Source organism: Blautia glucerasea (assembly GCF_013304385.1).
Taxonomy (GTDB): domain Bacteria; phylum Bacillota; class Clostridia; order Lachnospirales; family Lachnospiraceae; genus Blautia_A; species Blautia_A ammoniilytica.
This window is the reverse complement of sequence record NZ_JAAITU010000005.1, coordinates 1-57,671: the sequence shown is the minus strand read 5'-3', so window position 1 is coordinate 57,671 and position 57,671 is coordinate 1. Positions and strand designations below refer to the sequence as shown.

Annotated in this window: 58 protein-coding genes and 2 pseudogenes (1 of these 60 running past the window's edge); 56 read left to right on the top strand and 4 right to left on the bottom strand. The window is 41.5% G+C overall.

Features of this window, described 5'->3' with window-relative positions; all coding sequences use genetic code 11:
- The 55 genes and pseudogenes from G5B11_RS03475 to G5B11_RS03210 all read left to right on the top strand — a co-directional run.
- A protein-coding gene (locus tag G5B11_RS03475; RefSeq protein WP_158421335.1) for an AAA family ATPase crosses the window boundary here: on the top strand, positions 1 to 339 show its final stretch. The gene continues 579 nt to the left of window position 1, outside the view; only the last 339 of its 918 coding nucleotides appear in the window; its start codon lies off the left edge, out of view; the stop codon is at positions 337 to 339.
- Positions 332 to 2,176, top strand: coding sequence for a cobaltochelatase CobT-related protein (locus G5B11_RS03470; RefSeq protein ID WP_173726901.1), 1,845 nt, complete (start codon positions 332 to 334; stop codon positions 2,174 to 2,176). The genes G5B11_RS03475 and G5B11_RS03470 overlap by 8 nt, the downstream gene beginning before the upstream one ends.
- Before the next feature lie 2 nt (positions 2,177 to 2,178).
- A complete protein-coding gene (locus G5B11_RS03465) occupies positions 2,179 to 3,060 on the top strand; it encodes a YitT family protein (protein ID WP_330603043.1) in 882 nt (293 codons plus the stop codon).
- Between the two features lie 109 nt (positions 3,061 to 3,169).
- Entirely contained in the window at positions 3,170 to 4,258 is a 1,089-nt protein-coding gene (locus G5B11_RS03460) for a PucR family transcriptional regulator (protein ID WP_158421374.1), read from the top strand.
- 200 nt (positions 4,259 to 4,458) lie between these two features.
- Positions 4,459 to 4,644: a type II toxin-antitoxin system HicA family toxin gene (locus G5B11_RS03455; RefSeq protein WP_158421338.1), complete on the top strand. Its 186-nt coding sequence runs from the start codon at positions 4,459 to 4,461 to the stop codon at positions 4,642 to 4,644.
- Positions 4,645 to 4,699: 55 nt separating this feature from the next.
- Positions 4,700 to 5,104: a type II toxin-antitoxin system HicB family antitoxin gene (locus tag G5B11_RS03450; RefSeq protein ID WP_158421339.1), complete on the top strand. Its 405-nt coding sequence runs from the start codon at positions 4,700 to 4,702 to the stop codon at positions 5,102 to 5,104.
- A 174-nt stretch (positions 5,105 to 5,278) separates the two neighbouring features.
- On the top strand, positions 5,279 to 5,962 hold the full coding sequence (gene ftsE / locus G5B11_RS03445) for a cell division ATP-binding protein FtsE (protein ID WP_158421340.1): 684 nt from the start codon (positions 5,279 to 5,281) through the stop codon (positions 5,960 to 5,962).
- Positions 5,952 to 6,857, top strand: a complete 906-nt coding sequence (ftsX, locus tag G5B11_RS03440) for a permease-like cell division protein FtsX (RefSeq protein WP_158421341.1) — start codon at positions 5,952 to 5,954, stop codon at positions 6,855 to 6,857. The genes ftsE and ftsX overlap by 11 nt, the downstream gene beginning before the upstream one ends.
- A 57-nt stretch (positions 6,858 to 6,914) precedes the next feature.
- Positions 6,915 to 8,117 carry a S41 family peptidase gene (locus tag G5B11_RS03435; RefSeq protein ID WP_173726899.1) on the top strand — a complete coding sequence of 401 codons (1,203 nt, stop codon included), beginning with the start codon at positions 6,915 to 6,917 and terminating at the stop codon, positions 8,115 to 8,117.
- A 122-nt stretch (positions 8,118 to 8,239) separates the two neighbouring features.
- The gene (locus G5B11_RS03430; RefSeq protein ID WP_173726898.1) at positions 8,240 to 9,334 is read left to right on the top strand and encodes a 3D domain-containing protein; all 1,095 of its coding nucleotides are present in this window, start codon (positions 8,240 to 8,242) and stop codon (positions 9,332 to 9,334) included.
- Positions 9,335 to 9,421: 87 nt separating this feature from the next.
- A complete protein-coding gene (gene trpS, locus G5B11_RS03425; RefSeq protein WP_173726897.1) occupies positions 9,422 to 10,468 on the top strand; it encodes a tryptophan--tRNA ligase in 1,047 nt (348 codons plus the stop codon).
- Positions 10,469 to 10,813: 345 nt separating this feature from the next.
- Complete coding sequence (locus G5B11_RS03420; RefSeq protein ID WP_173726896.1) at positions 10,814 to 11,803, top strand: PLP-dependent cysteine synthase family protein; 990 nt, start codon at positions 10,814 to 10,816, stop codon at positions 11,801 to 11,803.
- 72 nt (positions 11,804 to 11,875) lie between these two features.
- Complete coding sequence (locus tag G5B11_RS03415; protein ID WP_173726895.1) at positions 11,876 to 12,826, top strand: ABC transporter permease; 951 nt, start codon at positions 11,876 to 11,878, stop codon at positions 12,824 to 12,826.
- Entirely contained in the window at positions 12,820 to 13,599 is a 780-nt protein-coding gene (locus G5B11_RS03410; RefSeq protein ID WP_173726894.1) for an ABC transporter ATP-binding protein, read from the top strand. Before G5B11_RS03415 ends, G5B11_RS03410 begins: the two co-directional genes overlap by 7 nt.
- An 82-nt stretch (positions 13,600 to 13,681) precedes the next feature.
- Positions 13,682 to 14,734 carry an ABC transporter substrate-binding protein gene (locus G5B11_RS03405; protein WP_173726893.1) on the top strand — a complete coding sequence of 351 codons (1,053 nt, stop codon included), beginning with the start codon at positions 13,682 to 13,684 and terminating at the stop codon, positions 14,732 to 14,734.
- An 8-nt stretch (positions 14,735 to 14,742) separates the two neighbouring features.
- Positions 14,743 to 16,068 carry a lanthionine synthetase LanC family protein gene (locus tag G5B11_RS03400; RefSeq protein ID WP_173726892.1) on the top strand — a complete coding sequence of 442 codons (1,326 nt, stop codon included), beginning with the start codon at positions 14,743 to 14,745 and terminating at the stop codon, positions 16,066 to 16,068.
- A gap of 132 nt (positions 16,069 to 16,200) precedes the next feature.
- Positions 16,201 to 17,811: an ASKHA domain-containing protein gene (locus tag G5B11_RS03395; RefSeq protein WP_244092901.1), complete on the top strand. Its 1,611-nt coding sequence runs from the start codon at positions 16,201 to 16,203 to the stop codon at positions 17,809 to 17,811.
- Positions 17,812 to 17,813: 2 nt separating this feature from the next.
- Positions 17,814 to 18,575: a DeoR/GlpR family DNA-binding transcription regulator gene (locus G5B11_RS03390; RefSeq protein WP_173726891.1), complete on the top strand. Its 762-nt coding sequence runs from the start codon at positions 17,814 to 17,816 to the stop codon at positions 18,573 to 18,575.
- A 140-nt stretch (positions 18,576 to 18,715) separates the two neighbouring features.
- The gene (locus tag G5B11_RS03385; protein WP_158421274.1) at positions 18,716 to 19,804 is read left to right on the top strand and encodes a Gfo/Idh/MocA family protein; all 1,089 of its coding nucleotides are present in this window, start codon (positions 18,716 to 18,718) and stop codon (positions 19,802 to 19,804) included.
- Between the two features lie 2 nt (positions 19,805 to 19,806).
- On the top strand, positions 19,807 to 20,640 hold the full coding sequence (locus G5B11_RS03380; protein ID WP_173726890.1) for a sugar phosphate isomerase/epimerase family protein: 834 nt from the start codon (positions 19,807 to 19,809) through the stop codon (positions 20,638 to 20,640).
- Positions 20,633 to 21,412: an alpha/beta fold hydrolase gene (locus G5B11_RS03375; protein ID WP_173726889.1), complete on the top strand. Its 780-nt coding sequence runs from the start codon at positions 20,633 to 20,635 to the stop codon at positions 21,410 to 21,412. The genes G5B11_RS03380 and G5B11_RS03375 overlap by 8 nt, the downstream gene beginning before the upstream one ends.
- Positions 21,413 to 21,722: 310 nt before the next feature.
- A complete protein-coding gene (locus G5B11_RS03370; RefSeq protein ID WP_173726888.1) occupies positions 21,723 to 22,271 on the top strand; it encodes a phosphatase PAP2 family protein in 549 nt (182 codons plus the stop codon).
- 292 nt (positions 22,272 to 22,563) lie between these two features.
- On the top strand, positions 22,564 to 23,229 hold the full coding sequence (locus tag G5B11_RS03365; protein WP_158421270.1) for a GTP pyrophosphokinase: 666 nt from the start codon (positions 22,564 to 22,566) through the stop codon (positions 23,227 to 23,229).
- Between the two features lie 64 nt (positions 23,230 to 23,293).
- Positions 23,294 to 24,454 (top strand): 23S rRNA (uracil(1939)-C(5))-methyltransferase RlmD, encoded by a 1,161-nt coding sequence (rlmD, locus tag G5B11_RS03360; protein WP_173726887.1) that lies wholly within the window; start codon positions 23,294 to 23,296, stop codon positions 24,452 to 24,454.
- A 149-nt stretch (positions 24,455 to 24,603) separates the two neighbouring features.
- The gene (locus G5B11_RS03355; protein ID WP_173726886.1) at positions 24,604 to 24,837 is read left to right on the top strand and encodes a hypothetical protein; all 234 of its coding nucleotides are present in this window, start codon (positions 24,604 to 24,606) and stop codon (positions 24,835 to 24,837) included.
- Complete coding sequence (locus G5B11_RS03350) at positions 24,827 to 27,313, top strand: AAA family ATPase (protein ID WP_173726885.1); 2,487 nt, start codon at positions 24,827 to 24,829, stop codon at positions 27,311 to 27,313. Before G5B11_RS03355 ends, G5B11_RS03350 begins: the two co-directional genes overlap by 11 nt.
- On the top strand, positions 27,310 to 28,347 hold the full coding sequence (mcrC, locus tag G5B11_RS03345; protein WP_173726884.1) for a 5-methylcytosine-specific restriction endonuclease system specificity protein McrC: 1,038 nt from the start codon (positions 27,310 to 27,312) through the stop codon (positions 28,345 to 28,347). The genes G5B11_RS03350 and mcrC overlap by 4 nt, the downstream gene beginning before the upstream one ends.
- Positions 28,348 to 28,361: 14 nt before the next feature.
- Positions 28,362 to 29,408: a virulence RhuM family protein gene (locus G5B11_RS03340; protein ID WP_173726883.1), complete on the top strand. Its 1,047-nt coding sequence runs from the start codon at positions 28,362 to 28,364 to the stop codon at positions 29,406 to 29,408.
- Positions 29,409 to 29,951: 543 nt separating this feature from the next.
- The gene (locus G5B11_RS03335; protein WP_173726882.1) at positions 29,952 to 30,956 is read left to right on the top strand and encodes a virulence RhuM family protein; all 1,005 of its coding nucleotides are present in this window, start codon (positions 29,952 to 29,954) and stop codon (positions 30,954 to 30,956) included.
- A gap of 737 nt (positions 30,957 to 31,693) precedes the next feature.
- Entirely contained in the window at positions 31,694 to 32,470 is a 777-nt protein-coding gene (locus tag G5B11_RS03330; protein WP_173726881.1) for a CpsB/CapC family capsule biosynthesis tyrosine phosphatase, read from the top strand.
- Positions 32,463 to 32,585, top strand: a complete 123-nt coding sequence (locus G5B11_RS19290) for a hypothetical protein (protein ID WP_262582731.1) — start codon at positions 32,463 to 32,465, stop codon at positions 32,583 to 32,585. The genes G5B11_RS03330 and G5B11_RS19290 overlap by 8 nt, the downstream gene beginning before the upstream one ends.
- Before the next feature lie 31 nt (positions 32,586 to 32,616).
- Complete coding sequence (locus G5B11_RS03325) at positions 32,617 to 33,624, top strand: LCP family protein (protein WP_173726880.1); 1,008 nt, start codon at positions 32,617 to 32,619, stop codon at positions 33,622 to 33,624.
- A gap of 85 nt (positions 33,625 to 33,709) precedes the next feature.
- On the top strand, positions 33,710 to 34,450 hold the full coding sequence (locus G5B11_RS03320) for a YveK family protein (RefSeq protein ID WP_173726879.1): 741 nt from the start codon (positions 33,710 to 33,712) through the stop codon (positions 34,448 to 34,450).
- Positions 34,447 to 35,187 (top strand): CpsD/CapB family tyrosine-protein kinase, encoded by a 741-nt coding sequence (locus G5B11_RS03315; RefSeq protein WP_158421263.1) that lies wholly within the window; start codon positions 34,447 to 34,449, stop codon positions 35,185 to 35,187. Before G5B11_RS03320 ends, G5B11_RS03315 begins: the two co-directional genes overlap by 4 nt.
- 165 nt (positions 35,188 to 35,352) lie before the next feature.
- Entirely contained in the window at positions 35,353 to 35,931 is a 579-nt protein-coding gene (locus G5B11_RS03310; protein WP_158421262.1) for a hypothetical protein, read from the top strand.
- A 156-nt stretch (positions 35,932 to 36,087) separates the two neighbouring features.
- On the top strand, positions 36,088 to 37,539 hold the full coding sequence (locus G5B11_RS03305; RefSeq protein ID WP_173726878.1) for a sugar transferase: 1,452 nt from the start codon (positions 36,088 to 36,090) through the stop codon (positions 37,537 to 37,539).
- Between the two features lie 41 nt (positions 37,540 to 37,580).
- Positions 37,581 to 38,711: a glycosyltransferase family 4 protein gene (locus tag G5B11_RS03300; protein WP_173726877.1), complete on the top strand. Its 1,131-nt coding sequence runs from the start codon at positions 37,581 to 37,583 to the stop codon at positions 38,709 to 38,711.
- Positions 38,711 to 39,910, top strand: coding sequence for a glycosyltransferase (locus G5B11_RS03295; RefSeq protein WP_173726946.1), 1,200 nt, complete (start codon positions 38,711 to 38,713; stop codon positions 39,908 to 39,910). The genes G5B11_RS03300 and G5B11_RS03295 overlap by 1 nt, the downstream gene beginning before the upstream one ends.
- A gap of 23 nt (positions 39,911 to 39,933) precedes the next feature.
- Positions 39,934 to 41,124 carry a radical SAM protein gene (locus G5B11_RS03290; RefSeq protein WP_173726876.1) on the top strand — a complete coding sequence of 397 codons (1,191 nt, stop codon included), beginning with the start codon at positions 39,934 to 39,936 and terminating at the stop codon, positions 41,122 to 41,124.
- Positions 41,124 to 41,726 (top strand): hypothetical protein, encoded by a 603-nt coding sequence (locus tag G5B11_RS03285; protein ID WP_173726875.1) that lies wholly within the window; start codon positions 41,124 to 41,126, stop codon positions 41,724 to 41,726. The genes G5B11_RS03290 and G5B11_RS03285 overlap by 1 nt, the downstream gene beginning before the upstream one ends.
- 65 nt (positions 41,727 to 41,791) lie before the next feature.
- Positions 41,792 to 42,439, top strand: a complete 648-nt coding sequence (locus G5B11_RS03280; protein ID WP_173726874.1) for a glycosyltransferase family 4 protein — start codon at positions 41,792 to 41,794, stop codon at positions 42,437 to 42,439.
- 27 nt (positions 42,440 to 42,466) lie between these two features.
- On the top strand, positions 42,467 to 43,636 hold the full coding sequence (locus G5B11_RS03275) for a polysaccharide pyruvyl transferase family protein (protein WP_173726873.1): 1,170 nt from the start codon (positions 42,467 to 42,469) through the stop codon (positions 43,634 to 43,636).
- A 15-nt stretch (positions 43,637 to 43,651) separates the two neighbouring features.
- The gene (locus G5B11_RS03270) at positions 43,652 to 44,392 is read left to right on the top strand and encodes an acyltransferase family protein (RefSeq protein WP_173726872.1); all 741 of its coding nucleotides are present in this window, start codon (positions 43,652 to 43,654) and stop codon (positions 44,390 to 44,392) included.
- A gap of 98 nt (positions 44,393 to 44,490) precedes the next feature.
- Complete coding sequence (locus tag G5B11_RS03265) at positions 44,491 to 44,685, top strand: hypothetical protein (protein ID WP_173726871.1); 195 nt, start codon at positions 44,491 to 44,493, stop codon at positions 44,683 to 44,685.
- A gap of 4 nt (positions 44,686 to 44,689) precedes the next feature.
- Positions 44,690 to 45,874, top strand: coding sequence for a Coenzyme F420 hydrogenase/dehydrogenase, beta subunit C-terminal domain (locus G5B11_RS03260; protein ID WP_173726870.1), 1,185 nt, complete (start codon positions 44,690 to 44,692; stop codon positions 45,872 to 45,874).
- A 7-nt stretch (positions 45,875 to 45,881) separates the two neighbouring features.
- Complete coding sequence (locus G5B11_RS03255; RefSeq protein WP_173726869.1) at positions 45,882 to 47,054, top strand: O-antigen ligase family protein; 1,173 nt, start codon at positions 45,882 to 45,884, stop codon at positions 47,052 to 47,054.
- Entirely contained in the window at positions 47,020 to 47,925 is a 906-nt protein-coding gene (locus G5B11_RS03250) for a glycosyltransferase family 2 protein (RefSeq protein ID WP_173726868.1), read from the top strand. The genes G5B11_RS03255 and G5B11_RS03250 overlap by 35 nt, the downstream gene beginning before the upstream one ends.
- Complete coding sequence (locus G5B11_RS03245) at positions 47,922 to 48,908, top strand: DUF6625 family protein (RefSeq protein WP_173726867.1); 987 nt, start codon at positions 47,922 to 47,924, stop codon at positions 48,906 to 48,908. The genes G5B11_RS03250 and G5B11_RS03245 overlap by 4 nt, the downstream gene beginning before the upstream one ends.
- Positions 48,908 to 50,452 (top strand): murein biosynthesis integral membrane protein MurJ, encoded by a 1,545-nt coding sequence (gene murJ / locus G5B11_RS03240; protein ID WP_173726866.1) that lies wholly within the window; start codon positions 48,908 to 48,910, stop codon positions 50,450 to 50,452. The genes G5B11_RS03245 and murJ overlap by 1 nt, the downstream gene beginning before the upstream one ends.
- A gap of 96 nt (positions 50,453 to 50,548) precedes the next feature.
- Positions 50,549 to 51,529 carry an acyltransferase family protein gene (locus tag G5B11_RS03235; RefSeq protein WP_330603053.1) on the top strand — a complete coding sequence of 327 codons (981 nt, stop codon included), beginning with the start codon at positions 50,549 to 50,551 and terminating at the stop codon, positions 51,527 to 51,529.
- A gap of 48 nt (positions 51,530 to 51,577) precedes the next feature.
- Positions 51,578 to 52,482, top strand: a pseudogene (locus tag G5B11_RS03230) (sugar phosphate nucleotidyltransferase).
- A gap of 3 nt (positions 52,483 to 52,485) precedes the next feature.
- Positions 52,486 to 53,100: a VanZ family protein gene (locus G5B11_RS03225; RefSeq protein WP_330603035.1), complete on the top strand. Its 615-nt coding sequence runs from the start codon at positions 52,486 to 52,488 to the stop codon at positions 53,098 to 53,100.
- 179 nt (positions 53,101 to 53,279) lie between these two features.
- Positions 53,280 to 53,420, top strand: a pseudogene (locus G5B11_RS03220) (VOC family protein); the annotation flags it as partial.
- A 1-nt stretch (position 53,421) separates the two neighbouring features.
- Positions 53,422 to 54,168 (top strand): hypothetical protein, encoded by a 747-nt coding sequence (locus G5B11_RS19020; protein WP_244092900.1) that lies wholly within the window; start codon positions 53,422 to 53,424, stop codon positions 54,166 to 54,168.
- 74 nt (positions 54,169 to 54,242) lie between these two features.
- The gene (locus G5B11_RS03210) at positions 54,243 to 55,151 is read left to right on the top strand and encodes a hypothetical protein (RefSeq protein ID WP_173726864.1); all 909 of its coding nucleotides are present in this window, start codon (positions 54,243 to 54,245) and stop codon (positions 55,149 to 55,151) included.
- A gap of 225 nt (positions 55,152 to 55,376) precedes the next feature.
- On the opposite strand, the gene G5B11_RS03205 is transcribed toward G5B11_RS03210, so the two are convergent.
- From G5B11_RS03205 to G5B11_RS03190, 4 genes are read right to left on the bottom strand one after another with little or no spacing between them, the layout of a single operon-like run.
- Complete coding sequence (locus G5B11_RS03205; RefSeq protein WP_158421248.1) at positions 55,377 to 55,622, bottom strand: hypothetical protein; 246 nt, start codon at positions 55,620 to 55,622, stop codon at positions 55,377 to 55,379.
- Between the two features lie 27 nt (positions 55,623 to 55,649).
- Complete coding sequence (locus G5B11_RS03200; protein WP_158421247.1) at positions 55,650 to 55,910, bottom strand: hypothetical protein; 261 nt, start codon at positions 55,908 to 55,910, stop codon at positions 55,650 to 55,652.
- The gene (locus tag G5B11_RS03195; protein ID WP_158421246.1) at positions 55,891 to 56,472 is read right to left on the bottom strand and encodes a DUF3990 domain-containing protein; all 582 of its coding nucleotides are present in this window, start codon (positions 56,470 to 56,472) and stop codon (positions 55,891 to 55,893) included. The genes G5B11_RS03200 and G5B11_RS03195 overlap by 20 nt, the downstream gene beginning before the upstream one ends.
- Positions 56,469 to 56,690: a DUF3791 domain-containing protein gene (locus G5B11_RS03190; protein WP_158421245.1), complete on the bottom strand. Its 222-nt coding sequence runs from the start codon at positions 56,688 to 56,690 to the stop codon at positions 56,469 to 56,471. Before G5B11_RS03190 ends, G5B11_RS03195 begins: the two co-directional genes overlap by 4 nt.
- Positions 56,691 to 57,215: 525 nt before the next feature.
- Here G5B11_RS03190 and G5B11_RS03185 point away from each other — a divergent pair.
- Complete coding sequence (locus G5B11_RS03185; protein ID WP_173726863.1) at positions 57,216 to 57,527, top strand: hypothetical protein; 312 nt, start codon at positions 57,216 to 57,218, stop codon at positions 57,525 to 57,527.
- The last annotated feature ends 144 nt before the right edge of the window (positions 57,528 to 57,671 follow it).

The window sequence follows — 57,671 nt, the reverse complement described above, 5'->3', positions numbered from 1 at the left end:
TTTATGGTGATCGATATGCCTCCCCAGAATGAGGAAACCCTAGGATTTATTTTCAGGGAAATGTTCCCGGATGCAAAGAAGGCAGCTGTAGACCAGTTTATCGGTCTTTTTCTTGATCTTCAGCTGAAAACTGCCAACAGTGAGATTTCTACCAAGTCACTGGATTTGCGAGGCCTTTTGGGAGCAGTGAAGATCATAAAAACCGGACTTTCTCCATGGCAGGCTGTGCAGATGGGAATCGTAAATAAAACATTTGACATTTTTGAAAAAGAGATCGTAGAGGATGTTGTAAATACCAGGATCCCCAGGGACTGGACAAAGGAAGATGTTTATGAATAAGCATCCGTCAAGGATTGAACATACAAATGAGATCTCAGGCTTTTCTGAAGGGGAGGGTTCTGAGATCCAGCTGGAAATGGAGAACCGTATCCGGAATCTTTTATGGACAGTCAGTGGTGACTATGCCCAGGAAATGAAGCCGGATATTTCTTTATACAGGCGTTCCAGACCGCTGGCCCTTTATGATGGGATCAAGCAGGGAGCACTTGCAAAATTTTATGATAAAAAATATCTGGGGCTTTATCTGCTGAAGAAGCTGTATTTTGGGGCAGATGAACAGCTTCTTACGAAAATGGCACAGCTTTGTATAGAGGAAGCCATTGGAGACAGAATCTGCCTGGAACGTCCAGGTATTCGAAATATGCAAAGAGAGGCTATCCTGGATATCCTTGATCAGGAGTATCTGGTGATCCCGGGTACTGAAAATATCCCGGAAATGCTCAGGCTTATGGTTCTGAGAAAAAGGCTGGACAGGCTGGAGCACAAAAAAGAAGCACCAGTGCTTTCCTCCATGAAAAAGTACATGGATCTGGTGAAGGAAGCAGGCAATTCCCAAGATACAGAAGCATTGGCATTTGCTATTGACCGGTTATACAATAAGGCATGTGAGCCTGACTTTGAAAAAGAAAAGGGCAGTTTTGAACAGGTGATGGCTGTCACAATGGAGGAACTGTCAGAGTTTGACTGGAAAGACCTTCTTGATGAAGAACTTTATGAGGAAAGCCTGGAAGACTATGCACAGCAGCTGGCTGATCAGATAGCCGGAATGGAGGATTCCCAGGTTACCGAGGAAATGGAAGAGCAAAGACAGACCAGGCATAAGATCAAAATCCTTCCTCCTGAAGCATTGGAAAAGGCTCACAGGTATGTGGAACTTAATTTTGGGAAAACTTATCTGAAAGAAAATGAAGAAAAGAAAATAAACCAGTTGATGTGCAAAGGGATCCACGGAGACTGCAGTCTGTATTTTACAGAAGGGATCCTGAAAAATCCGGTTATGCGGAATTATCAGTACGAATATGCAGTACGCCTGAAAAACAAAAATGTGTGGCTGTATCATGATAAACACAGAGTTGTAAAGAGGAATGTTGCCCAGCTTACAGAAATGCTGCGTAAATCCTTGATTTTGCGAAGTGAAAACCAGGAGATCCTGTCTGACAGGGGGCAGATCCTGCCTGCCAGATTATGGAGGATCGGCAGAAGCAGGGATGCACTTCTTTTCAAAAAAGAGCAACAGGGGGATCAAACGGATTTTGTTGTAGATGTACTGATCGATGCCAGTGGTTCCCAGATGAATCGGCAGGGCCATGTGGCATTACAGGCATATATGATCAGTAAAGCACTGGGAAATGTGAAGATCCCTCACCGTGTGATGAGCTATTGTACATTCTGGGACTATACGATTTTACACAGGCTGCGGGAGTATGATGACCCTGACAGTGCAAGTGAAAATATATTCAATTATGTAACATCTTCCAACAACAGGGATGGATTGGCCATTAAAGCAGCCGGTTATGGGCTTTTGGGCCGTAGGGAAGAAAAAAAGATTATGATCATTTTAAGCGATGGACGACCTTATGATGTAATTGTAAACCGTCCAAATGCAAAGAATCCTAAGCCGTATATGGGACAATATGCAGTGAATGATACTGCCGGGGAAGTCCGCAGGCTGAGAAACGCAGGGGTGAGCGTGCTGGGAGTATTTGCAGGCGAAGAGAAGGATCTGGCTACAGAAAAGAAGATCTTTGGTAAGGATTTTGCTTATATCCGGGATATTACTGATTTTTCCAGAATTGTAGGCCGCTATCTCACAAAACAATTGGAATTGGAGGAATGAAGATGAGTCCTTGGGGGAAAAAACTCAAATATATGGATTATCTGCTGATCATTGTAGGTACCTGCCTGATGGCAGTTGCTGTAATATCTGCGTTTGATAAGGCAGGAATGGTTACAGGTGGTTTTTCAGGAGTAGCCATCATTGTCAAAGAGTGGACAGAAAGCCTTGTTCCTGGCGGAATTCCCTTATGGATCACTAACATGGCATTAAACATTCCGCTGTTCTTTTTAGGAATGAGGATCGGAGGCTTTCAGTTTGTAAAAAAAGCACTGGTAGGAGAGTTGTGTCTTTCTTTCTGGTTGGCGGTGCTGCCAGGCTGTATTCCTGACTTTAACCTGGCGGGAAATGATCTTCTGCTTGCTGCGGTATATGGTGGTGTGATTCAGGGAGTAGGCATTGGACTTGTTTTCCTTGGACAGGGGACTACCGGCGGAACAGATATGATGGCTGCCCTGATCCAGCGGAAGCTTAAGCATTATTCTATTGCCCAGATCATGCAGTTTATTGATGGCCTGGTAGTTGTGGTGGGCATGTATGTTTTTGGCGTATACAAGGCTCTTTATGCTATTATTGCAGTTTATCTTGTTACAAAAGTGACGGATGGCATGATCGAAGGTTTGAAATTTTCAAAGGGAGCTTATATTATCACAGAGAAAGCGGATCAGGTTTCCCATATGATCATCAATGAAATGGATCGCGGTGTTACCGGCCTGAAAGGAGTAGGAATGTATTCCGGACAGGACAAGCTGATGCTGTTTTGCGTAGTCAATAAAAAGGAAATCGTTACATTAAAAGAAAAAGTGGATATGATAGACCCAGATGCTTTTGTGATCGTATGTGATGTACGGGAAGTACATGGGGAAGGTTTTATAGAGAAAAAGTGAGAAGTTTTGAATAAAAATTTGTAAATTTTTTCTGATTTCCTCTTTCTTTTTTGGTTATTTTGTATTAAAATAACTTAAAACACTTTTACATGAGAAGGGATTGAATAGAATGATATCAAGCCAGGTATTACAGAATACCCTCGAGGGACTTAAAGAGATATCCAGGACACAGTTTTGTGTGATGGATACAGATGGCAAGACACTTGCATCCACATGTACTGATTTCGAGATCCAGGCAGGGGATGTTCAGGCATTTGTTGATTCGCCGGCAGAGAGTCAGCTTGTGAGAGGTTATCAGTATTTCAAAGTGAATGATGACTATCAGCTGGAGTATATCCTTGTAGCTCATGGAGAGGACGAGGATACGTATATGGTCGGGAAGCTGGCAGCATTTCAGCTTCAGAGTCTGATCGTAGCTTATAAGGAGCGTTTTGACAAAGACAGTTTTATCAAGAATCTTCTTCTTGATAATCTTCTTCTTGTAGATATTTACAATCGTGCCAAGAAGCTTCACATCGATGCTGATGTGCGCCGCGTGGTTATGCTGATCGAACTTCCACAGGAGAGAGAGCATAGTTCTGTAGAGAGCATTAAGAGTATTTTTGGTGGTAAGAGCAAAGATTTTATCACGGCCGTAGATGAGAAGAGTGTGATCATTGTAAAGGAACTGGAAGAGGGCGAAGGCTATGAGACTATGGATAAGCTGGCCCAGACGATCCTGGACACACTTGGACTTTCCAGAGAAGACGGAGTACATGTTGCATACGGTACCATTGTGAAGGAGCTTAAGGAAGTGTCACGATCCTACAAGGAAGCACGTATGGCTTTGGATGTAGGTAAGATTTTCTTCCCGGAGAAGGATGTTATCGCATACAGCTCTCTGGGTATCGGACGTCTGATCTATCAGCTCCCGATTCCACTGTGCAAGATGTTCATTAAGGAGATCTTTGGCGGTAAGTCACCGGATGATTTTGATGAAGAGACACTGACTACCATTGATAAATTCTTTGAGAACAGCCTGAATGTGTCAGAAACATCCAGACAGCTTTATATCCACAGGAATACTCTTGTATACCGACTGGATAAGCTGCAGAAGAGTACAGGACTGGATCTTCGTGTATTTGAAGATGCCATTACCTTTAAGATTGCTCTTATGGTTGTAAGATATATGAAATACATGGAAACGCTGGAGTACTAATGCCGGCATTTATGTGGCTTTCAGTAATTTTCAGAAGGAAATACCACTTGTCTACCGTTTTTTCAGCGGTAGACAATTTTTTTATGGCACTTTGATGTCTTCCTTATGTACTTCTTAAAAAAATACGTGTAAATATGTGTGAATCATATTGGCGCACGTGTAAATACGTGCTATAATATAACTATGGAAGGAGAAAAAAGATGAAAACATCAGAGCCAATCAAATTGTTAAAGAAGAACCACTGCCACTTGGCAGAGCATGGTAAAGAACATGACAAGTGGTATAGTGAGATAACAGGCAAAACATTCATGATCCCACGACATGGCGGAAAAGAAATACCAACTGGCACAGCAAACAGAATATTAAGGGATGCGGGGATTAAATAAGACCTGGCATAGCAAAATATAAAAGAATAGCACAGGAAAGATTGGGAGGTGCAACATGGCAAAATATGCATATCCGGCTGTATTTACACCGGAGGAGAGCGGACGATTTTCAGTGAACTTTCCGGATTTGGAAAGCTGCTATACATGTGGCGATGATATGAAAGATGCATTGATTATGGCAGAGGATGCATTGGCATTTACTTTATATGATTATGAGAGAGAAGGAAAGGCAATTCCTGAACCGTCAGTACAAGACGATATCACATTGGAAGGAAAGGAATTTATTAATTACGTTGCATGTGATACACTTGAATATCGCAAGCTCCATAACAACAGGGCTGTGAAGAAAACTCTTACGATTCCAGAGTGGCTGAATGAATCAGCAACAAGTATGGGGTTGAATTTTTCTCAGGTATTACAGGATGCACTGATGGAAAAAGTAGGAGCTGGCCGAAAATAATAAGAAGAAGGCACTCGGAAAACCGGGTGCTTTTTTATGTAGAAGCTGTGAAATGCCTTGCTTTTGGAAAAGGGTGCATGTATAATAAATTACCGGAAAATAGCAGTTGCAATTTAATAAAAGATATATTACAATAATGTTACATAAAAGTTACGCATAACAAAGGAGACCATTATGATCGATTTAATGGATGTAACCAAGTCTTATGGGCAGGGTCTTCCGGCTGTGAATCATGCCAACCTGCATGTTGATAAAGGGGAATTTGTATTTGTGGTAGGGAGCAGCGGCTCCGGGAAGTCCACACTGATCAAACTTTTACTGAAGGAACTGGATTCTACTTCAGGTGAGATCATTGTAAGCGGAGAACGTCTGGAAGGGATGAAGCACCGCAGAGTAGCCAAATACCGCAGGAAGCTGGGAGTTGTGTTCCAGGATTTCCGTCTTTTAAAGGACAGGGATGTTTATGAGAATGTTGCTTTTGCACAGCGTGTGATCAACCGTCCTACCAGAGTGATCCGTAAAAGAGTGCCGGAGGTTTTGCAGGAGGTAGGGCTTGCAGGGAAATATAAGGCATTTCCAGACGAACTGTCCGGCGGAGAGCAGCAGAGAGTGGCTCTTGCAAGAGCGATCGTAAACCGTCCGGATATTCTCCTGGCAGATGAGCCAACCGGTAATCTTGACCCTAAGACCTCTGAGGAGATCATGAAGCTTCTGGAAGAGATCAATGAGAGAGGCACAACCGTACTGGTAGTTACCCACAACAAAGAGATCGTCAATGCCATGAAGAAAAGGGTAGTTACCATGCATAATGGCGTGATCATCAGTGACGAGAAAGAGGGAGAATATCATGAGGCCTAGTACGATCTGGTATACCCTGAAGCAGGGTGTAAAAAATATTAAAAGAAATATGATGTTTTCCATTGCATCAGTTCTTACCATGTCCGCCTGTATACTATTGTTTGGCGTTTTTTATTCTATTGTGAATAATGTGAATAATATTGCACATAAGGTGGAAGAGGAGGTTCCTATCACAGTATTTTTTGATGAAGGGACTACGGATGAGCAGATCCAGCAGATCGGTGCGTTGATCCAGGAACGTCCTGAAGTAGCACAGATCCAGTATGAGTCTGCAGATGATGCCTGGGAAAAGATGAAGAAAGAATATTTTGGAGATACAGATGTAGCTGACGGATTTAAGGATGACAATCCGTTGGTGAATTCCTCCAACTACCAGGTATATCTGAAGGACATTTCCAAACAGGCAGTGATCGTAGCGTATATCCAGACTTTGGATCACGTAAGAGAGGTCAGTCAGTCTGAGCAGGCAGCCAAGACGCTTGGTTCCATTAACAAGCTGGTATCCGGTATTTCCATTGTGATCATTGTGATCCTTCTTCTGATCTCTGTATTTTTGATCAGCAATACAGTGTCCGTAGGTATAACTGTGCGTAAGGATGAGATCGGGATCATGAAATATATCGGAGCCACAGATGCTTTTGTACGTGCACCGTTCCTTCTGGAAGGTATGGTGCTTGGAGTGATCGGAGCGGCTATTCCCCTTGTGATCCTGTATTTTGCTTATAATAGTGCAGTTACTTATGTACTGACCAGGTTTAATGTACTTATGGGCGTGGTTGAGTTCATACCAGTAGGCAGGATCTACATGACACTTCTGCCTATCGGTCTGGCACTGGGGATCGGGATCGGTCTTTTGGGAAGCTTCTGGACAACCAGAAAGCATTTGAAAGTATAAGGTATTAGAATGTGGGATTGATGCAGATGCGTCAATCCCTCTTTTGCAGGAGGAATGATGGCAGATAATAATTTCTGGAAAGGTGCAGCCTTTGGTACAGCTTTTACAGTTGCAGTGGCAGCAGGAGGATATGCAGGATACAAATATGCACAGGTACCAGCAGATGGGACAGTGCTTTCTGATAGTGCCAGGGTCCAGAAGCTGGAGTACCTGGAAGAACTGATCGATACTTATTATCTTGAGGATAAAGATGAAGACGAACTGGCAGAAGGGCTGTATGCAGGATTGATCTATGGCCTTGGGGATCCTTATTCCAGATACTATACAGCAAAGGAATATCAGGAGGAAAATACCAGTTCTCAGGGGTCCTATGTAGGGATCGGCGTTGTGATGCAGGAGAATAAAGAAGGAGGCGTGCAGATCGTTCAGTGCTATGAGGGAGGACCAGGCGAAGCAGCAGGTCTTAAGGAAGGGGATGTGGTCAGTGCTGTTGACGGACAGGATATTACAGAAAGCTCTGTTTCTGAAGTGGCATCTATGATCAGGGACAGCGATGCCAAGAATGTTATCCTTACGGTGCATAGAGAAAATGCAGATGAGCCTCTTACCATTACAGTCCCTATTACAGATGTGGAACTGCCATCTGTTTTTCATGAGATGCTGGAGCCTAAGATTGGATATATCCGGATCACAGAATTTAAAGGGGTTACTGAGGAACAATATACAACCGCATTTAAGGATCTGAAGGATCAGGGTATGGAGAAGATGATCGTAGATCTTCGGGATAATCCAGGGGGACTGCTGGATTCTGTCTGTGATATCTTAAGGCAGATCCTTCCGGAAGGCCTGATCGTTTATACTGAGGATAAAAACGGAAACAGGGAAGAAGAAACCTGTGACGGGAAAAATGCCCTTGATATCCCCCTGGCAGTGCTGGTTAATGAAAACAGCGCCAGTGCGTCCGAGATTTTTGCAGGGGCAGTTAAGGATTACGGGATCGGAACAATTGTGGGTACTACTACCTATGGAAAGGGGATCGTACAGTCCATACGTACTCTTTCGGATGGAAGTGCAGTGAAGCTTACAGTTTCCAAATATTATACCCCAAAAGGCAATAATATCCATAAGACAGGGATCACCCCGGATGTAGAAGAGAAGCTGGATTCCAATCTTTTGAACAAAAGTGATTACAGCCATGAAGAGGATAATCAGCTTCAGAGGGCCATTCAGGTTCTGGAAAATGATGGAGAAAGCAGCTGATTTTATAAAAATTCTGTGAACATGGGTCAGAAAATTGAATGAGACACTGTTCTGTGCTATGATAAGGCAGAGTAGGGACAGAAGACAAGCTTATGGGTTTCTTGACAGAGAGGAGACTGACCATGAAAAGAAAAATATTTCTGGCTGGCTTATGTACAGCTCTTTTAACACCCATCCCTGTTTCAGCTCAGGTACTGGATTATGATGGGATTGTTGATAAATACAAACAGGAAGATAAAGCACTGCAGCGCTTTTTATTGGATGACGGGGCAGGAGGCACTGTGACAGCGCTGGCGGATGCAGAGGATTTATATATTACATCCAAGAGTGCCCAGATACATTCCAAGCCAGGAGAGACAGGAGATGTGCTTGATACGGCTGTCTTTGGTACAGAGCTGGAACGGGTTGCAGTATGTGATAATGGCTGGAGCAAGGTAGAATACACATCCGATACAGGAGAACAGATCAGTGGCTTTGTTTCAGATATACAGCTTGGCCAGGGCACAGCACTGGAAGATGTGAATGACACGGTTACTGTTGCCATGGATTGTGACGTTCTTGATTTTCCGGGAAGAAAAGACGGCGAAGTGACAGGTGAAGTCCTGGAAGAGGATCAGCTCACCAGAACCGGCATTGTAGATGGGATCTGGAGCCGGATCATTTTTGAAAATGAGGAAGGCACATCCAGTACAGGATATATACCTACCAATGTGCTGGAAGGTTATGAGGATGAAAGCCTTACGGCAAAAGCAGATACTTCTACTTCGAACGGAGACATCCAGGCAGGAAGCATCCACAAAAGTGCAGGAGAAGGAGTTTTTGCTGAGGCTGTTGACGGTGTGACATCTGTCAATGGCAGCGGTGCCGCCGCAGATGGCGTACAGGTAGGCACTCCTATTTCCGTATCAGCAGATGCATCCCTGAAGTCTCTTGGCACTTTTCGTATCACACATTATTGTCCATGCAGTATCTGCTGTGGTCCATGGTCCAATGGGATCACATCTACCGGTGTTACTGCAGTGACCAACCGTACCATTGCTGTGGATCCTACCCAGATCCCATATGGCTCCAAGGTTGTGATCGACGGGCAGGTATATGTGGCAGAAGACTGCGGCGGTGCGATCAAGGAGAATTGCATTGATATTTATGTAGGAAGCCATGCAGAAGGGGAAAGCAAGGGTGTGTACTACACAGAAGTATACCTGATACAGGAATAAAATAAGGCTGAGGACAAAGATTTTCGGCTATGGTACTTGCAGATGATTGGTGAGAAAAGACAAATAAGAGGATTGGAGACAGGACAAATGGAAAAGATCATTTTAACAGGAGACAGACCTACAGGCAGACTTCATGTAGGACATTATGTAGGCTCACTTAGAGGGAGAGTTGCCCTTCAGAATTCAGGAGATTATGATAAAGTATATATTATGATCGCAGATGCGCAGGCGTTGACAGACAATGCAGAGCATCCGGAAAAGGTACGGCAGAATATTATCCAGGTAGCACTTGATTATCTGGCATGCGGGCTTGATCCAGAGAAATCCACCATCTTTATACAGTCTACCATTCCGGAGCTGGCAGAGCTTACCTTTTATTATATGAATCTTGTAACTGTATCCAGACTGCAGCGGAATCCTACCGTAAAAGCAGAGATCAAAATGCGTGATTTTGAGACAAGCATTCCAGCAGGTTTCCTGGCATATCCGGTAAGTCAGACTGCAGATATTACGGCATTTCATGCTACTACAGTTCCGGTAGGCGAGGATCAGCTTCCAATGCTGGAGCAGTGTAAGGAGATCGTGCATAAGTTTAACACTGTATACGGAGAGACCCTGACAGAGCCGGAGATCATCCTTCCGGATAATGCAGCATGCCTCAGACTTCCGGGTATTGACGGAAAGGCTAAGATGAGTAAATCTCTTGGGAACTGTATTTATCTTTCAGATGAGCCGGAAGAGATCAAGAAGAAGATCATGTCTATGTTTACTGATCCGAATCACCTTCGGGTGCAGGATCCGGGTAAGGTTGAGGGAAATCCAGTATTTATCTATCTGGATGCATTCTGCAGACCGGAGCATTTCCAGGAATTTTTGCCAGAATACAGCTGTTTGGATGAGTTGAAAGCTCATTATCAGAGAGGCGGGCTTGGAGATGTAAAGGTGAAGAAATTCCTGAACAATGTAGTACAGGCTGAACTGGCACCGATCAGAGAGCGCAGAAAGGCCTGGGAGCAGAGGATACCGGAGGTATATGAGATCCTGAAAAAGGGCAGCGAGGAAGCGAGAAAAGCAGCTGCCAAAACTATGCAGGATGTCCGCCATGCAATGCAGATTGATTATTTTGCGAATTAAAAGGCGGAAGATTTGATGGAAAATGTGATTCAGCAATTGTGTAAGTAAGGATACATAAAGAATATCAGGGTATGTATGGTGAGAAAAGCCGTACATACCCTGATTTGCGTTTATTATACATTTGGTATTATTGAAATAGAAAAAAACTATAACGGACAATAAATGGAATATATTGGACAATCCGGAAAAGTTTGATATAATAAGCAACATAAAACATATAAAACATATCAAAAAACTAGGAAATATAAGAACACACTTGAAACAAGCAAACCAAAACAAGAGCAAAAAGCAAATCAACAGTAAAAGAAAGAACTAAAAAAAGAAATCATAAAAGAGGAAAGAAACATGGCAAATATACATCAGTCAATCACAGAATTAGTTGGACATACACCGCTTGTAGAATTAAAGAATTATGAGAAAAGCCTTGGGCTGAAAGCCCATCTTCTTGGAAAGCTGGAATACTTTAACCCATCCGGAAGCGTTAAGGACAGAGCAGCATTAAATATGATCCTGGAGGCAGAAAAGGACGGAAGGTTGAAGCCTGGCGGTAAGATCCTTGACTTTACCAGCGGCAATACAGGGATCGCTACAGCAGCCTTTGCCAATGCTAGAGGATATGAATATTCTGTAGTGATCCAGCCGGGAGTATCTATAGAACGTACCCTGATTCTGAAAGCCTATGGAGTGAATCTGCTTCAGGCCGGAGATGTACCTGGATTTCTGGAAATGCTGAAAAGTGGAGGCCTTACAATGGGAAAACTGTCTGTTGTGATGAATGCCTATGCAAAAGAACATGGCTATTTCTACATCGACCAGGGAACAAATGAAGACAACCCGGAAGCACATTATAAAACCACAGGACCGGAGATTTGGGCAGATACAGACGGAAAGGTAGACTATGTGGTAGCTCTTGTTGGTACAGGTGGTACTTTGGCAGGCCTTTCAAGATATTTTAAGGAAAAAAATCCGAATGTAAAGATCATTGGTGCGCAGCCAGCAAAACAGTCCAGAAAATCATTAGATCATCCGGAAGCAAATACTATTGACGGCGTGCTGGCATTTGATGATGTACCAACAGACAAAATTCCGGTTTTTTTTTCGCCGGAACATCTGCCTTATGATGAGTGTCTTGATATTATTGCAGAAGATGCTTATGCAACCGGCAGAAAGCTTGTAAAAACAGACGGGATCTTTCTAGGACAGTCTGCAGCAGCTGCAGTAAAAGCCGCTACTGAAGTAGCAAAAAGACCTGAAGCAGAAGGGAAAAATATAGTAGTGATCCTGGCAGATAATGCGTTTAAATACCTCTCCACAAATATGTACAAAGAAGACTGAAGCATTGCGTAAGAGAATTGATCATCATATAAGAGAATTAATCATTACGTAACAGGAAAAGGAAGAACACGTATGAATAAAACATTAATAAAAACTCTGCCGTTTGCAGGTCTGGCTCTGGGAGCAGTTACAGATCTTGTAATATCGGATTCAGAATTGCAGCCACCGGCAGACCACCCATATTTCCTGTATTTTCTGGGACTTCTGGCTGTTGTTTACGGAATCTTGTTTATTGCTTCATTTATCAGCGCAAAGCTGGATGAAAGGATAAGCTACAAGGCTCCCCTTATTGCAGGAACAGCAGTACTGATCACAGTGATAAATCTGATCACATCCAAATATGCATTACTTCCGGTATTGTTTTTCCCTTGTCTGGACAGGGTGTTTGGCGTTTTTGGTACTGATTATGAATTATTGATCCAATGTATTCTGGCATCCGGACAGCTTCTGCTTCGCGGATTTCTGGCAGGCGGGATCCTGGGATTCCTTACAGGTATCCTGATCGGATTCAACAAAAAAGCAAGCTATTGGATCTCTCCGTTTATGAAGTTTGTAGGGCCTATTCCACCTACCTCCTGGTCGCCCCTGGTATTGTCACTGTTTACAACTACTTATTCAGCATCCGTATTCATGGTTGCACTGGCAGTATGGTTTCCAATAACATTGATGACCAGCAGCGGTATCCAGAATGTTAATAATTCTTACTTTGAAGTGGCTTCTACCCTTGGATCTGGCAAATTGAACAGGATCTTTAAGGTAGCAGTTCCGGCAGCAATGCCAAGCATTTTCCTTGGAATCTTTTATGCAACCTGCAGCGCTTTTGTTACCCTTGTAACCGCTGAACTGTTAGGCGCTGACGCAGGACTTGGCTGGTATCTGAACTGGGAAAAAAGCATGATGCTTTATGCAAATGTTTATGCAGGGCTGATCCTGATCGCAGTGATCTGTACAATGGTGATCACCCTTGTATTTAAAATCAAAGACCAGGTTTTGGTATGGCAGAGAGGAGTGATCAAATGGTAGGCCAGATCAGGATTGATAACGTACAGAAGAAATTTATAAATCCGGACGGCTCAGAAGTGGTGGCACTAAACGATCTTAGCTTTACTGTAAAGCCGGGAAGCTTTGTGTCTTTGATCGGTCCTTCCGGATGCGGAAAAACCACGCTGTTAAGAGCCATCGCAGGCCTGAATCTTCCTGACCGGGGCGGGATTTACCTGGATGGAGAGAAGATCACAAAGGCAGGAGCAGACAGAGGCTATGCATTTCAGCAGGCCAATCTTTTTCCCTGGCTGAATATACGTAATAATGTGGCATTTGGCCTGAAAGCCAGAGGGGAATATAAAGAAAAGAAAGAAGATGTGGATCAGTTCCTGGAACTGGTAGGCTTGAAGGATTTTGCAAAATCCTATCCACACCAGCTCTCAGGAGGAATGTGTCAGAGAGCAGCACTTGCCAGGGCACTGGTCGGGCATCCCAAGGTGCTTCTCCTGGACGAACCTTTGGGAGCTCTTGATGCTTTTACAAGAATGAATATGCAGGACATGATCATGGATCTCTGGAAAAAACATAATATGACCATGATCATGGTAACCCATGATGTGGACGAGGCCATTTATCTGTCCGATCAAGTAGTGGTAATGTCAGCAAGACCTGCAAAAGTAGAGCAGGTGATCAATATCGATTTGTCCAGACCAAGAAAACGTGGACAGGATGTGTTTATGAATTACAGAAAAGAAATCCTGGAGATCCTTAATTTTGCAGGAAATTTACAGGATCCGGATTACTATTTATAAAGATAAGGCAGCAGTTTGCAAAAAAGCATTAAATGGTCACATAGTTACAGAAAATTATTATATACATGAGGAGAAAAAGATTATGAGAAAAAAAGGATTACTGAAAAAAATCACAGCAGCTGTTACAGTTGCAGCAATGCTTGCAGCAGGAACTGTGATCTGTCAGGCAGATGATACGAAAGTGGTACGTATCCAGGTAAGCAAAGATACAGTGTGTGGTGTTGCTATGCAGGTAGCTGCTGAGAACGGATATTTCGAGGAAGAGCTGGAAGCCATCGGACAGAAATGTGAAGTAACAGTGGCTGCTTCCTCTGAGACAGTAGACCTGATCACTGCGGGAAAAATCGATGCTGCATTTGGCTTGGCCTGCAACTTTATCACTCCTATTTCCAACGGTCTTGCTGTTTCCTTTGTAACAGGTGTACACAAAGGCTGCACCAAGTTTTATGCAAAGGCAGATTCAGGGATCAGTTCCTTGGAAGACCTGAAGGGAAAAAAGATCGGTGTTCCAAGTCTTTCAGACTCCAGTACATTGGAAGTAAAAAGAAAACTGGCAGATCTGGGATTTGTTGTAAATGGTGCTGATGCAGATGTGAATTTTGTGGCTTATGCAATGAGTGATCTTGCAATGGCTTTGGACAATGGAGCTGTAGATGCAATTGGTGTTCATGAGCCAATGGGAACCATGATTGAAGCCAATTATGATGTAACAAAACTTCTTGACACTGGTACAGATGAGAAATTCAAAGATGAATACTGCTGCATGGCTCTTGTAACTCAGGATATGATCAAGAATAATCCGGAGGGGGCAGCAGCCTTTGCAAGAGCTGTACAGAAAGGCGCAGCCTTTGCAAGTGCAAATCCGGAAGAAGCGGCAAAGATCCAGATCGAAGGAGGATATGTATCCGGTGATGTGGAAACAAATGCAGGCATTATCAAAGGACTGGATTTCAATCCAGGTGTAACAGCAGCAAGAGATACTTTCAAAAATGCATTTACAGATCTGCAGGCTACCGGTGATCTGAATAAGGATCTGGATGAGAAAGAATTTGAAGAAAAGGCTTTCCCGGTGCTTGATGGTGTTCCGGAAACAACTACTTATAACGTGGAAACCGGGAAATTTGCACAGGAGTGATCATAACTATGGACTATCTGGAAATTGCTAAAAGGACTATGAATTTTATCAATACCAGAAAAAGAAAGGGACCGGAAGGCATCTTCTGGTCTCTTGAGGATGTAGCCAAAGGAAGACCTATCTATTATGATGAGATCTGCATGTATGCAGGCGCTTCCGGGATCCTGTGTTTTCTTCTGGGACTTTACGATGTGACAAAAGACAGTACATATCTTGATGAAGCAAAAGAGGCAGGTTTTTTTCTGAAATACCGTTGGGAGAACGAACCTGAGCTGAAGCGTAACTTTTCAAAATATGCTTTCTCAAGCGGTTGGAGCGGAGCTGGCTTTGCACTTACCAGGCTGTATCTGGTAACAGGAAAAAAGATATACGCTGATACGGTCGCTTCCATTATTTCCAAAATGCAGGAAGATGCCAGAACTGGCAAAAATGGGAAAGGTTATACCTGGTCTACATTTCCTGGAATCGTAGGAGATGGAGGCACCATCCTGTTTCTTATTTATGCAGCAAGGGTATATAAGAATCCAAAGTGGAAGGAATTTGCACTTCTGGCAGGAGAAAACCTGTTGGAACAAAGAAGAGAGGATAAGAGCGGATGCTGGTATCCGGGAGTAGATCCTTCCTATTTTGGGGCAGATGATAATTATATTGACCCCAATTTCCCAATGGGTACAGCAGGCATTGGCTTTGTTCTTATGAAACTGTATGAAGCAGGGAATGATCCTAAATATCTGGAAGGTAACAAAGGAATTACAGAATTCATGGATTCTGTTGCAGTGAAAAAAGGAAACGGCAAGCTGCTTCCTCACGGGCTTCCGGACAGGAAAAATCTGTTCTACCTGGGGTACTGCCACGGACCAGCAGGTACAGTACGTTACTATTACAAGATGTATGAAGCTACCGGTGATCTTAAATATAAAGAGAAACTGGAAAGTCTTGTAAAAGGACTGGAGGCTGTAGGTGCTCCAAGGATCCGGTCAGAAGGCTACTGGAATACTTATAATCTGTGCTGCGGTACAGCTGGGATCCTGAATATGTATCTTGGGCTTTGGGCTGCCTTTGGAGATGAGAAATATCTGAAACAGGCAGAAAAATGCGGGGAAGAGCTGGCAGAGCATGGCATTTTTGAATCTGTGGATGGAACAGATCAGGCGAAATGGAGCTTTGCCCTTGACAGGATCGCTCCTGGTAAGAAAAGTACTCCTATCGGATGCTTTGACGGTGCAGCAGGTATTGGTTTGGCTTTATTACAGCTTTACCAGGCAGAAAAAGGGGAGTTTCATGTTGCACGTTTTCTGGATGATCCCTTTCCTGATAAAAGAGAAGAAAAATAACGATTTAGCAACCTGCAGCTGCAAGGATATAAAATGCTGAACAGTTATAAAGAAAGATAAAAGGTTAAAAAGGGTTTGTGGTTCTGAAGACAAAAGAATTGCAGGCTCTTTTTCTATGGAATGGATTGTGGTATGATACAGAAAAACGAAAGAAAGAGAGGAAGAGAGAACAATAGTTCTCTTTTCGAAGAATTATTATATATGGATGGAATTTCAAAGAAAATATATCTGGAATTACCCCTTCCCACAGAAGAAGAAAACCGGTCAGATCAAAAAAGAATACTGGATGGTCTGAAGCAGCTGGGAACAGAGGCCTACATGCCTTTAAAGATTTTAAGGAAACTATACCCATTATGCGAGGATGCAGAATATAAGCTTACTGCCTCCTTATCCTGGGATGGAGAAGGGTGGGTGATTGCAGAACTGGAAAAAGGTGATACCAGTCACAGGCACTATGGACTGGCAGCAGATCTTGGCAGTACCACAGTGGTGATGCGGCTGATAGATTGTACAACCGGAGAGTGTATTAGAGAAGTAAGCTGTTATAACCGGCAAATCCGCTTTGGAACAGATATCCTTTCCAGGATTTTTTATTGCAAGGATGCTCCGGATAAACTGGAAGAAATACGGCAGGAAACCATTGCTTCGTTAAAAGAATGTATGAAGGAACTTGAGCAAAGCAGTGGGGTACAGATGCAGGACTGCATATCCATGGTGATTGCAGGAAATACAACTATGATTCATTTTCTGCTGGGCATGGATCCGTTTTGTGTATTTTACACACCTCATGCCTTGCGGGCTGACCAGCCTGGCTTCTTAAAAGGTGAGGAGCTGGGAATTCCTGTAAAAGGCTATGTGTACTGTTATCCTTCCAAATCCAACTATCTGGGAGGAGATATTATCAGTGGGATGATCGCTACAGAAATATATAAGTCCAAAGATATCAATATCTTTTTTGATATAGGTACAAATGGGGAGCTGGTGATCGGGAACCAGGAGTTTCTTTTATGTGGTGCAGGAGCAGCCGGACCGGCTTTGGAAGGCGGTGTTGTAAAAACAGGCATGCGTGCATCCAAAGGTGCAGTGGACAGGGTACATATTGAAAAAGGACAGATCTACTGTCATGTGATCGGAGAAGGGAAGCCGGAAGGGATCTGTGGATCCGGGATCATTGATCTGCTGGCTGAGATGTTTCTTTGCGGCTGGGTGGATATCCGGGGAAATCTTGTTCCAGAGAAAAACAGCAGGATCCAGGAAAAAGAGGGAATGCTGGCAGTGGAATATGCACCTGGGCTTTTCTTTTATCAGAAAGATATTCAGGAATTTATCCGTACAAAAGCAGCAGCCCATACTATGGTGGAGATCATGCTGCGGGAATCCGGCATTACCATGGACCAGGCTGCAAATTTCTATGTGGCAGGAGCCTTTGGAAAGCATGTATCAAAAGAATCTGCCATTGCAATTGGTATGTATCCGGATATGGATCGGAACAGGATCATTAATGCAGGCAATTCATCTCTGGAAGGGGCACAAAAGCTTCTGCTAGAGAGGTCATGTCTGGCAGATATAGATAGGATCATAGAGGAAATGGTTTATATCCAGTTTGCAGCTGTGGATGATTTCTTAAATATGATGGTGGCAGCACAGGCTCTTCCACATACTGATTATCAGCGTTTTCCTACAGTTATGGAACAGCTTAAGAAACGGCAGGCAATAGAAAAACAATCAGGAAAGGAACTGTGAAAATGGCGCAAAGTGCAATGCTAAAAGAGGAACGACATCAGCAGATCCTGAATATTTTGTATGCATCCGGCAAAGTAAATGTAGAGGAACTTACCAGGGTATTTGGCTGTTCCCATGATACCATACGACGGGATCTTTCTGAACTGGAAGAGCAGGGGATCCTGAAAAGGGTATACGGAGGGGCTGTTCCCTGGAAACGGCCGGCACCAGGCATTGATGCCAGAAAAAATGTGGAAAAGGATGAAAAGTATCTGGTGGCAAGGAAGGCTGTAGAGCTGGTGCACCCGGGCGAACTGATCGCCATTGACGGTGGGACTACCAATACCTTGTTTGTATCGCTTCTTCCTGTATCCATCCGGCTTCGGGTAGTGACCAACAGCTTTCCTGTTGCAGAGGAATTGCGGAAACGTCCAAATGCAGATGTTACTTTTCTTGGAGGCCACTACAATAAAGGTTCCCAGACAACGGTGGGGGAACTGGTGCTTTCTCAGTTGAAGGACTATCATTTTGATCAATGTTTTCTGGGAGCTTATGCTGTAGATGCTAAAAGAGGGGTATCTGTACCCTATCCTTATGAAGATGAAGCTCCGGTAAAGAAGTATCTGGCAGAAAACTGCAGGGAACTGAATGTACTTTGTGATAATTCAAAGCTGGATAAAGAAGCAAATTACATCGTATGTCCGCTGGAAAGAATCACCCATCTTGTATGTTCCAGAAGGGTTCCAGAAGAGATGAAAAAAAGATATTTAAATAAAATCATATGAGTGGAGGAATGAAACACGCATAAACACGCATAATATATGCTTGAAATACGCATGCAAAAATCATACAATGAACCTGTCAAAAAGAATCCGAACCCCTTTAATGGACAGTAAAAAATAAACAGGACAGGAGTTATGATACAATGAAAACAAATGTGAAAAAAGATGAGCGTTGTTTAAAGGTTGGTGTACTTGGCTGTGGAATCATCTGTCAGGCTGCCCATCTGATCGGATGTACGAAAGCACATAACATTCAGTTGGAAGCAATTTGTGATGTGGCAGCAGAGCTTCGTGAAAAAATGGCTGCTATTTATTCCCCTAAAAAGGTATATGACGATTACAGCAAAATGCTGGCAGATCCGGAGATCGATGCAGTGATCATTGGTATTGGGGATCAGTTTCACGTACCATGTGCAAAACAGGCGATTCTTGCAGGAAAGCATGTTTTTGTGGAAAAGCCCATGGGAGTTTCCATTGAAGAATGCCAGGAATTAAAAGAAATGGCCGAGGAGAGAGGGCTGTTCCTTCAGGTGGGTCATATGAAGCGCTATGATGAAGGCCTTCAGTATGCCAAGAAATTTAAAGAAGAAAAAATGGGCGAGATCACAACATATAAAGGCTGGTATTGTGACAGTGTAGGCCGTTATACCCTTACAGATAACGTGATGCCTGTTTTGTATTCCAGTGATGCAATGAAGAAACCGGCAGGCAATCCAAAGGCAGTGCTGGATCATTATTACCTTCTGGGACATGGAAGCCATCTGTTTGATACAGCTCTTTATTTTATGGGGGATATTGACTGCGTTTCCGCAAGATATGTACATAAAGAAAAGGTTCATTCCTGGCTGATCGACTGTAATTTTGCCAGTGGCGCCATTGGAACCTTAGATCTTACCATTGCAATTGCACAGCAGTGGCATGAAGGTTGTGAGATTTACGGTACAGGCGGAACAGTCTATGCTAAGACCTTTAATCCATGGGAATTCCGTTCTTCTATTGTAGAATGCTATGATAAAGAAACCAATGTTTCTTCCACACCTGCAGCATATGACGGCCAGTTTTACAGAAGAGAGCTGGAAGGCTTTGCAGACAGTATCTTAAACGGCACACCATGTACAGGGGCAACTGCAGATGATGGAATGATGGTGATGCGTGCATTGATTGCAACCTATCAGTCTGTACAGCAGGGGGGAAAATGGATCGCATTAAAAGACGTTAAGGGAGGATTATGATCATGAAAGAAATCGGTATTTTTTCCAGAACTTATGAGATCGGTGATCTGGAAGAAACATACAGAAGAATGACTGCAAATGGCATTACACATACTCAGTTCAATCTTTCCAATGCAGGCCTTCCTTCCCTGCCGGAGCATGTGGCAGAAACCAAACTGGAAGAGATCCGTACACTTACTGCAAAATATAACATCCGTCTGGATGCACTTTCCGGTACCTTTAATATGATCGATCCGGACGAAGAGGCGCGAAAAAAAGGCTGTGACCAGTTTAAGCTTCAGTGTCAGATCGCCAGATATCTGGGTATTCCCATTGTTACACTTTGCACTGGATCCAAGAATAAAGAAAGCAAATGGAAATGGCATGAGGACAATACCAAGCAGTCTTCCTGGGACGATCTGATGAGAACCACAGAGACCATTTTAAAATATGCAGATGATAACGATGTGATCCTTGGTGTGGAAACAGAGGCAAGTAATATTATCTGTTCTCCTGAGATCGCAAGAAAATATATGGATGCTTCCGGCAGTGACCGGATCAAGATCATTATGGATGGTGCAAACCTGTTCCATGACGGTGATGCAGCAGACATGGAAAAGGTTCTGAAGGAAGGTTTTGAGATCCTTGGAAGGGATATTGTTTTGGCACATGCAAAAGATATTTCCTTTAAAGGAAACACAGAGTTCGTAGCTGCCGGACAGGGAGATCTTGATTTCAGACTGTATATTGATCTTCTGAAAAAGACAGGATATGAAGGTGCACTGATCATGCATGGTCTTTCAGAAGAACAGATACCGGCAAGCAAAAAGTTCCTGGAGGAGATTCTTAATGTATAAATGGATAAATCATGGTCTTCACCTGGAATATGAGATCAGTGGTGAAGGGATACCCTTCATATTTCTGCATGGCATGGGAGGAAGCGTAAAGCAGATCCAGTCTACCTATGAGCCGCTTGAAGGGGTAAGTCTGATCAATCTGAACCAGCAGGGCCACGGTGAAAGTGAAGCCTGCTGGGAGAAATTTGACTTTGATCATCTTGCTGATGATGTGTGTGATTTAATGGACAGACTGGAAATTAAAAAGGCGTACTTTGCAGGAATCTCTATGGGAGCTGCAGTATGTCTGAATCTAGCTGTAAGATATCCCCAGAAGGTCGAAAAGCTTCTTCTGATCCGGAATGCATGGACAGATCATCCTATGTCAGATAAGGTTCAGAAAGCGTATTATGATCTGGGAGCCTGTTTGCAGGAGGGAGGCATTGAGCGGTTTTATACCACCGAAGGGTGGCAGATCGTAAAGGAGCCGTCTGCTTATACCTGCAATGCATTTACTTCTCCTTTTGAAGATAAAGCCTGTGTTAAATACTGGCAGAAATATCAGATCCTGCCGGATAAGACGCCTATTCCTAATGTGGAGGTGCTGAAGAATATCCAGGTTCCTGTTACCATTCTGGCCTGCAGGAATGATCTGTGCCATCCTTACGAATATGGAGAATATCTGGCAAAGCATATTCCTGGTGCTGTGCTTTTGGAAATCCCGGATAAGGATAAAGATGGTGCCCTTCACAAACATATGATCAATGAAGCAATCCGTGAAATGCTGTTTTAAAAGGTTTTATTCGTGAAAAGATGATTTTATCTCAGTCGAGAAGACTCCCACCTCTTTCAGGTGGTGAGTAACAGCAAGTTCGTCTCAGTGGGAGTCCAATCTCCGACTGAGATAAACGCTCCGCGAGGATGCGCAGTGATTCTGTAAAGAATATGTCAGCTTACGCTGACCAGAATCACGCGCCAAGTCTCGCGGCTGCTCGACTTGAAATCCGGCAATGCTGTTTTACAAGCTTTACATTTTGGGATAAATAGTGTAATCTGTTTTCTGATATTCTTTTTGCGTACTAAGAAAAGAAAGGGTCAGAAAAATGAATATAATTCAAAATGCAGATATCTCTATTCTTTTATATATCCAGGAGCATATCCGAAAAGAATGGATGAATGGATTCTGGAGAGCCATCACATTTCTGGGAGACGGAGGATGGTTCTGGATCCTTCTGGCAGTTGTCCTGCTGATCATGAAGAAAACCAGGAAAGCAGGCGCGGCAGCAGCAATTGCCCTTGTGATCGGAGCGCTGATCACTAATGTATGTCTGAAAAATATGGTTGCAAGAGTCAGACCATATGATACATACAGTGCGTTGATCCCAATTGTCACCAAGCCAATAGACTGGTCTTTTCCATCAGGGCATACCTGCGCTTCATTTGCAAGTGCTTTTGTGTATTTCAGGCTTTTGCCAAAGAAATACGGGATCCCGGCCCTGGTCCTGGCCTGTATGATCGCCTTTTCAAGGCTGTATCTGGGAGTTCATTATCCTACAGATGTACTGGCCGGCTTCTTGATAGGCCTGCTTGCTTCAGCGCTGGCAGTATGGATGGTAAGTCGCTTTTGCGATCATAAAAAGCAAACTGTATAAACCAGTAAATGTTGTAAAAAACTCCTGCAAAGCTACCTCCGGATGAAATGTATAAATGCCACATCTTCTTAATACTGAAAAGAGTTCTTCAGTAATAAGGAATGTGGCATTTTTATGATTTTACCAGGATTTTACAGAAACATATGGATAATAAGCACAAGGATCCTGTATTATTTCATCATTTATCATTGGCATTGAGGAAAATTTATTGTATTATTGTAACTATTCAGTAGAAAGTAACTGTGATGATACTGAACAGTTATGTAGGATTGGATCAAGGAGTGTATCGTTTATGGGGAATAAAGAAGATAAGAATATAATCGGGGAAAAAGAAGCAGCAGAAATCAGGAAAATATACAAAGACATGCAGAAGGATCAGTTCTATCTGCAGGGACAGTATGCTATCGGTATTGTAGAAGCCAAGGCAAAGATCATTGATGAACAGCTTTCCATGAAATATCAGAGAGAGGTTATGAAAAGTATTACCGGAAGGATCAAAAAGCCGGAAAGCATATATGCCAAGCTTGTGAGGAAGGGACTGGATACAGATCTGCAGACTGCAAGAAAAAAGCTGAACGATCTGATCGGTGTAAGGATCGTCTGTCTTTTTCTTGATGATGTATATGAAGTGGCACAGATCCTGAAAAAGCAGCAAGATATCAAAGTTATCAAAGAGAAGGATTATATTGAAAAGCCAAAGAAAAACGGGTATATGAGTCTTCACCTGATTGTGGATATCCCTATTTATTTCAATGAAGAATCTGAGACAAAACGGGTGGAAATACAGATCCGTACTGTTGCCATGGATTTCTGGTCTGTGCTGGAGTACCAGTTAATGTACAAGAAAAATGTATCTGGTGCAGAAAAGGCAGCCAAGGAACTGAGGGATTATTCGGAGGAAGTGGCAGCTTTGGATGAAAAGATGCAGAAGCTGCGGAATACTATCGAGAAAATATAATGATCGAAATATTAGAATCATTGTGGAGTTTTTATAAAAGTCTGCAATGCTTTTTGGAGGAAAAATGAGCGAAGAAAAAGTATTAAGCTGTGCATATGCAAAAAAATGCGGAGGATGCAGATATCAGGGCGTACCCTATGAGAAGCAGCTTGCCAAAAAACAGAAGCAGGTACAGGAATTGCTGGGAAAATATGGAAAAGTGCAGAAGATCATAGGGATGAAGAATCCATATTTTTATCGGAATAAAGTACATGCAGTTTTTGACCGTGACCGGAAAGGAAATATTATTTCCGGTATATATGAGCCCAGATCCCATCGGGTTGTATCTATTGACCAGTGCCTGATCGAGGATGAGAAAAGCCAGGAGATCATCCGTACCATCCGTGGCATGCTGAAATCCTTTAAGATCAAGACCTATGATGAAGATACCGGATATGGACTTTTACGTCATGTACTGGTACGCAGAGGTTTTACCAGTAAAGAGATCATGGTGGTTCTTGTAACTGTTTCACCGGTTTTTCCGTCAAAGAATAATTTTGTGAAAGCACTGAAAAAGGCACATCCTGAAATCACAACAATCGTTTTGAATGTAAATGACAGAAATACAAGTATGGTTCTTGGAGACCGTGATATTGTGCTTTACGGAAAGGGTTATATTAAGGATAGCCTTTGTGGCTGTACCTTCCGTATTTCCCCCAGGTCTTTTTATCAGGTAAATCCAAAGCAGACGGAGATCCTGTATGAGAAAGCTGTGGAATATGCAGACCTGACAGGAAAAGAAAGTGTGATCGATGCCTATTGCGGCATTGGCACCATCAGCCTGATCGCAGCGAAAAAAGCAGGAAGGGTAACAGGAGTTGAACTGAATAAGGATGCAGTAAAAGACGCCAGGATCAATGCAAAAGAGAATAAAAGTTCCAATGTACGCTTCTGCGAAGGAGATGCAGGGGAATATATGGAAGCAATGGCTGCTTCCGGACAGACCGCCCAGGTTGTGTTTATGGATCCGCCTCGTGCAGGAAGTGACCAGAAATTTCTAAGCTCCCTTGTGAAATTAAACCCTGACCGGGTGGTATACATTTCCTGTAACCCGGAAACTCTGGCCCGTGATCTGGGATACCTTACCCGGAAAGGTTATGCTGTCAGGAAAATCCAGCCAGTAGAGATGTTTTGTTTTACCGAGCATGTGGAAGTGGTCTGTTTGCTGTCAAGGAAAGATAAATAAGTGCTGAAAAGTAGCGTATTTTCGGACTTTTTTGAGATTAGGTAATAGCTCATGAAAGTCCGTATTTCTTATGTTGAAACATATCCACGGTGAAAATGGTTAGAGGGTTTAGACTGTGGATTAGATGTTATGGAAAGAGTGAGTGATTAGTGGATGAAATAAAATATCTATTAAAGTTTGGGAAACGTGAGCATTTAGTCGTGAATCAGCAATATATATACGTCAGCATTAAGAAGAATATGTGGTGCATGATGAAGCAATGGGGAACTGAACAAAAAACTGTGCTGAACTGTGGAAGCTCAAGCACAAAGACAGATGCAGAAAAGGAGTGTGTACAATTCTCTGAAGCTGTTTCTGGAGGAGGGATAACTAATGCAATATGATTGGACAAATTTTTACACGGAGTTTGCAACGAAACTCCTGCCTTTCAAAGCTGACAGAAAGGCATTAATTAAGAAACTATATGCGGTGTATAACATGGCAGGAATGAGCGTTCCTAAGCTTGAAAGTGGCGATGAGATTATTGACATCGATCCATTTACTATCTTTGGAACCTTTAATAAGGGAATCACAAATGCTAATAGAATCGCTATTCTTAATGGGATTGCGTCAGAGTTCGAAATTTCTGCAACGGTGCCGAGCAATTTTGATGGAATTCCGGTTCTCAATAATCTGAAAGCGACATTCTATGGATTTAAGGATGATAGAAAAGCAGATGATATTGATAATCTGTGGAGTTTGTTTGAGACTTCTCTTGTACTTGCCGATAATGACACAGCAGATAACCGCCGGAAATTTTCAGAAGTTTATGATATGGTACATGATCAGCTTTGCATTCGATGGAATATTACGATGGGCCTGTATTGGATGCGTCCTTATTCATTTATCAACCTGGATTCCAGAAATCGCTGGTTTATATCTGATGCCCAGAATATGCCGGGCGAATTTGTTGTGGCCGCTGAGAAGAAGCTGAAGAAAGTTCCGTATGCAGCAGATTATCTTGAAATAAAGGATTTGTGCGAGAAAGTTCTGGATGCAGGTCAATATGAATACAAGAGCTTCCCGGATTTATCCTATACGGCATGGATTGTCTCTGAGCAAGTAAATCAAGAGAAGTCTATTGAAAAAGGAAAAAAGACTTCTAAAGCAGAATTTCTCAAATGGTTTATGCCATTATTACAGGCACTACGTGATCTGGGAGGATCTGCGACACCAGTAGAGGCAAGAAAGAAAATCATTGAAAACGAGCATCTGTCGGATGAGGTGATAAACGAAACAAGAGGCAAAACGAAGGTTAACAAATTTGAAAATGAAGTTGCTTTTGCAAGAAATTATCTTGCCGGAGCAGGATACATCGATAAGAGCGTAAGAGGCGTGTGGACACTTACCGAAGCAGGTAAGACAGTGGAAATAACAGCGGAGATGGCATCGGATATTTTCAAAAAAGGCGTCTCTGATGCAAAGAGTAATAAAACGAATGATAGTGATGCTCTTGCAGACAATGATATCGATACTGTTCGTTATTGGCTTTATGCTCCAGGACAGGGTGCTGATAAATGGGAAGAGTGCTATAAGAATGGCTATATGCTGTTGGGCTGGGGAGAAATTGGAGATCTTGGAGTATTCAGCTCTAAAGATGAAATGAAGCAGCAGATGAAGCAGGAATATGGCGATAGTAGCTCTTATAAGAATTCAGCTCATGCTACATGGCAGTTCGTTCATGATATAAAGGTTGGCGATGTTGTATTTGTGAAGAAAGGCAACAATGGCATTCTTGGTAAAGGAATCGTTGAGTCCGACTACGAATACGATGCTGATCGTGCAGATGAGTATTCAAATGTCAGAAAAGTTAACTGGACCAATAAGGGGAATTGGACAATTAACCATCAGGCACCGCAGAAAACTTTGACTGATATTACTCCATATAGTGATTTTGTGCAGGAAATCAAAGACTTATTTGAAGACGATGATATAGTTGACGACGAGCAGGAAGTTACCTATCCAGAGTACACAGCGGAGAATTTCCTAGATGATGTCTATATGTCTGAAGAAGACTATTCCAGATTAGTTGGCCTGCTTAGAAACAAGAAAAACATTATTTTGCAGGGCGCTCCAGGGGTGGGAAAAACTTATGCTGCTAAGCGCTTGGCATATTCAATGATGGGTGTAAAAGATGTAGAGCGTGTGATGATGGTGCAGTTCCATCAGAGTTATTCCTATGAAGATTTCATTATGGGTTTTCGTCCATCTGCTACAGGATTTGAACTGAAGAAAGGTGCATTCTATAACTTCTGTAAGAAGGCTGAGATAGACAGTGATAACGAGTATTTCTTTATTATAGATGAAATCAATCGTGGAAATCTGAGTAAGATCTTCGGTGAGCTATTTATGCTGATTGAAAATGATAAACGTGGAAATGCGCTGCAGCTTCTATATTCCGATGAGAAATTTGCGGTTCCGAAGAATGTCTATATCATCGGTATGATGAATACCGCAGACAGAAGCCTTGCTATGTTGGATTATGCACTTCGTAGAAGATTTGCTTTCTTTGATATCAAGCCTGGTTTCGAGACTCCGGGTTTCCGAGAGTATCGCATGGCATTAGACAATGAGAAATTCAACAAGTTGATTAGTTGCGTAGAAAATTTGAACAGAGTGATTGCTTCTGATGAGTCTTTAGGTGAAGGATTCTGCATTGGACACAGCTACTTTTGTAATTTACAGCCAGACACAATCAACGATGATTGGCTTTATGGTGTCGTGGAATATGAGCTAATACCGCTGTTGAAAGAATACTGGTTTGATGAACCTATGAAGGTGAAAGATTGGAGTGAAAATCTAAGGAGTGCGATTAAGTGATACCAATACAAAACGTCTATTATATGCTGTCCTATGCTTTTCAGGTATTGAATGAGCAGGGCTATAAGAACATAGCCACAGAACAATTTCATAATACTGCTGAGCTGATGGCGGCTATTTTAGAAAAAGGTATTGCCCTTCAGCTAAAACGCGGACTTGGTAAAGAATACATTCCGCAGATGGAGGCTCTATCTTCTTTGCGAGAAAAGATTGATATTGCAGAGTCCATCAAGACACAGTCAATGATGCGAAAACAGTTGATCTGCACATATGATGAGTTCTCGGTTAACAGTATCATGAATCGGATTATAAAATCTACAGTTGAACTACTCCTGTGTTCAAATATATCGAAGCAGCGTAAGAAGAGTCTAAGAAAGCTAATGGTATACTTCGGTGAAGTGGATTTCATTGATTTGCACACGGTAAATTGGAATGTTCAGTACAATCGAAACAACCAGACCTATCGTATGTTAATTTCGATATGTTACCTGGTAGTAAAGGGCCTGCTGCAAACGCAATCAGATGGACGCAAAAAGTTGATGGATTTTCTGGATGAACAGAGAATGTGTAGATTATATGAGAAATTTATCTTGGAATACTACAGGAAAGAATTTAAAAACCAGATAGTTGCAAATGCATCACAGATTCCATGGCAGTTGGACAATGAAGAAAATGCTATGCTTCCGGTGATGCAGAGCGATATTATGCTCCAGCGGGGTGATAGAGTTCTTATCATCGATGCAAAATATTATGAGCACAGCACTCAGGTACAGTTTGACAAACATACACTTCATTCAGGCAACCTTTATCAGATCTTTACTTACGTGAAGAACAAGGAGTATGAACTGAAAGATAAGGACCACAAGGTTTCCGGGATGTTACTGTATGCAAAGACAGATGAAGAAATATATCCGAATAATGTTTATCAAATGAGTGGAAATCAGATCACGGTCAGTACTTTAGACTTGAATAAACCGTTTGCGGAAATAGTTGAGCAGCTAAACACAATAGCGAAAACGCATTTTGAGGTATAAAGGAGGCGCTTCATTTGGCAAAGAAAAAAGATGAGATAACCATCCGCTCAAGCGCAGCGGAATACCTGACTTATGTTGCATCTATCGGTGATCAGCAAGACAGCATTGAGATGCGCTATGAGGATGAGAATATATGGCTGACACAGAAGATGATGGCCACATTGTATGACGTTGGTTTGCCAACGATAAATGAACATATTAAAAAGATTTACGCTGATAGTGAATTAGAAGAGTCTGCAACTATTCGGAATTTCCGAATAGTTCAAACCGAAGGTTCCCGTCAGGTGACTCGTGATACAAAGCATTATAATCTTCAAATGATTATTGCTGTTGGATTCAAGGTAAATAATGAGCGAGCAGTGCAGTTTCGCAAATGGGCCAATGGCATAGTGAAGGATTACACAATCAAAGGCTGGGTCATGGATGATGAACGCCTGAAAAATGGTGGATCTGTGCTTACAGTAGAATACTTCGACCGTTTGCTTGAGCAGATTCGTGAGATTCGTTTGTCTGAGCGTAGATTTTACCAGAAGATAACCGATATCTATGCCACAGCTCTTGATTATGATCGGACAGCAAAAACAACAAAGCAGTTCTTTGCAAAGGTTCAAAACAAGATGCATTATGCAGTTCATGGACATACAGCAGCAGAGTTGATTTACGAGCGAGCAGATGCTGATAAGCCACATATGGGATTAACCACTTGGGCGTCAGCACCGGAAGGAAAGATCGTAAAAAGTGATGTGAGCGTTGCGAAGAATTATCTTTCAGAGAAAGAAATGCGTTCACTGGAGCGTATTGTATCTGCTTATCTGGATTTGGCAGAGGACCGGGCAGAACGTCATATTCCAATGACGATGGAGGATTGGTCAAAGCGACTGGATCTATTCTTGATGGCTGATGACAGAGAGGTTCTTCAGGATGCAGGCAAAATCACTGCTGAGATTGCCAAGGCAAAAGCTGAAACCGAATTTGAAAAATATCGTGTCATTCAGGACAGATTATTTATGTCTGATTTTGATAAGTACATGCTGGAACTGGAAGAGAACGCGAAGAAGTAGCAGTATTGCCATTAAAATTTTCAGTTTTCCAAGGTCGAGTGCATGGAAGTTGAGCCATCAGTCGGGGCGAAAAATAGCTGTTGACCTGTTCTCTGTACGAAGAACAGACGAGGTGGAGGCGATGGCAGTTCTTCGTTAAATTTGACTTTTATGTTTGAATCACTATAATAGTAGAAACGAATAAAAAAGTTGAACTTTTTCCGTGAACAGGCGAGGTTCAGGTTGTGATATGGATAGCGAGTTGTATTAATACTTTTTTGCTACAGAATTTGTTGATATGTTTCCGCAAACAAACGGAGATATTTTGCAACACTCTATATTAGTCTGGATCGGTTCCCGAAAACTGACATCAATCAGGACGTGTCGTGCCATGTGGAAACTGTGTGCCTCTTGAGCAAACGAAAACCAGATGCTAAGGTAAAACTCAGCGTGGATATGGATGATTACTACCGTATTAAGGATGGTAAAGATGAGGAATGATGATTTCGCTAGAGTGACTCGTTCACGTTGATAATGTATCTGATTTTGGAGGAAAATTAATTTATGGACAAAGAAAAAGCAGATATGATTATTTATACGACAGAGGATGGTCTGACGAAAGTTGAAACTACTTTTGATGGTGATACAGTCTGGTTGTCTATTGATCAGATGGCAGAATTGTTTCAGAGAGATAAATCAACCATTTCCAGACATATAAAAAATATATTTACAGAAGGTGAATTGCAGCGGGATTCAGTTGTTGCAAAATTTGCAACAACTGCTACTGATGGAAAAGTTTACAATGTAGATTATTACAATCTTGATGTTATTATTTCTGTTGGCTATCGTGTAAAATCAAAACGAGGAACACAGTTCAGAATCTGGGCAGCTGGGATTTTAAAAGAATACATGAGAAAAGGTTTTGCACTTGATGATGATCGTTTGAAAAATCTAGGTGGCGGTGGATATTTCAAGGAATTGCTAGAGAGAATCCGTGATATTCGTGCATCCGAGAAAGTATTTTATCGCCAGGTTCTGGAAATTTATGCAACGAGCATAGATTATGATCCGAAAGCGGAAATATCCATTGCATTTTTCAAAAAAGTGCAAAATAAAATTCACTACGCAATTCATGGACAAACTGCAGCAGAAGTAATCTATAACAGAGCAGATGCAGAAAAAGAATTTATGGGACTTACTACTTTTAAAGGAAATCAACCAACATTAAAAGAAGCTGTAGTTGCAAAGAATTATTTATTTGAAAAAGAATTACGTGCAATGGGACAGCTGGTATCGGGATATCTTGATTTTGCAGAACGTCAGGCAGAACGGGAACAGGCTATGACAATGAGGGACTGGGCAGAGCATCTGGATCGGATTCTGACAATGAGCGGGGAACAGCTTTTACAGGAAAACGGAAGTATATCGCACAAACAGGCTGTTGATAAAGCAACGGACGAGTATAAAAAATATAAAGCACGAACACTCAGCACGGTGGAAGAAGATTACCTGAATTCAATAAAAATGTTGGAGAAAAAAACAGATAAAAAACAGATAAAAAACAGATAAAAAACAGTGAGAACATCATCAGAATTAGTGGTCTGGAATTTCCGGTGTATAATGACCGGATACCAGGTCGAAACGGTGGCAGGCGGTAGCAGTGTAAAATCGGCTCTGCGGTCTTTTCATACAACGAAGTCAATCGCACCGTAGAAAATTTACAATTGACTTCATTGCCCCACACATCCCAAACAATATAAGCAAAAAAAGCCGATAAACTTGTGAGTAATCACAAGAATCGGATTTTTTTTATGGAACTCTTGATATATATCAAGATAAGCAGGTTTGCACTCTTGACAAATTTTGAGAAGAAATTTATATTACACGAGATTTAGTACATGATGTACTTGTATCATGCCGTTTTATACGTGCAAATTCCGGCTCATCTGAGCGTGGATTCCGCTACAAGCTGAACATTGATTCCGGTTCAATCTGATCTGCTTTCCGCCATTAGCTGATCAGTAGCACCCCCATCATCAGTATCAATGGCAAGGGCTAAAGCCGGCATAAATGCCCCATTGACACTGTTTCTGGTCGTGCTTTATGGATAATCAAGCAGAACAAAGAGTTGTTCTGCTGACACATACTTATCCAGACCATTTAATCAGTTTATTCCGGAACATTGATCCGTTGATTTGGAACGAGTGCACAGTTTAAGCGGAATATGCATTTTATACGGTATTGGCTGGTTTTGTACAGTATCATGCAGCGTAGTTCTTTGTATATCGGGTTTTGGAGAAAAGAATATGATTATTGACTTTCATTCACACATACTTCCGGGGATCGATGATGGATCCAGGGATCTGGATACATCCATGGCAATGCTGGAGCAGATCAGGGCACAACAGACAGACATTATGATAGCAACACCGCACTTTTGTGCCACACAGGACAGGATTGACACTTTTCTTCAACTTAGACAACAGGCCTATGATGCTCTTTGCAAAGCCACAGCAGAGCGTGGATGGACAGACTATCCACAGATTCTGACTGGCAGTGAAGTAGCATTCTTTAATGGTATCAGCAGATCAGAAGAGATCTGCAGACTCACCATAGAAGGCACAGATCTTCTGCTGCTTGAGATGCCCTTTGTCCCATGGAATGAACACATTATTGAAGAAGTTTCCGGCTTAATCCAGAATCGTCATTTACGGATCATGATCGCACATCTTGACCGTTTCATCCGGATGCCAGGCAACAAGAAGTACATCTGCCAGTTACTGGAACTTCCGGTTTATGTACAGCTTAATGCAGAATGCCTGACAAACTGGAGATATCGACATTTCTTCCTGAAAATGCTGGAAGAGGGCACTGCCCATGTTCTTGGCAGCGACTGCCATGGAGCCCATCACCGGGTACCGAATTTAAAGGCTGGCAGAGATATGATCCAAAAGAAAAAGGGCATACAGCTTCTGGAGAAGATTGACCGGCAGGGATATGAATTATTGTTTGACAATGGGCAGACGGTGCCCACGAAAGCAGCAGGATATTCAGAAAAAAAACGGAGGAGTAATAATGTCTAAAAAAGTATGTATCACATTCAGCGTGATATTATTTATCATTTTGGCAGCACTTATGTATTGTGAAGCCACCCATCCGGCAGGCGGTCCCGCTATGCTGAAAGAGATGATGAAGTGATCTGCCTGAAGAAGTTTAGAAAAGGAACAGTATGACCAGATACAGAAAAAAATCAGAAATCAAGCGTATATATGCGAAGATTGGGATATTTATTGCTATACTTGCAGCAGGATTCGCTATCATATCCTGCATCCTTGGCATGGCAGACAGGCAGTCCCTGAAGAATACCGTTCAGAAGAATGAGGATAATAAGATCCTCTATCAGGGTACTGCGTATGTGCCAAGAGGAAATCTGGAGACCTATCTTTTTGCCGGTATCGATGATCCGGGAAAAGTGGAACAGATCAGTGAATATGATGGCAGCGGTCAGTGTGATGTACTGATCCTGTTGGTACGGGATCGAAGTACCGATCAGTGCCAGATGTTAACGATAGATCGAAATACGATCACACCAGTTCAGAGTCTGGAGGATGATGGGAGCTACATCAGTACAGATGATATGCAGATTTCACTGGCACACGCCATGAGCCTGGATCATATTACCAGGGCAGAGAATACAGTTCAGGCAGTGTCCACTCTTCTGAGTGGAGCCAGGATCGACTATTATGCCATGGTAAATATGGGAGCGATCCAGACAGTGAACGATCTGGTAGGCGGTGTTACTGTTACTATCCAGGATGATTTCACCGGTGTGGATGACAGCCTGAAAAAAGGAGAAACCGTTACTTTGACTGGATCTCAGGCAGAGCATTTTATTCGTGGCAGGATGACGATGAAGGATGATGATACCAATCAGAATCGTATGGCGCGGCAGACACAGTATGAGGATGGCTTCAAGACAGCATTCCAGCAGAAGTGCAAGGAAGACAATACCTTCCCGCTTCAGATGTATCATGTTCTGGAAGATTACATGACCACGAATATCAACGCCAAAAAGTTCAGTCGCCTGTCTCTTCTTTTGACAGATGGCAGGGAGGTTGGAAGGCTGTCCATTGATGGGAAATATGGCGTGGATGACAGCGATTGGCAGACCTTTGTGCCGGATGAAAACAGTCTGGAACAGGTGATCCTGACCTTATTTTATGAGAAGCAGAAATAGATTCTTGTAAGAAACAGGACAAAAGATGCTTTCCAATATGCTTTGAATAACTATTAATAAGAAAACAGTACAAGGAGAAAGGAAAATGAATCAGAATCAAACAAACGAGGAGATGGAGATCGATCTTCTGGATCTGGCAAGCAAGCTGCTGGATAAGTGGTATTACCTGCTTCTCTGCCTGCTGGCAGGTGCGGTGCTGCTGAATGCATATGCTTTTTTCTTCATTGAACCTACCTACGATTCCACATCAAAATTATACGTAGTATCTGCATCCGATGACTCAGTGGTTAATCTAAGTGACCTGAATCTGGGTACATCCCTTACCGCAGATTATGAAGAACTGATGCTCAGCTATCCGGTATTGAATCTGGTTATTGATAAGCTGCACCTGGATATGACACCGGATAATCTGAAAGGACTGTATTCCCTAAGCAATCCGGCTGATACACGTATTCTTCAGATCACAGCAACCACTACAGACCCGCAGCTTTCTATGAATCTGGCAGAAGCAATGGCAGAAGTGGCAGTATCCTATCTTCCGGAGACTATGAGCACACTGGCACCGAATATAGCCCAGCATGCCAAGATGGCAGATTATAAGGCAGGTCCAAGCTACAAAAAGTATACAATGATCGGTGCACTTCTGGGGCTTTTTATTATGGCAGGGATTCTGGCGGCACAGTATCTTATGGATGATACCATACATACTGCAGAAGATATGGAGAAATATTTTGGCCTGGTACCGCTTACCACGATTCCGGATAGCGAGCAGGTGGTTGATTTTGAAGAAGAGGTACATTCCGGAAAGAGAGGACATAGAAGATGAAGCAGCTGACGATCACCCTTCCTGAATTGCCATATGCAGTAGAAGAGGCAATGAACCGTTTGCGTATCAATATTAAATTCTGTGGCAAGAATACACGAAAGATCCTGTTGACAAGCTGTCTGCCAAATGAGGGCAAAAGCACGGTATCTTCCTACCTGTGGAAGATGCTGGCTGAGGCCGGGTTTCCTACTGTGCTGGTAGACGCTGACCTGCGAAAATCCGTGATGAGGAAGCGCCTCCAGATCGAATACAAGGAGGATGTGCGAGGCCTGAATCATTACTTATCCGGCATGGCAGAATACGATGAAGTAGTCTATCAGACCAACGTAGCCAATGGATATCTGGTGCCGTGCACACAGCTTCTGGAAAGCCCGTCTGCCTTACTGGAGGACAGTCGTTTCCGGGATCTTCTGAATACCCTGGCAGAGAATTACCGTTTTGTCATAATTGATACACCACCTCTTGGCAGTGTATCTGACAGTGCACTGATCGCTTCCATGTGTGATGGAGCAGTACTTGTCATACGTGCCGGAGTTACCCCAAAGGGTATGATCAAGCAATCCTTATTTGAATTGGAGCAAGTCAACTGTAAACTGCTTGGAACCGTACTGAATCGTGCAGAAGTACATAGCCGTGCCTATGGCAAATATTACAGCAAGTATTATGGGAAATATGGAAAGAAATATGGATATGGTTATGGCTATGGAAAAGAAGAAAAACCGGATGCAGGCAAATAAGCTTTGCGACGCAGGAAGATAAGCGTGCATCCGATGATATATCATATGGATCCGGAAGCACAAAGCTATACCGGAATGGCGCACAGACGTCACTGAATCTTGGATAAATGGAAGGTGCGTGGAAGCTTCTGTTTATTGATACATGCAACAAAAGGAGTGAGAAACATGAAACTTTCTAAAAGAATCGCCCTTATTTTTGCTTCTTTATTGATGGTTCTTTGTGTATCAGTATCGGTATCCGCAAAAGAATCACCGACAAAACAATCCTTTAAGGCTTCTCTGAAGCAGTCTGCAGTGGTATATGATGGCAAGACTCATAAACCATCTGTAGTTGTAAAAGACCTTAATGGCAAAACGCTTAATAAGAAGTACTACACTGTACAAGCAAAGAAAGTGAAAAATGCCGGTACCTATACCGTTACTATAAAAGGTAAAGGAAAATATGCCGGATACGTTCAAAAGCTTACTTACAAGATCAAACTGAAGAAACAGAAAGTATCTGTATCCAAGTCGAATATTACAGTAAGGTACAACAGAAATAAAGCTACAAGCCAGGTGGTTAAAGTAACTAAGAAGACCGGAAGGGTTACGTACAAAACCAACAGCTCCAGGATCAAAGTCAACAAATATGGCAAGATCACTGTGGCTAAGGGCACCAGAAAAGGTGTTTATCGTATAACAGTTACTGTTAGAGCAAAGAATTACAGGACAGTAAAGAAATCTATTAGAGTTACTGTAAAATAAGCCGGCTATTTGGCAAAAAAGCTTTAGCAAGTTCCCCAACCACGCAGGGGAACGCTGGCTTATTATAGCAGTACCCTCAGAATTACAGAGGTAATCTCAGACCATTATGTTACCACCAATATACGTTTTGAAAAATAGAAGGAAAAAGAAAAATACATGTATAGAAAAGATTCTGAAGGATGGATAAAGCATCTGGACTTTATTATTTTAGATTTGATCTGTTTGCAGATAGCATTTATATTGGCGTATGCGTTTAGTGGATATGGGATCAATCCATATACAAATTTTAATTACAGAAATATGGCAGTATTTATCGAAATGGCAGATCTGCTGGTAATGTTTGAAGCAAATACAATGAAAAATGTTCTGAAACAAGATTTTTACAGGGGATTTGTTTTAACGGCGCGCCAAGGGGTGACGATCGGGGCACTTTCTTTAGTATATCTGTTCATGTTACAGCGGAGCCATTTTTATTCCAGACTTGCGTTAGTGCTGACTATCATAATATACATATTGCTTACGTACCTGATAAGAGTGCTCTGGAAACGCCATCTACGTAAAAAAATGAAAGAGGATGGGGATTGCTCTTTATTGCTGGTGGTTTCTGAAGATGTGGCTAATACAGTAGTAGAGAACATGATAACACATAATTATGGCAGATATAAGATCGCCGGTATCGCTGTCATTGATAAGGAGATGACAGGTCAACATATAGGCGGTGTGGAAGTGGTTACGGACATGGCGAATGCTGCCGAATTTGTATGTAAGCAATGGATCGATGAAGTACTGATTGCAACCTCCGGCACGGTGCCTTATCCCAAAGAGCTGATCCGGCAATTCACAGAAACAGGTGTGACTGTACATCTGAACCTGGTAAAGGTACAGAGCGTACCAGGCAAGAAACAGTTCGTGGAAAGGATCGGAGATTATACAGTCTTAACCACCAGTATTAATTATGCATCTACCCAGGAGCTTATGCTGAAACGTCTGATGGATATTGTAGGTGGCTTGGTTGGATGTCTGGTTACAGGGATCTTATTTATATTCCTTGCACCTGCCATCTATATAGCATCCCCCGGCCCCATTTTCTTTGCCCAAGAGCGTGTAGGAAAGAATGGAAAACGTTTCAAGATGTACAAATTCCGCAGTATGTACATGGATGCGGAAGAACATAAAGCGGAACTGATGAAAGATAATAAACTAGGTGATGGAAAGATGTTTAAACTGGATTTCGATCCACGGGTCATTGGAAATAAGATCTTGCCCGATGGAACTCATAAGACAGGCATCGGAGAATTCATCCGGAAAACAAGCATTGATGAGTTTCCGCAGTTTTTCAATGTATTAAAAGGAGATATGTCTATTGTGGGGACACGTCCGCCACTTATTTCCGAGACAAACTTATATGAGCTTCACCATCGTGCAAGACTGGCCATTAAGCCAGGGATAACCGGCATGTGGCAGGTGAAAGGACGCAGCACGATTACCGATTTTGAAGAGGTTGTAAGGCTTGATAAAGAATATATTGAGAACTGGAACTTTGGAATGGATATCAAGATCTTACTTGAAACATTGTTAGTGGTTTTTGATAAAAAGGGAGCTGTCTAAGCTTCAGCCATTTTAAATGGACTGTATTATGGAGAAAAGCAATGGAAAAGAACTTAAGATTGGCTGTATTTGGCCACAAACGGTGGTCCAGAGAGGGCGGTATCGAGATCGTGGTAAAAGAGCTATGTACCCGGATGGCTCGCATGGGATGTCAGGTAACATGCTACAACAGGTCAGGGCATCACGTCAGTGGGGCAGAATATGACAATACGGATCAAAGGGAATATCAGGGGATCTGCCAGAAATATGTTCCTACGATCGAACAGAAAGGGCTTGCGGCCGTAAGTTCTTCTTTCTTTGCTGCTCTATTTTGTGCACTGGGAAAATATGATGTGGTGCATATCCATGCTGAGGGGCCGGCCTTTTTCGCATGGCTGCCCAAGTTGTTTGGCAAAAGAGTCATAGTTACCATTCACGGGATCGACTGGCAGCGTGAGAAATGGAAGTCTGGTTTTGGATCCAGATTCATCCGGCAGGGTGAAAGAAATGCGGTAAAATATGCAGATGAAATAATTGTCCTGAGCAAAAGTGTTCAGGATTATTTCAGTGATACATATGGCAGAACCACTCGATTCATACCTAACGGTGTGAATCCTCCGGAACTGAAAGCAGCGGAGCATATTACAGCCAAATATGGACTGACAAAGGATTCTTACATCTTATTCCTGGGTCGCCTGGTACCGGAAAAAGGAATCCGATATCTGATCGAAGCATTCAAGCATGTTCACACAGATAAAAAACTGGTGATTGCCGGTGGCTCCAGTGATACGGATTCTTTCATGAAGGAGATGGAAGATCTTGCCAAAGAAGATGGAAGAATCCTTTTTACCGGATTTGTGCAGGGCCAGATGCTGGAAGAATTATATAGTAATGCCTACATTTACACATTGCCTTCAGATCTGGAAGGCATGCCCCTGAGCCTGCTGGAAGCAATGAGCTATGGGAATTGCTGTCTGGTTTCCGATATTCCGGAATGTGCAGAAGTAGTGGAAGATAAGGCACTGATCTTCAGGAAATCCGATGTGAATGCTCTCAGGGAAAAGCTGCAAGATGCCTGCGATCATCCTGAAAAGATCAAGAAGTATAAAGAACAGGCAGCAGACTTTATCTGTGGGAAATACAACTGGGATGATGTTGCAGAAGAAACGATGAAGCTATACAGGAGAACATGATGAGAAGTTTGATGATAAATAAATTTTTATATCCCAATGGCGGCAGCGAGACGTACATATTCAAATTGGGTGAGGCGCTAGAGCAGCACGGACATCAGGTTCAGTACTTCGGTATGGAACATGAAGGCCGCTGCGTGGGCAACCGGGTCAATGCTTATACATCTGATATGGACTTCCACGGCGGCAGCAAACTGAGCAAGCTGACTTACCCCATCAAGACCATCTACAGCAAGGAAGCGCGGGTGCAGCTGCGGAAAGTGCTGGACGACTTTAAGCCGGATGTCTGTCACCTGAACAATTTTAACTACCAGCTGACACCTTCCATCATTCTGGAAATCGTGAAGTGGCGCAAGGAGACCGGAAGAGATTGTAAGATCATCTTCACGGCACATGACTACCAGCTGGTCTGCCCAAACCACATGCTGAACAATCCCAACACCCACCAGAACTGTGAGAAGTGCCTGGGCGGCCATTTCGTGAATTGCATGAAAGGCAAGTGCATCCACGGCTCCACGGCGAAATCTGCCATCGGCATGATGGAAGCAGAGTTCTGGAAGTGGAAGGGTACCTACAAGTACATTGATACCATGATCTGCTGCTCTGAGTTCATGAAGAGCAAGATGGACAGCAATCCTCTGTTTGCAACAAAAACCGTGGCAATGCACAACTTCATCGATAAGGTGGAGTGGAAGGAAACGGAAAAGAAGGACTACGTCCTTTACTTCGGCCGCTTCTCGGAGGAGAAGGGGATCGGCACGCTCATCAAGGTCTGTAAAGAACTGCCGGATGTACAGTTCATTTTCGCCGGTACTGGCCCGCTGGAAGAGACAGTAAATGGTATTAAGAACATCAAAAACGTCGGCTTCCAGAAAGGCGAGGCACTGGAGAAGCTGATCCGTGAGGCACGGTTCTCCATTTACCCTTCTGAGTGGTATGAGAACTGCCCGTTCTCCGTGATGGAATCCCAGATGTACGGCACGCCGGTGCTGGGAGCGAATATCGGTGGTATCCCGGAGCTGATTCAGGTTGGTAAGACCGGCGAGTTGTTTGAGAGTGGTAACGGGAAAGATTTGAAAGAAAAGATAGAAAAGCTCTGGGGTGATAAGAAGCTGTGTGCGGAGTACAGTGCGAACTGTAAGGACATCAGCTTCGATACCATTGATGAGTATTACGAGAAAATTATGAAAGTTTATAGATAAAAAGAGAGATAGAGGTATTAAAAATGTCTAACAATAGCGAAAAGAAACTGAATGGTACGGTCATCGTCACTTATCGCTGCAACGCTCGTTGCTCTATGTGCAACCGTTATAAGGCACCTTCCAAGCCGGAAGAAGAAATCAGCATTGAGACCATCAAGAAGTTGCCGAAGATGTACTTCACCAACATCACCGGCGGCGAGCCGTTCATCCGTACTGACCTGAAAGATATCGTGCGTGAGCTGTACAAGAAGTCTGACCGTATTGTTATTTCCACAAACGGTTTCTTCACTGACCGTATTGTTGATCTGTGCAAGGAATTCCCGCAGATCGGTATTCGTATCTCTATCGAGGGTCTGGAGCAGACCAACAACGAGATCCGTGGTCTGCAGAACGGCTATCAGCGTGGTTATGGCACGCTGAAGAAATTGCGAGAGATGGGCATGAAGGATGTTGGATTTGGCATGACCGTTCAGGACAAAAATGCTCCTGACCTGGTTCCTCTGTATAAGATCTCTGACGAGATGGGCATGGAGTTCGCAACTGCTTCTCTGCACAATAGCTTCTATTTCGTTGAGGCTAAGAACATCATCCACGACCGTCCGATGGTCGCAAAGAACTTTGAAAATCTGGTCAACGAACTGCTCCGCAGCAACAGCCCGAAAAAGTGGTTCCGTGCATATTTTAACCACGGTCTGATCAACTACATCTACGGCCAGAAGCGTCTGCTGCCTTGCGACATGAGCTTTGATACCTTCTTCATCGACCCGTATGGCGATGTTATGCCTTGCAATGGCACCAAGGATAAAGAGGTCATGGGTAACCTGAACAATCAGACTTGGGATGAGCTGTGGAACAGCCCTGAAGCAGAGAAAGTTCGTGCAAAGGTCCGCTGCTGCGACCGTGACTGCTGGATGATCGGTAGTGTAAGTCCGGCTATGCACAAGTATATCTGGAAGCCTGCTACTTGGGTTCTGGTACACAAGTTCAAGGCACTGTTCACCAAGCATCCGTACAGCATGTATGAGCTGAAGATTTGCCGTGATTACCGCGACGGCAAAGTTACTAAAGAGGATCTGGATAAGTGCAGCACCTGCGATATGAACTGCGTGATCAACAACGGTCTGAGTGAAGCTTCTAAGGAGCAGCTGAAGCATAAGACCGGCGAGGAAATCGTGGATGCTGATATTGCAGCACAGCAGATGGAGACGAAGTGATGAATATCCTGTATATAGCTTATTCATGTAACCCTTTTGCTGGAAGCGAAGATAAAATCGGTTGGTGTGTTCCTTATGAGAGTTCAAAAACAAATAAAGTTTATGTGATCACAAAAGAAGAGCAACGTGAACCAGTCGAAAAATATTTGCAGAGTCACCCACTTGGAAATATAAAGTTTTATTATGTTGACATCCCGAATTTTTACAAGAAAATCTTCAAGGGATTTATGTATTCTGGAAGACTTAATGTGTGGAATAGACGGGTACTTCCTCTTGCAAAGAAAATCTGTGCGGATCAGAAAATTGACGTTATTCATCAGATTACGCCGATTGAGTTCCGTGCAATTGGAGACTATGGAAAGATAGCAAATATTAAATTCGTCTGTGGGCCACTTGGTGGAGGAGAGTCTTTGCCTAATGGGTTAAAAGATTACGCAAAGGGACATGAAATCATTGAAGTCGTTCGCTCAGGGATAAATCGCTGGTATCGTTTTAAGCTGAGAATCACTGGTAAACTAAATCGCTGCGACTATATTATGTTTGCAAATAAAGAGACTCAAGAATTCCTTGTGGGGGGGGACAGAACTAAAATGTCCGTATGAATTAGTCTTTGATAACGGATTAAGACCGGACGAATTAGTGAACTGGACAGAAAAGGAAAAAATGAATGAAGAATTACAATGTAAGTGACGAGCCAGTGACTGAGGTTGCGGTAGATATAAATGATATTAAAGATACTTTCAAAGAAAAGGGCAGAAATGAAGAATGCGTTTTTCTGGTTGCCGGAAGAATGATATATCGAAAGGGTTTGGATTTCCTTTTTGATGCATTGATGAGAATTCCGCAGGAAACTAGATATCAGGTTAGGGTTATAGGCGATGGCCCGGAGCTTGAGCATCTACGTAAACGCTGTAAGGATGACCTGAACTTGTCTAAGCATGTGCACTGCATGGGTTCCATTCCCTATATGGAAATGGAAAAGGAATATGCAGGTGCGGATGTATTTATTATGCCGAGCATTCGAGAGACGACAGGCACGGTCTTACTGGAGGCAATGTCAAAAGGTATTCCGGTTATCACCATTAATAAGTTTGGTGGAGCAACTCTTTTTGATGAAAACACCGGTTGGCTTTATGAAGGAAATTCGAAAGAAGAATACATTGAGAACTTGAAAAAGGCAATTCTTGAATGTATTGCTAATCCTGATGAAGTAACAAGACGTGGAAAAAACGCACGAAAGAAAGCAGAAAAATACACTTGGCAGGAAAAAAACGAGAAGTATCAGGCAATATATGAGGAACTGCTGAAAAAGTAGGATGTGCAGCATAGAGGAGAGGTTACAATGGTTGGAGTATGCATAAAATATATGCATGAAAATTACGGAGGCATATTGCAAGCATATGCAACTGTTAGTTATTTGGAAAATCAGAATATTGAGTATGAGTTGATTCGATATACTAGAAAGAAGACTGTGACAGAAGCACTGAAAGATGTGCCGCGCCTTTTTAATGCAGTTTGGTTTAATAGCAGATATGAAGGAATTCAGAGAAAACTTAGTCTAAAAAAGCATCCTGAGTATGCAAAAAATAATGAAGTTCGTATGAAAGCCTTTGCCGGATTCAAAAAATGGGCTTTTAAGGATTTCTCCGATGAGTATATCGGCTATGCGGCATTACGCGAGGGTGGAAAGAAATATTCGGCGGTTATAACAGGTAGTGATCAACTTTGGAGTCCAGCAGGATTGCCGACGAATTATTACAATTTGATGTTTGTTCCGGACGACACGCTAAAAATTTCAATTGCTTCTAGTTTTGGAGTAAAGGAAATTCCGTGGTATCAAAAGAAAAGAACGATACAGTATTTGAACCGCATCGAATACATTAGTATGCGTGAAAATCGAGGAAGTGAGATTGTCAAGGAACTGACTGGTCGAGATGTTCCTACGATTTTAGATCCTATTTTCTTTTTGAGTAAAAATGAATGGCTGGAGAGAATTCCTAATAAGAGAGAAATCAATGAGCCATATATTTTTGCATACTTCCTTGGTGCTACACAGGAATATCGCAATGCAGTAAAGAAATTAGCTCATGACAAGGACATGAAAGTCGTTGCATTGCGACACATGGATCAGTATGTAGAAGAAGATGAAAATTTTGGAGACTTTGCTCCGTATGATGTGAGTCCAGCGAGATTTCTGAATCTTCTGCGAAACGCAGAGTATGTCTGCACAGATTCTTTCCACGGGACAGCATTTTCTATTCTTAATGAAAAGCAGTTTGTGGTATTTAATAGATATGCTGAAAATTCCAGTTTTTCAAAAAACTCTCGCATAGATACTCTGTGTGTGAATTTTGGTCTAGAAAGTCGGCGTTATAAAAATGGAATGGACTTATCCGGTGTTGTAAAAAATGATATTGATTATATAGTTGTAGGGGAAAAATATAAAAACCTTAAGCTGGTAACAGATGAATACCTCAACACTATTTTGCGTGAAATTAAAGAGCGTGCTTAAAAGGAGAAATTGTTTATGGTGATAAGCAGTAATAATAGATTTGAAAATTTAGATGGGCTAAAAGTTATTGCTGCTTTTGGTATCGTTGCTATGCACGTGTCATCTAATATGGGACATCCTCTTACATCAGAAATCGCTACCAATGTTATCGGTAGCATGACACATTTTGTAAAGTTATTTCTGATATTGAGTGGATTTGGAATGTGTTGCGGATATTATGAGAGATTCAAAAGTGGAAAAGTAAATTTGGAAAAGTTTTATATCCGTCGTTTTGCAAAAAATCTCCCATTTTTTGCATTGCTGGTATGCATTGACACATTGTTTAGTATAAAAACAGTTTTATGGAGAGATGTTTTTGCTTCACTTACAATGGCCTTTAATTTGATGCCTTCACATGATATGTCAGTGATCGGTGTTGGTTGGACACTTGGTGTGATTTTTGCTTTCTATTTTATGTTTCCGTTCTATGTTTTCTTGCTTTTCACAAAAAAGAGAGCATGGTTCACGGTGATTATTTGTTTCGTTTTAAATTGGTGCTGTTGTAATTACTACAAGTCTGTAGGTAAAACAGATGGTGCTAACTTTTTGTTTTTGTCGGTGTACTTCGTAATTGGGGGAGTTATATATCTATATAAAGATTATATCCAAGAAAAAGTAAGTAGAATCCCTACATTTGTGGTACTGCTGGCAACAGCTGTTATAACAATGACATGGTATTTGATTCCAGCAAATGAGTTCTCTCTTTTTTTACGGTGAAAACAAGCATCCTGTTTGCAATGTGGGTGATGTTTGCTATATCTCAGCCGATGAAATTGTTAGGAAACAGTGTTACAAAGACATTAAGTCAGGTGAGTTTGGAAGTATATCTTTCTCATATGATGATATTCCGTGTCGTTGAAAAATTGGGAATTGCAGATCGAATCAATAATAGAAATGTTGCTTACGGTGTAGTGTTGCTTTTGACCATTGTATTAACAATTGTTTTTGCTTTAATTGCTAAGAGAGTGATTGATATTTATTTTAGAAGACTAAAGAAAGCGGAGAGATAAAAGAGTGATCGAGATTACAGATAAAGTAAAATGCTGTGGCTGTACGGCTTGCTTTAATATTTGCCCTAAAAAATGTATTTCAATGCAGCCGGATAAAGAGGGCTTTTTATATCCAATCGTTGATAAAAAGCAATGCGTAAACTGTGGTTTGTGCGAAAAAGTATGTCCGATCTTGAATTATAAGACGATTGAAAAAAAAATACCGGCAGCCTATGTGATTCGCACAAAAAATCAAAATGATCTTATGCAAAGTACATCAGGTGGCTTTTCTACGCCTCTTGCTCAATGGTTCTTTAGCAAAGGTGGCAGTGTTTGGACTGCAAGTTATGACGATAATTGGAATGTCGTTCATAGAGAATTTACTAAGGATGATGTGGAATTTTCAAAAACGAGAGGATCAAAGTACGTCCAAAGTTATTTGGGAGATACATATACAAAAATTCAGGATGAATTAAAAAAAGGACGATGGGTTTGCTTTATTGGTACTACTTGTCAGGTCTATGGATTGAAGGAATTTCTGAAAAAAGACTATGAGAATTTAATAACAGTGGATTTGGTATGTCATGGAACACCATCACCTAAACTATGGGAGAAATATATAGATTTTCAAATCAAGAAGTATAATTCAAAGATAATGGAAATCAATTTTAGAAACAAGACATATGGCTATCATAGTGGCACAATGATGCTTAGATTTAAGAATGGGAAAAAATATACAGGCAGTGCGAGAGTTGACTATATGCTAAAAAGTTTCTTTTCGGAGATTGCATCCCGGCCGTCTTGCTATACTTGTAAATTTAAGCAGCTAAATCGAGTCAGTGATTATACAGTATTTGACTGTTGGCACATGGGAGAATTGTTAGGGAAAAAGGATGATGATAAAGGATATACGAATCTTTTGGTTCATACAGATAAGGGAAACAAACTCCTGAAAGAGATTGCCGCTGCGTATGAGATATTCCAAGTAGATGCAGAAAAGGCAGTAGCACTAGATGGAATAATGGTTCGCAATTCCGCAATTCCGCACAAGGATAGAGCAGCCTTCTACACGGATTTGGATGAACACGAAATGGATGAGCACATTCAGAAGTATATAAAAGTCACCTCTAAAGATAGACTGTTGGAATCCATAAAGGGAATTGCTTACAAGGGTGGATTGATGGCAACTTTAAGAAAAATAAAGGGGTGAAATGTGTATGTTACAAATAAGAAAACTTCGGCAGGTAGATTGTTTCTTTTTGTTTGTGATGATTGCATATGCATTTGATTTCGGAAATTTGAAATATGCAATGGCGTGGTGCTTTTCGGCAATTTATTTTTTAGGAAGCGGTCTATATGAAAAACGTAGATTAAGAGGAATAGGAAAAGAATATTTATTAGTCTTTGGCGGAATTACATTTTTGTTTGCGATAACAGCAATATTGCAAATGATAAATGGATTTAATTCATATGCAATTAATGAAGCAGTATACTACTATACTCCGCTGATTTTTATAATTGTATATTCGCAGATTTCTGAAGAACAAGATATAGAAACAATTTTAAACTACTTATTTGTACTGTATGTTATAGTTTTTTTAAAGAATTTTGCAGGGCAACTCACACTTGCAAATTTAAAAAGCATTTCTTTTGCAAATTCGTATAGCCCGTTTGAAAGTGAACTGGCATTTGTTTTTCTAATATTTGAATGCTTTTATCTTTATATGGGAAAAAGGAAAAATGCTATAATTTCTCTAATTCTTTGCATCTTAAGCTTTAAAAGAATAAGCATGCTGGCGGCCATAGTTTTTTTTATATTCTCAAAATGGATTGTTATAAAAAAAGCTGTGAATAAAAAAATTGTGATCGTAACAACTGTAGTTTTTGTTCTCCTTCCAGTACTGACGTGCTTAATGCTCAATGACACATTGGAAGCGTGGTTTTATCAAACTTTTCATGTTACTTTAAATGAGATTACTCTTACTAGATCCTCAAGGATAGAGGCGGTAATCAATTCTGGCCAAATCAAATATGGATTAGGATCTGTTACAACATATTTAACAAAATATTTAAATGCACTACACGGCTCAAATTTTTCTAATAGAAATTTGCATAATGATTTGGTTAAGATATATTTAGAATGTGGAATTCTTGGATCTATAGTATTTACATATATTTATATGAAAGCCGCTTCAGTTAGTAGAATGTTATTTGTGATGATGTGCTATATATTTTTTGAATGTTATTTCAATCACCTTTTTGGAGCTGGTAGCACAGATATTTGGATTCTAATATATCTAATAATGTCGATAGCAGGTATGACGACGAGAAATGCTGAAAGTGATGGAGGAGAAAATGGAGCGAATAACGGTCTTTACACCGACATATAACAGAAGAAAATCTTTACCTCGTGTATTTGAAAGCTTGAAGAGACAGACATTCCGGGATTTTATTTGGATAATTGTAGATGATGGGTCAACAGATGATACTAAAAGTCTTGTGGTAGAATTTGAAAAAGAAGCAGATTTCAAAATTATATATATTTACCAAGAAAATGCAGGAAAGCATTCGGCAATAAACAGGGCACTGCAGGAAACTACATCGGAGCTGTTTTTAATTGCAGATTCAGATGATTCTTTCAAGGCAAATGCACTAGAGGTTTTTATCAATACATGGGAATCAATACCTGAAGGGGAAAGGAATCAATATAAGGGCGTTATTGCAAAATGCTATAATGCTGAAGATGGAACACCGATTGGATCTTATCCGCAGCATATGTTTGACAGTAATGATCTGGATGCTTATTTTGTACAGAGGCTTTGCTTTGAAAAATGGAATATTGTTCGCACCGATGTAATGAAGGAACTTCCATTTCCAGAACCAAATGAAAAACTCAAATTCTACCCAGAATCGGTTGTCTGGTGGAGAATGGCACGAAAGTACAAGACTCGTTATATTGATGAGAACATAAGAGCCTATTATCACGATCAAGAAAATTCTGTGATTAAACAAAGTACGGGACGTGCAAGAGAAACAATCTATTTATGGCGTTTTTATATCAATGAGGCAATGGACTATTTTGGGAAATATCCCAAAGCGTTTGTCAAAGCATATATTGGATATAGCCGAGATAATATTAGAATTGGCCGGAAATATAAGGAAGCAATTTCTTCAATTGATGGAATATATAGAAAGGTGCTTGTCACTTGTGGATATCCGATTGGATATGTGTTGGCAGTTAAGAAAGGATTGAATAGATGAAATCAATAGCTTATTTGGTTCCGTATTTTGGAAAACTTTCGGCTGGGTTTAAGATGTGGCTGCTTTCATGTGCAGCAAATGAAACGATTGATTGGATTTTACTTACTGATGACAGGACAGAGTATAACTACCCTAATAATGTAAAAGTACATTACTGCACCTATGACAGTATAAAAGAAAGAATACAGAATAATTTTGATTTTCCTATAGTAATTAGTAAACCATGGAAATTGTGTGATTTTCGCCCTGCATATGGAGAAATATTTAGTGATGAATTAAAAACATATGACTACTGGGGCCATTGCGATATGGACCTGATTTTTGGAGATATAAGAGCGTTCATAACTGATGAGATACTTGAAAAATACGATAAAATTGGATTTCAGGGACATTCTGTGATTTACCGAAATACACCGGAGGTTAACCAACGATATCGAAATCAAGTGGAAAATGCTCCGAATTATAAGGATGTATTCACATCCGGTGATGGAAAATTTTTTGATGAGGTTGGTATTTGCGAAATATACGATGCACTGGAAATACCGTATTATAAAGAAACCAATTTTGCTCACCTGGATAGATTTACAACGAGCTTTTATTTGTTGTATTTGCCGGAGGAAGATGGATATAAGAATAACAGACAGGTATTTACTTGGGAAAATGGCAAGATTATTAGAAATTATTTAGACGGGACAAATGTGAAGAGAGAAGAATATATGTATATTCATCTTTTCTCGAGACCAATTTCTTTTAAAGCAAAAATATATTCAAAAGATAAAACGTATGCGATATATCCGGATGTTGTTAAAGAAATTGAAAAAGATAAACTGGATTATAAGTTTATAAAAAGACATGGCACATGTAGTACGTTACATTTCTATGCCAAAGTAGCTTGGTTCTATCGAAAGAAAATAACAGTCAGCAAATTGGCCTTTTACCTTAGAAAGAAAGCTAATCTGGCGGTAAAGAGAGGTTTCAATTAATGGCAAAAAAAAGGGATAAGAGTATTGCAATAAAGGTAGTTGAGTTGATTCTTGCTGCGTTCATAGCAAAAGGATTGGGCTTTGTTCGAGAAATGGTTTTGGCTAATTACTATGGGACTAGCTATGTATCGGATGTTTTTGTTGCAGTTCAAAATATCCCCGCAATTATATTTACAGTGTTTGGTACAGCGGTTACGACAGGTTTTATACCGCTGTACACTGAAATAAAAGTCAAGAAAAACAAAGAGCTGGCAGATAGATTCGCAAACAATGTGTTTAATATCTTTTGTTTGCTATCTGTTTTTTTGACGATTTTAGGGGTTCTTTTTTCAAAGCAGCTTGTGAAGTTATTTGCAGGCGGATTTCAGGGAGAGACTTTTATCCTATGCAATCAATTTGCAAAGATTATTATGCCTACATGTATTGCCATTATTTTGGTATATGTATATAATGCGTATTTGCAAATTGAGGGCTATTTCAATCAAAACTCTTTGATGAATGTTCCTTACAATTTGATTCAAATTGCTTTTATTGCAATCGGATTCTATGTAGGAAACGCATATATTCTTGCAGTTGGTCTATTTCTAGCATCCTTTGGACAATTTGTTTATTTAAGGGTACTTATAAAGAAAAAAACTGATTTCAGGCATCGACGTGTTTTAGATCTTCGAGATACGAATATCAGGCAAATGTTAATACTGGTGGGTCCAGTATTTATCAGCACGGGTGTAAATCAGCTTAACTCAATTGTGGATCGTTCAATGGCTTCTGGTTTGATGGAGGGAAGTGTCTCTGCACTGAACTATTCAAGCGAAGTTGCAAATATGGTTACGCAAGTCGTTATTTTAAGCTTGACAACGATCCTGTATCCTAAAATGACTGAGTTGTTCGCCAGAAATAACAAGGCAGAAGAAAATTCCTTTACCCTAACTTATATTAATGTGGTGTCATTATTAGTACTTCCATTAGCCGCGTTGATTTTTGTGTTTTCTAAAGAGATTGTACAAATTTTATTTGGACGTGGAGCATTCAATGAAAATACAGTCTTATTTGTAAGCCGTGCCTTAAAAATTTACGCATTAGGTATTGTGGGAGCGTCTTTTAGAGATGTCCTGAATAAAGTTTTCTATTCTATGAAGGACACAAAGACACCAATGATTAATGGAACGATTGCAGTTGCTGTAAATATTGGGTTGAACATCTTACTAGTAAAGAAATTTGAATATCTGGGGTTAGCTCTAGCAACATCCGTTTCAGCGACGGTCTGTACAATACTGCTTTTAATTCAGATGTGCAAAAAGATGGATGGATTTAAGTATAGAAAAGCAATTAGAACATTTATAAAGGCATTTTTGGCAATGACTTGTATGTGCGCAGGAATTGCGGGAATCATGCCATTTTTTGATTCGCTCAATGATCTTTGTAGGTGTTTTGTTGGCGGAATAATAGGTGTTGTTATTTATGTTTGTGCGCTGTTAGTATTTCGAGAACAGACGATAAGACAAGCAATAAATAAAGTTGAAAAGAAATTTAAAAGGGATTGACAAGATGTACAAAGGAGAGAATACTCTTGAGAGCAGAGCAGAGCAGAGCAGAGCAGAGCAGAGCAGAGCAGAGCAGAGCAGAGCAGAGCAGACTGGATTGATGTACTAAAAGGTATAGGAATCATTCTAGTGGTCATTGGTCATGTGAACACAAAAGGTTTTCTAGTTCAATGGCTTTATACATTCCATATGCCACTGTTTTTTGCATTATCAGGTTACATATTATACAAATTTGGAAAGAATATTCCATTTCGGAAATTTTTGCTGAAGCGAACTAAATCAATTCTTTGGCCGTTTATTCTGTTTAGATTATTACTGTTTATATACTGGATTGTAATTGAATCTCATTTTAGAGATTTTGATATGGGACCGATATGGTTTCTTATTATACTATATCTTGCGGAACTTGTGGCGTATCCGATTTTTTACAATAAAAAAAGTAATTCTTTTTGGATCGTTTTCGTATGTTGTTTTGTTTCTGTTTTATGGTTTGCTCTAAAGTTGGTGCTGCCAGCAAGCTTTTTGTCATCGTGGTTTTTGCGATTTTTAAATGGTTTAATGTGGTACATCTTCGGATATATATGCGGAATCGTTGAGCAAGATATAAGAATGATATCATTAGCATCTAAGCAGAAGATTTTTTTAACAAGCCTACTTTATTTGCTTTCTGTAGCAATAGGATATTTGAATCCAGGGGTGTCGATGTGGAGTAATTTATATGGAAAAAATTATTTATTATTTATGCTAGGCGGAATTATCGGCTCCATATGGCTAGGATTTGTATGTAAGTGGTTCGTTACACGGAATACATTTCTACAGTTTCTCGGTCAGAATACGATTACAATTTTAGCTGTACATGAGCCAATTAAAAGAATCGTATTAAAAATTGCTGAAATGGGAACGCAACGTGTAGGCATGAATGTTACTATTACGGAATTTCAGGAAAATACATTGTGCTCATTAGTGGTTGTTGCAGTGGTTTTTGCCATTAGTTTGATAATTGTGAATTTTCTAAGGAGAATCAAATCTAGCTTGCCTAGAAAAATTCGAGATAACCTAATGACATTTATTAGGTGAGATATTTACGTTTTACATATTGGAACATAAAGAAAAGAGGAAGAAATTATGAACACAACATTACTTATCATGGCAGCTGGTATCGGCAGCCGATTTGGAACGGGAATTAAGCAGTTGGAGCCGGTTGATGATGCTAACCATATCATTATGGACTATTCCATCCATGATGCAATCGAAGCAGGCTTCAACCATGTAGTATTTATTATCCGTAAGGATATCGAGAAGGAGTTCAAAGAAGTGATCGGCGATCGTATTGCTTCTATTTGCTCTTCTCATAATGTAACTGTGGACTATGCTTTCCAGGATATCAACGATATTCCGGGAACTCTGCCAGAAGGCCGCACAAAACCGTGGGGAACTGGTCAGGCTGTGCTTGCAGCGAAAAATGTGATTGATACCCCGTTTATTGTGATTAATGCAGATGATTACTATGGTAAGGAGGGCTTTAAGGCTGTTCATGAGTATCTGGTGAATGGCGGTAAGTCCTGTATGGCAGGTTTTGTTCTGAAAAATACGCTGTCCGATAATGGTGGTGTGACTCGTGGTATCTGCAAAATGGACGAGCAGAACAATCTGACTGAGGTTGTGGAAACCAAGAACATCGTAAAGACTGCAGATGGAGCAGAGGCAGACGGTGTAGCTGTTGATATGAATTCTCTGGTTTCCATGAATATGTGGGGCTTACCCCCCCTGATTTTCTGGACGTGCTGGAGGAGGGATTCAAAGAGTTCTTCGAGAAAGAAGTACCGGGTAATCCGTTGAAAGCGGAGTATCTGATTCCAGTCTTCATCGGTGAGTTGTTGGAACAGGGAAAGATGTCTGTAAAGGTTCTGAAGAGCAATGATACCTGGTATGGCATGACCTATCATGAGGATGTTGCAGCCGTAAAGGACAGCTTCAAGAAGATGCTGGAGAACGGCGTGTACAAGGCTGATTTGTTCAGTGACCTATAAACGATGATGAAAGAATCGATTGATTTACTGGGAAAGATCCTCACAAACATCCTGACTGCTCTCTATGAGCCGTTTGGATTCTCGCTTCTTCTTTCCTTCCTCGCAATGTTTTTCTATCTTTATGCTTATGAATCTATTGGAGCAGGAAAAGGCTGGAAGATTGCCATGATGACATGGTATCAGAAATTCAAGGAGAGTGTGTTCTTTCGGAAACTATTCTTCCTGACCTTTGTGACTTCACTTATTCTGTTCCGAACCCTGTTAAACCGTCAGCTGTGGATGAATCCTTTATCTGATGTTATGGGCGGCTGGGGCATCTGGGAGACAGTGAACGGCGAACAGAAGCTGACAACGGAGTGCATCGAGAACGTGATCATGATGATGCCGTTTTCAGCAGTAGTGATGTGGACATTCGAAGAAAAGATTGGAAACAGCTTGAAGAAAATCCTATGGCAAAGCGGGAAGATAGCGTTCATCTTCTCGATAAGCATTGAGATGTTGCAGTTATTGCTTCGCTTGGGAACATTCCAGCTATCAGATATCTTCTACAACACAGTAGGTGGAGCACTCGGCGGTTTGATGTACTATGCGGCAATGAAGGCAAGAAAGCGTCTGTAAAACAGGATGAAATTGCAATCCTCCCAGCGCTGCTCGAAATAATCACATACCTCTGCGCGGTGCACAGCAGGCAACGATCTAAGAATCAGGAATTACTGAACTCCAGGAGTTCACATGGTATTTTTGATGGTTGCTATATAGTTTGTAACGTAAATAAAAGAAATGGAGTGTGACACAAAATGAACTTATCTAAAATACACCATATCGCAATTATCGTATCTGACTACGAAGTAGCCAAGGAGTTCTACGTGAACAAGCTGGGCTTTGCGGTCATCAGGGAGAACTATCGCCTGGAGCGTAAGGATTGGAAGCTGGAGCTGCATGAGTAAAATGAAGAAAACGAGAAAACCCGGTGGCGGAAGGAAGCCAGCCAAGCCGGGATACAGTGCAGAAAAGAACCTCAAGGAGCAGTTGGACGCTGCGGTACACCTTTATAGAAATAATCTGACTTTGCAGGCCATTGCGGACGAGCTGTCACTCAACCCCATCAAGATCCGCAAGCTCCTCATCACTGCCGGGGTGTATGAATCTGAGGTGGCAGAGAAATTGAAAAGGATATTTGACGAATATAGAAAGACACAGGATTATAAAACTGCACTTCTCTCTACGGCAGCCGCCCTTCAGCTATCCAAAGCATCGGTCACCTCATATCTTCCTTATGAGAAAGGCGTGTACTTTCAGGCAGAGGAAAAGGAAAAGCTCAGTGTAGGCGCAGAGCGACAGCGGAGATACAGAGCTGTAAAGCTTTTGAGGAAGAATCCGTGCGAGGAAACACTCTGGAACTGTATCGTTGCGTTCCAGGGATATGAGTTCAAAACGATATCCGGGTTGCCATTTGCCTACCAGTTAAAAAAGGGCAGAGGAAATAAGTTTACCAAAGAGCTGTGGATAGACAGGAGAAAGAGTAGCAAGAGCCTTGCATGGAGTTCCGTGCTTCTTGCATATAAGAACATTGGATGTATTGGTCAGATCGTGGACAGACCCAAAGCACTGGGAGATATCCGAGGAATCTCCTATATCTATGGAATCTTCAATCGTTTTGGACTGATTAAGATGCCGGAAAAATAATGACTGATTTTACTTGCGTATTTAGCATGTATCTGGCTTCAGAAGCAGAAAATCTTTAACTGGAGGTATTATGTATGGGTGCTAAAACTGAGTTAGCGAGAAAGATACATGAAGACATTCAGTCCGAAATAATGAAGTATTATAATCGGGTTGGAATTACATATCGAGCAGATGAAAATGCCCAGGAAAAAACGATAATTGATTTTTTTTCTTATCTTTATAAAAGGATACCTGTGCTGAAAAGAAGAGTGGAATACTCTAACGAACTGCAAGCCAAAATTGACAGTGGAGAACTTTCGGAAAAAGAAGTAGAAGTCTTAAAGAAGTACAAGAATGCTTTTGAAGAAGGAATGGATATGAATGCCTTTTTATCCAATCAAACAAGTGCTCCTGGCAAAGTGGATTTTTTACGATATACCTGGCATTTATATCATTTGCACTTAAGTGAAAATCTTAATGTGAATAATAAAAACAATCGAAGCAATAAACAGTTGCTTTGTATCATAAATGATGATTGTACTTATTTTGTGGACATGATTTCGCATCCTGAAAAAGCAGAGAATTATTTTAAATTGCTCTATCTTAAGATCATTCAGAGAAATAACTGGATGGAGCATATTGGTTATCTGGAGATTCCTGGAATGGTGCCTGGATCACAGGCTTTCAAAGTTACAAGTGAAGAGGATATTTTTGAATTATACAGCAAAGGACCTATAAATATCCTTTTGGAAGTTGAGAACAAAGGATACATTTCATTGGACTCAATAACTTCAACCAGAAATCCGCAAAGATCAGCTGAGCAGATGAGGATAATAAATAGAAACATCAGAAAATTGAATAATCGGGCAGATGATTATAAAGGATTTACGTTTGAAACTGATAAAGCAGGATTACTGATGGGTATGGTAGAATTTGAGAATTCAAAACAAGAAGCATTGCGGATAGACATTTTGAAAGACATTGGGAGACATCCGGGTGAGTGACATACATTTACGTAATGTTTTATCAATTCGGGCTCATCAATGTGCCCAATGAAGTGAAGGAGAAGATGGGGCATCCGATAAACCGCAAAAAATAAGATGCGTCTGGTGGTAAGGATTATGTATAAAAATATGCAGGAATATGCACCATAATTAAGACACAAAATCCTGACTGGAAAGGACGGTAGCATTATAAGTACGTTAAAAGATATACTGGAGAACTATATATCAGAAACTTAGAGAGGTGTTTGTTTTCATGGTATCTTCAAAGATGTTGCGGAGATAATCGGACCCCTCCATCCAGAGTCCGGTGGAATAGTCAGATAGCATTTTGTATGCGGGAGAGGTTACAAAGCGAAAAAATACGTCGTTGAAGGAAACACTGGTATCATCACAGTAGTCTGTGAGCATAGTGCGCATAACGAGAACAGCGCACATTTCGCGTTGTGAATCATCGATGGCAACCCCGTTCATAAAACCACCTCCTAGTGTACTTATTTTTTATGCAGTCTTTTTTGATGTGCAGTAGTCATAAAGATTCAGCAGATAATCAGAGCCTTCTTTCCAAATCTCTGTGTCAAAATCAAAGAGGGCTTCATATGCACGAGAACTTGTGAAACGAAGAAGAGCTTCCTCGTAAGAAATCTTTTCTCGTGCAGCAAGAGTTTCTACAGCTTCGCGCATTGCAATTACTGCGCAGCATTCCTTTTGAGAATCTGTAGATTTATAGTTTATAGCATTATCACAATTTGATGTTGCCATAGCGGTCACTCCTTATAAATTCAAGATGCTCGACGGCATCCTGAGTTCTGAAACAAAATTGATCCTTGAGACGGCTTGGTAAAAGCTTTTCAATCGTTTCTTTGTCTGCTTTTGGAGTCCCAGGCTCACCAGCACCTTCACCGCTGATATAAATCTGAAGGGTACGGGCTGTCTGATCGTCGGCGATCTTTCCACCGATGATATCAATTACGCTGTATTTTTTCAGAAGTTGTGGAAAGAGGTCTTTTTTTCGATTGGCCGCCACAAAATGCAGCCATTCGATACTGGGTTCTTGAAAAAAGTAAGCGAGAATGTTTGGGTCATAGTGAAATTTGTAGACGGATATTTGTCCGTCGGCTGGATCGAAGTCTTTTGGAACAGCACCGATGTGTTTTGCCTTGCGAACAGAAAGCTGGACATAGTTATATGCTTGTTCATAAGATGAGGTTAAGTAGAAACCACGACCAAAATCGAGACCACCCATACAGCGGCTTAAGTCGATGTTAGGAATACTGACATAACTTCCGTGGTAGAGCAGCATTCCATCTTCAAGTCCTATCATACAGTAACACCTCGATTCTTGAGCAGGGTTTCAACATCATGCAAAGCGCATTCGTAGCTATTCAAATGAAGAATGTCGTAGCAATCAGCAATAAATCCGAGAATGTCGTATTTCTTAAACAGTTCTGCGCAGTCGCTGGGAGACATTTTCCATTTGGATTGAGCCATCCGAAAGACCCAGCACTGCATATCGGCAACGTCAATATTATATCCACTCATAGAGCATACCTCCTTTGAGTACAATTTCTCAATTTAAGTATAACTCTCTTTCTGCCACTTAGCAACGACAGAATTGTAAATTTCAAATTATTTTCTGCCTGTCTGTTTTATGCAGATGGGCTTCTTTTATACCCCAAATGAGGAGGTGGTCATCCGCATGGCATCCAGAATCCAGGGCATCACCGTTAAGATCGGCGGCGATACCATGAAGCTCTCCAAAGCACTGGAAGGCGTAAACAAAACAATCAAGGGAACGCAGTCCAGTCTTAAGGATGTCAACAAAACGATGCGGGGGTTCAGTTCTCTTGCAAAGGGCTCGGCTTCTCATCACCCATGTGGGAAGTGCCAGCGGTGTGTTCAGCAAGCTGGGTGTGGTTCTGGGTGGTCTGTCCGGACCGGTCGTAGCCGTGGTGTCGTTCTGGATACCTTACTGGGTCTGTTCATGTCTTTTCCAATGTGTTCTCCGGCAACTGGAGCGGCGCACGGGAAGCGGTAAAAGGAATCTTCTCCAGCATCTGGGAAGGTGTGAAGTCTGTATTCTCTACGACTCTTACCGCATTAAAGAGTGCACTGGATGCGTTCAAATATCTGTTTGAGACTATCTGGCAGGTGATCCAGATCCTGATCGGCGCAGCACTGACAGCTATTCAGACGAAGATCACTTCTATCTGGAATGCCATCGTCGCCTTTATCACGCCGATCTTGAATACACTGCAAACCACTTTCAGCACAGTATTGTTCTATCTTAAGATCATTCAGAGAAATAACTGGATGGAGCATATGGTTATCTGGAGATTCCTGGAATGGTGCCCGGATCACAGGCATTCTGCCCAATGAAGTGAAGGAGAAGATGGGTCATCCGATAAACCGCAAAAAATAAGATGCGTCTGGTGGTAAGGATTATGTATAAAAATATGCAGGAATATGCACCATAATTAAGACACAAAATCCTGACTGGAAAGGACGGTAGCATTATAAGTA

Bases quoted from the DNA above. Each gene is read 5' to 3' on its own strand.
- G5B11_RS03470 (WP_173726901.1), top strand. From the start codon at position 332: ATGAATAAGCATCCGTCAAGGATTGAACATACAAATGAGATCTCAGGC.
- G5B11_RS03465 (WP_330603043.1), top strand. From the start codon at position 2,179: ATGAGTCCTTGGGGGAAAAAACTCAAATATATGGATTATCTGCTGATC.
- G5B11_RS03460 (WP_158421374.1), top strand. From the start codon at position 3,170: ATGATATCAAGCCAGGTATTACAGAATACCCTCGAGGGACTTAAAGAG.
- G5B11_RS03455 (WP_158421338.1), top strand. From the start codon at position 4,459: ATGAAAACATCAGAGCCAATCAAATTGTTAAAGAAGAACCACTGCCAC.
- G5B11_RS03450 (WP_158421339.1), top strand. From the start codon at position 4,700: ATGGCAAAATATGCATATCCGGCTGTATTTACACCGGAGGAGAGCGGA.
- ftsE (WP_158421340.1), top strand. From the start codon at position 5,279: ATGATCGATTTAATGGATGTAACCAAGTCTTATGGGCAGGGTCTTCCG.
- ftsX (WP_158421341.1), top strand. From the start codon at position 5,952: ATGAGGCCTAGTACGATCTGGTATACCCTGAAGCAGGGTGTAAAAAAT.
- G5B11_RS03435 (WP_173726899.1), top strand. From the start codon at position 6,915: ATGGCAGATAATAATTTCTGGAAAGGTGCAGCCTTTGGTACAGCTTTT.
- G5B11_RS03430 (WP_173726898.1), top strand. From the start codon at position 8,240: ATGAAAAGAAAAATATTTCTGGCTGGCTTATGTACAGCTCTTTTAACA.
- trpS (WP_173726897.1), top strand. From the start codon at position 9,422: ATGGAAAAGATCATTTTAACAGGAGACAGACCTACAGGCAGACTTCAT.
- G5B11_RS03420 (WP_173726896.1), top strand. From the start codon at position 10,814: ATGGCAAATATACATCAGTCAATCACAGAATTAGTTGGACATACACCG.
- G5B11_RS03415 (WP_173726895.1), top strand. From the start codon at position 11,876: ATGAATAAAACATTAATAAAAACTCTGCCGTTTGCAGGTCTGGCTCTG.
- G5B11_RS03410 (WP_173726894.1), top strand. From the start codon at position 12,820: ATGGTAGGCCAGATCAGGATTGATAACGTACAGAAGAAATTTATAAAT.
- G5B11_RS03405 (WP_173726893.1), top strand. From the start codon at position 13,682: ATGAGAAAAAAAGGATTACTGAAAAAAATCACAGCAGCTGTTACAGTT.
- G5B11_RS03400 (WP_173726892.1), top strand. From the start codon at position 14,743: ATGGACTATCTGGAAATTGCTAAAAGGACTATGAATTTTATCAATACC.
- G5B11_RS03395 (WP_244092901.1), top strand. From the start codon at position 16,201: ATGATACAGAAAAACGAAAGAAAGAGAGGAAGAGAGAACAATAGTTCT.
- G5B11_RS03390 (WP_173726891.1), top strand. From the start codon at position 17,814: ATGGCGCAAAGTGCAATGCTAAAAGAGGAACGACATCAGCAGATCCTG.
- G5B11_RS03385 (WP_158421274.1), top strand. From the start codon at position 18,716: ATGAAAACAAATGTGAAAAAAGATGAGCGTTGTTTAAAGGTTGGTGTA.
- G5B11_RS03380 (WP_173726890.1), top strand. From the start codon at position 19,807: ATGAAAGAAATCGGTATTTTTTCCAGAACTTATGAGATCGGTGATCTG.
- G5B11_RS03375 (WP_173726889.1), top strand. From the start codon at position 20,633: ATGTATAAATGGATAAATCATGGTCTTCACCTGGAATATGAGATCAGT.
- G5B11_RS03370 (WP_173726888.1), top strand. From the start codon at position 21,723: ATGAATATAATTCAAAATGCAGATATCTCTATTCTTTTATATATCCAG.
- G5B11_RS03365 (WP_158421270.1), top strand. From the start codon at position 22,564: ATGGGGAATAAAGAAGATAAGAATATAATCGGGGAAAAAGAAGCAGCA.
- rlmD (WP_173726887.1), top strand. From the start codon at position 23,294: ATGAGCGAAGAAAAAGTATTAAGCTGTGCATATGCAAAAAAATGCGGA.
- G5B11_RS03350 (WP_173726885.1), top strand. From the start codon at position 24,827: ATGCAATATGATTGGACAAATTTTTACACGGAGTTTGCAACGAAACTC.
- G5B11_RS03335 (WP_173726882.1), top strand. From the start codon at position 29,952: ATGGACAAAGAAAAAGCAGATATGATTATTTATACGACAGAGGATGGT.
- G5B11_RS03330 (WP_173726881.1), top strand. From the start codon at position 31,694: ATGATTATTGACTTTCATTCACACATACTTCCGGGGATCGATGATGGA.
- G5B11_RS19290 (WP_262582731.1), top strand. From the start codon at position 32,463: ATGTCTAAAAAAGTATGTATCACATTCAGCGTGATATTATTTATCATT.
- G5B11_RS03325 (WP_173726880.1), top strand. From the start codon at position 32,617: ATGACCAGATACAGAAAAAAATCAGAAATCAAGCGTATATATGCGAAG.
- G5B11_RS03320 (WP_173726879.1), top strand. From the start codon at position 33,710: ATGAATCAGAATCAAACAAACGAGGAGATGGAGATCGATCTTCTGGAT.
- G5B11_RS03315 (WP_158421263.1), top strand. From the start codon at position 34,447: ATGAAGCAGCTGACGATCACCCTTCCTGAATTGCCATATGCAGTAGAA.
- G5B11_RS03310 (WP_158421262.1), top strand. From the start codon at position 35,353: ATGAAACTTTCTAAAAGAATCGCCCTTATTTTTGCTTCTTTATTGATG.
- G5B11_RS03305 (WP_173726878.1), top strand. From the start codon at position 36,088: ATGTATAGAAAAGATTCTGAAGGATGGATAAAGCATCTGGACTTTATT.
- G5B11_RS03300 (WP_173726877.1), top strand. From the start codon at position 37,581: ATGGAAAAGAACTTAAGATTGGCTGTATTTGGCCACAAACGGTGGTCC.
- G5B11_RS03295 (WP_173726946.1), top strand. From the start codon at position 38,711: ATGAGAAGTTTGATGATAAATAAATTTTTATATCCCAATGGCGGCAGC.
- G5B11_RS03290 (WP_173726876.1), top strand. From the start codon at position 39,934: ATGTCTAACAATAGCGAAAAGAAACTGAATGGTACGGTCATCGTCACT.
- G5B11_RS03285 (WP_173726875.1), top strand. From the start codon at position 41,124: ATGAATATCCTGTATATAGCTTATTCATGTAACCCTTTTGCTGGAAGC.
- G5B11_RS03280 (WP_173726874.1), top strand. From the start codon at position 41,792: ATGAAGAATTACAATGTAAGTGACGAGCCAGTGACTGAGGTTGCGGTA.
- G5B11_RS03275 (WP_173726873.1), top strand. From the start codon at position 42,467: ATGGTTGGAGTATGCATAAAATATATGCATGAAAATTACGGAGGCATA.
- G5B11_RS03270 (WP_173726872.1), top strand. From the start codon at position 43,652: ATGGTGATAAGCAGTAATAATAGATTTGAAAATTTAGATGGGCTAAAA.
- G5B11_RS03255 (WP_173726869.1), top strand. From the start codon at position 45,882: ATGTTACAAATAAGAAAACTTCGGCAGGTAGATTGTTTCTTTTTGTTT.
- G5B11_RS03250 (WP_173726868.1), top strand. From the start codon at position 47,020: ATGGAGCGAATAACGGTCTTTACACCGACATATAACAGAAGAAAATCT.
- G5B11_RS03245 (WP_173726867.1), top strand. From the start codon at position 47,922: ATGAAATCAATAGCTTATTTGGTTCCGTATTTTGGAAAACTTTCGGCT.
- murJ (WP_173726866.1), top strand. From the start codon at position 48,908: ATGGCAAAAAAAAGGGATAAGAGTATTGCAATAAAGGTAGTTGAGTTG.
- G5B11_RS03225 (WP_330603035.1), top strand. From the start codon at position 52,486: ATGATGAAAGAATCGATTGATTTACTGGGAAAGATCCTCACAAACATC.
- G5B11_RS19020 (WP_244092900.1), top strand. From the start codon at position 53,422: ATGAGTAAAATGAAGAAAACGAGAAAACCCGGTGGCGGAAGGAAGCCA.
- G5B11_RS03210 (WP_173726864.1), top strand. From the start codon at position 54,243: ATGGGTGCTAAAACTGAGTTAGCGAGAAAGATACATGAAGACATTCAG.
- G5B11_RS03205 (WP_158421248.1), bottom strand. From the start codon at position 55,622: ATGAACGGGGTTGCCATCGATGATTCACAACGCGAAATGTGCGCTGTT.
- G5B11_RS03200 (WP_158421247.1), bottom strand. From the start codon at position 55,910: ATGGCAACATCAAATTGTGATAATGCTATAAACTATAAATCTACAGAT.
- G5B11_RS03195 (WP_158421246.1), bottom strand. From the start codon at position 56,472: ATGATAGGACTTGAAGATGGAATGCTGCTCTACCACGGAAGTTATGTC.
- G5B11_RS03190 (WP_158421245.1), bottom strand. From the start codon at position 56,690: ATGAGTGGATATAATATTGACGTTGCCGATATGCAGTGCTGGGTCTTT.